A 56228-nucleotide genomic window follows, 5' to 3' on the forward strand; every position below is an offset into this window, starting at 1 on the left:
GAATTTCTGCAGGAGCCGTTCGTGACTGGTCCATTTTTATTCAGAATGGATTTTTCGACTGGGTCAGCAGACCCAACGTAGGTTTTCGAAAAGAACTGCTTCAACGAGCCGTTTGTTATTGGCTGAAGGACGCGGGTCGGAATGCCTCTTTTGCAGAGTCGCGGCCCCGCGCCTGGCTTCTTTCCCTTCGGACGGAATTTAGGCCTTTTTCCTTATTTCTTTTGTTCTAAAGACTATTTCCTTCTTCTTGTCCAGGCGAAAGGTAGCCAATTTAGGGCATGATGCCTGCAATTCGAAATCAAATCTCTAAAATATATACAATTAGTTTTTAAAAAATTTCTTGTTGCTCTCATTCGAGTGTTTTTTTAGGAAGAGTGTCATGCAGACGCTTGCTCGTATCAGTCTGTTTTTTAATAAGACCTTTGCGCTTTGGGTTGTGCTCGTGGGCGCACTGGCCTATTTTTTCCCCTCAACATTCAAGCCTCTCGGCGGCTATATCGCGTACCTGCTCGGCGTCGTGATGTTCGGCATGGGCCTGACCCTCACGACCTCTGATTTCCGCGAAGTGGTCAGGCAGCCCCGCGATGTTCTGATCGGCATCGTCTCCCAGTTCGTCGTGATGCCGCTCATCGCCTATGTCCTCTGCATCGTCATGAACCTTCCGCCTGAAATCGCCGTCGGCGTGATTCTGGTCGGCTGCTGCCCCGGCGGCACGTCCTCGAACGTGATGACCTTCCTCGCCCGCGGCGACCTTCCGCTTTCCGTCACCATTACTGCCTGCACCACGCTGCTCGCTCCGGTGGTCACGCCGTTCCTCATCTGGCTGTTTGCCAAGCAGTGGATTCAGATCGACCCCTATGCGATGTTCCTCTCGATCGTCAAGATCGTGCTCCTTCCGATCGCCCTCGGCGTCCTGCTGCACTCGCTCTTCGGCGAGAAAGTTGAGAACGTGGCCGCGGTCATGCCGCTCGTGTCAGTGACTGCCATCGCCCTCATTGTGGCCGCCGTGGTGGCCGCTACCGCGAACAAGCTGCTCGCCGTCGGACCGCTCGTCTTCCTCGTCGTGGTTCTGCACAACGGCTTCGGCTATCTGTTCGGCTACATTGTGGCCAAGCTCACGGGAATGTCGCTGGCCAAGCGCAAGTGCCTGTCCATCGAGGTCGGCATGCAGAACTCGGGTCTGGGCGTCGCGCTTGCCACCACGCACTTTGCTTCCATGCCGATGGCTGCCGTTCCGTCCGCCGTGTTCTCCTTCTGGCACAACATTTCCGGCCCGATCGTCGCGACCCTGTACCACTCCTGGCATGAGGCCGGAGAGAAGGAAACCTTCATCGACAAGATTGAAAAGAAGACCGGCCGCTGATCCTTCGGAACTGCTGGCCTGAACGAAAGAGCCGGACCTTGAGGTCCGGTTCTTTTTATCAGAGGCTGCATCTGAGCGCGGCCTGCGGCCTCAGCCCAGGTTTCTTCTGATCAGTCCCACGGCCTCTCCGATCAGATGCCGGCGCGCGGACTCCGGGCATTCCAGTTCGCCGAACCCGGGGGCATCAGCCGCAAAGAGCATTCGGCCGCCGTCTTTTCTGACGCGCCGCAGCATCGCCTTTCCGCCAAAGCGCACCAGCGCGATCCTGCCCTCGGGCGGCCACTGCGTCGTGCGGCGGATGGCCACCCAGTCGCCCGGCCTGATTCCAGACCTTTCCATGGATTCGTCCGGAGCGCTGTAGAGCCCGTCGGCGCGGGGAGTGAAAACGTCCGGGGAGATTTTCACCCAGGCCGTAGCCTCTGCCTCTCCGGAGGCCGTTCCAAAGAGATCGACCGGAAGCGCCGCGTCGGAAGCGCGGAAGCGCAGCGCGGGCTCCAGCAGCAAAACGCCCCTCGCTTTTCCGGGCACCAGCCTGATCAGTCCTTTGCGGGCGAGCGCGCGCAGGTGCTGCTCCGCCGCGTTGGCCGACGAAAAGCCGAATCTGCCTGCGATTTCCGCCCGGGTGGGGGCGGAGCCGTTTTCCGAGACGTAATCGCGGATGAATTTCAAAATGCCGAACTGTTTCGGCGTGAGCCTGCGCGGCCGGCCGGCGCTTTCCGCCATAGTCGAGTTCCCTCAAGCGGCCTCGCCCCGCTGCTGTGCCCAAGCCGCCGGAGGCCGCATGTTAAACTTCCTTCCCGTTGATTGGAGGTATTGTAGGTGCAATCCGGACTTGACCTCGGGGTAAATTCAGCCGATGAGGGCATTAACGATCCCGTCCTCGTCATCGAGGGGGCGCTCCTTACCGCCGGCCGCCCTCTGAAGGTTAATGACCTGGGCCGGCTTTTTGCACGGGCCTGGCCGCGAAAGCAGATTCTCCAGTGGCTCTCGCAGCTTCAGAGCAAATGGGAGGGCTCGGCCGTGCGGCTGGAGGAAACTGCGGGCGGCTGGCGCTTCGTCGGAAGCCGCGTTCTGCAGCCTTATCTTGACCGGCTTTCCGAAGAAAAGCCCCCGCGCTACTCGCGCAGCTTCATGGAGACGCTTGCCATCATCGCGTACCGCCAGCCGGTGACCCGCGGCGACATCGAGGACATTCGCGGCGTGAGCGTGAACAGCAATGTCATGAAGCAGCTCCAGGACCGGGGCTGGATCGAGTGCGTGGGTCATCGCGAAACACCCGGCCGTCCGGCGCTCTGGGCGACGACCCGGCGCTTCCTGCAGGATTTTTCGCTGAAGTCGCTTTCGGGACTGCCGCCGCTTGATGCGGAGGACAGCCCGCAGCCGCCGGAGAGCTCCGTCCAGCGCGGCACGCCCGGACAGCAGGGGGAGTTCCCGGATATCATCGGACGGCAGCCGGAGCGCTAGCGGCTTTTCTTCCGATGAGAAGCCGCGCTCATCGATAAGGGGGTACCAGCCATGGACAATGAGGTAAAGGAAGAGCTTGACAACCTGAAGGCGAAATGCCGCGAGGGCTCCGAGAAGCTGCAGAAAGTCCTCGCTGACGCCGGCCTTGGCTCGCGCCGCAGCATGGAGGCGGTCATCGCCGGGGGCCGCGTCAGGGTGAACGGGAAGACGGCCCGCCTCGGGCAGCGCGTGATGCCCGGAGACCGCATCGAGCTTGACGGACAGCCGGTCGCGCGGCCGGCCCTCAAGGACCGGGTGCCGAGGGTGCTGCTCTACAACAAGCCCATGGGTGAAATCGTCTCCATGAAGGACCCTCAGGGGCGGCGTTCCGTCTTTGAGAGCCTGCCGGCTGCCAGGGAGGGAAGATGGATCTCAGTGGGCCGGCTTGACTTCAACACCGAGGGGCTCCTGATTTTCACGACCAGCGGCGAGCTCGCCAACCTCCTCATGCACCCGCGGTACGCCATTGAAAGGGAGTATCTCGCGAGGGTTTCGGGAGCGCTTTCCGACGAGCAGGGGCAGCGGCTCGTCGACGGGGTGCAGCTCGAGGACGGCCCGGCTCACTTCTCGCACATCTCGGACCAGGGAGGCACCGGCGTCAACCACTGGTATCTTGTGCGGCTCTCGGAGGGACGCAACCGGGAAGTGCGCCGAATGTTCGAGGCGGTGGGCCTCACGGTGAGCCGCCTGATCCGGGTTCGGTTCGGAGAGGTCGATCTGCCCCGCGGCCTACACCGCGGCCAGTTCGCCGAAATGAATCCCGAGTGGATCCAGAAATGGATCCTGAGCCTGCGCTCCCGCGAGGCGAAGGCGCCGGAGCGGGGAGAATTTACCCGCGGACATGCCGCCGGACGACGCGAAACGGCCCGCACCGGCGCTGCCGCGAAGCGCCGTCTGCCTTCTGCGCATCCGGCTGCGGGATCTTCCCGCGGCCGCTCGGGCGGACACGGCGGCCGGATGGGCGGCGGCAGCCGCCCCTGAAGTTTCCCGCCCCGTCTGCGGATTTATTCCAATGATTGAAAATAAATGGCTTTTTAGCTAGTAAAGAGGGGAAAAACAGGATATAATCCGTGCGTCTTTAAATCGCAGGGCTCCATGGGTTTCGGTAGCTCTGCGTCTCGATTTCATGTTCCCCGCCTGACGGAGCGTCGGTTGCGCCGGCTGTGGCGGGGGATGTCGCTGGATCGGAGTTCTTCCGGGAAGGCTACGGAAATGGGCGTTGGGCCCATTTTTTTTTGGATATTTTCTGAAACGGGCTTCTGCAGGGCCCGTTCTGGAGACAACGCATTTTCATGACAGCCAAGACTTTGGATTTGTCCGCTCTGGTCGAACAGACGCTCGAGGGCATGGGCTTTGAGCTCGTCGGCTTCGACCGTCTGCCGGGCTCTCAGCTCCGGGTGACGATTGACAGCAGCCGCGAGGGCGGGGTGACGGTCGACGACTGCGAGGCCGTCAGCAATCAGCTCACGGCTCTCTTTACTGTCGAAAACGTCGACTATGAGAGGCTCGAGGTCTCGAGCCCCGGCGTGGAAAGGCCCCTGAGGCGCGCCCGCGACTGGGCGCGCTTCGCAGGCTCCCAGGCGCATGTGGAGCTGTATGCGCCGCTGCATGCGGAGGGCTTCCCCGAGGCGGGCAGGAGAAAGCTTGACGGAAAGATCCTTTCCCTCGAAGGCGAGCCGGGCAGCGAGATCGTCCGGTTCGAATTCACGGGCACCAGGCCTGTGCGGACGCCCTCCCAGGCCTTCCGCGAAAGGAACGCGGCCCGCAGAAGCGGCAAGCCGGCCGGCGAGGCGGTGAGCATCCCGGTGGAGTTCCCGCTGTCCGAAGTTGAACACGCACATTTGATAGCTGAATTAGATTTTAAAGGTGGACGTAAATGAGTAAAGAGATGAACGGCAGGGACCTGCTGGATATGGTCGAGGTTCTGGCGCACGAAAAGAGCGTGCCCCTCGACGTTGTGTTTGGCGTTGTCGAGTCCGCCCTGGCCACAGCGATCAAGCGCTCGACCTTCCCCGGCGAGGACGCCGACATTCAGGTTCACATCGACCGGGAAACCGGAGAGTATTCCGTGCAGCGCCGCTGGGTCGTCGTGCCTGACGAACAGGGCCTGCAGGAGCCGGACCGCGAGGAGATGTTCAGCGACATCCATGACGAATATCCCGACCTCAAGGTGGGAGACTACATCACCCATCCGGTTGTTCCGGAGCATGCCGACGCCCGCCGCTTCGCCCAGGACGCGAAGCAGGTGATCCTGCAGCGCCTTCGCGACGCCGAACGCGCCCAGATCCTGCAGGAATTCCTCGACCGCGGCGACTCCGTGGTGAGCGGGCAGGTCAAGCGCATGGACAAGGGCGACGCGATCGTAGAGATCGGCCGCCTCGACGCCCGCCTTCCCCGCGACCAGATGATCCCGCGCGAGAACATTCACCCGGGAGACCGCGTGAGGGCCTACTTCCTGAAGGTTGAGGACAGCCAGCGCGGCAAGCAGGTGATCCTTTCGAGGACCTCGCCCGAATTCCTGAAGAAGCTCTTCGAGCTGGAAGTCCCTGAAATAGAGGAAGGCCTTCTGGAGATCAAGAGTGTGGCGCGCGACCCCGGCCTTCGCTCGAAGGTGGCCGTCTATGCGCACGACAAGCGCATCGATCCGATCGGCACCTGCGTGGGCATCCACGGCAGCCGGGTCAACGCCGTGACGGCGGAGCTCTCCAACGAGCACATCGACATCGTCCTCTGGAACGAGGACCCGGCTCTGTTCGTCCTCGAGGCCCTGAAGCCCGCGGAAGTTCAGTCCATCGTCCTGAACGAGGATGACAAGAGCGCCGACGTCGTGGTGCCGGAGGAAAAGCTCGCCGTTGCCATCGGCAGCCGCGGCCAGAATGTCCGACTCGCCTCGGAGCTGACGGGCTGGCAGATCAACATCATGACCGCTGACGAGGCCGACGAAAAGCACAAGAAGGAAACCGCCGCGAGCCGCAAGGAATTCATCGAGCAGCTGGGGCTGGATGAGGATGCGGCCGACGTGCTGATTGACGCCGGGCTCGCCTCCATCGAGGACGTGGCCTACATCCCTGAGAAGGAACTGCTCGAGATCGGCGCATTCGACGAGGATACGGTCAAGGAGCTGCGCTCGCGCGCGAGATCCGTTCTGACCCGCCGCGCGATCAAGCGCGAGGAGAACCTGCGCCAGGCGGACAAGAAGCTGCTCGAGCTGCCCGGCATCGACGGCGACACCGTGAGCCTGCTGGTGGGCAGCGGCATCAAGACGGTTGAGGATCTGGCGGATCTGGCGACCGATGAGCTGGTTGAAAAGACCGGCATGGACGAAAAAGCGGCGGCTGACCTGATTATCGCGGCCCGTGCGGTTGTGTATCCCTAGGCTGAAGCGGAATTCGAGAGGTAAAGAGATCTATGGCGAATAAAACAGTTTTCGAATTTGCCCAGGAATTGAAGGTTGCGGCCAAGACGCTGCTCGAACAGCTGAAGGCGGCCGGCGTGCACAAGAATTCCGAGTCTGACGAGCTTTCCGAGGGAGACAAAACGCGTCTGCTCGAGTCGCTGAGGCTTGAGCGCCACAAGGAGGACGAAGGCGAGGCGCCCCGCAGGACGCTGCGCCGGATTACGGTGACCCGCAAGGAAAAGTCCGTGATCAAGAAGGCGGATGCCACGGGCCGGACCCGTACGGTCCAGGTCGAGGTCCGCCGCCGTCGCGTGTTCGTGAAGAATCCCGCCGCCGAGGCCGCCCAGAGGGCTGAGCTTGAAAAGGCGCTGGCCGAGAAAGAGGCTGCGGAGAAGGCGGAGGCTGCCGCCCGCGAGGCGGAGGCCAAGGCTGAGGCTGAGCGCGCTGCCGCAGCGAAGGCGGAGGCCGACAGGCTTGCCCGCGAGGCCGCCGAGGCCGAAGAGAAGGCTCGCGCCGAGGCGGAGTCCGCCAGGGCTAAGACCGCTGAGGAAGCGAAGAAAAACGCTGCGGAAAAAGAGCGCCAGATGAAGGAGCAGAAGGTGCAGAAGCAGGCCGCCCGCGCCCGCAGAGCCGCCGAAGAGCGCGCCCGAATCGAGCGCGATGCGGCTGCCATGAGGGCTTCCCGCGAAATGGCCGCCCGGGCTGCCGCGAAGAAGAAGGAAGAGTCTCCGGAAGAGATCGCTCGCCGCGAGGCTGAACGCGCCAAGGCTGCGGCTGAGGCTGCGGCCCGCGCCGCCCAAAAGGCCAAGGAAGATGCCGAGGCGGCCAAGCGCCGCGCCGAGGCCCGCGCCAAGGCCGAAGCGGAAGCCCGCGCGATTCGCGAAATGCTCAATCGCCCGCGCAATGTCCAGAAGCCGAAGCCCGAGGAGCCTGAAAAGAAGGCCGAGGCCGCGGCTGCGGCCAAGCCGAAGGCGGCCAAGAAGGACGAACCCAAGCGCCCGGCGCATCTGCGCCCGGCCGCCGCCCCGAAGAATGCGGGCGAAGGCGCGTCGCGCACCAAGAAGGGCCGCCGCGGCGGACGCCGCGATGAGGAGGAGCATCACCGTACGATCAAGACCCGCGGAGTGATCGATGAGAATCCGAACGGATGGCGCACCGCCCGCGGCCGCCGCTCGCAGGATTCCCGCCGCAATGCGGAGCCGGCTCCTGCGCCTGTGGAGCCCGTGGTCCGCGAGGTCGAGGTCCCGGAGACGATTTCGGTGGCCGATCTGGCCAAGAAGATGGCCGTCAAGGCGACCGAGGTCATCAAGCAGCTGATGAAGGACGGTCAGATGGTGACCATCAACCAGATGCTGGATCAGGACACGGCCATGATCGTGGTTGAGGAAATGGGCCACAAGGCCATCCAGGCCAAGGCGGACGATCCGGAAGCCTTCCTGGGAGAAATCGGCGAGACCAACCAGGTCGAGCCGACGCCGCGCCCGCCTGTCGTGACCATCATGGGCCACGTCGACCACGGCAAGACCTCCCTGCTCGATTACATCCGGCGCACGAAGGTCGCCGCGGGCGAGGCCGGCGGAATCACTCAGCACATCGGCGCCTACCATGTGAAGACGCCGCGCGGCATCATCACGTTCCTCGACACCCCGGGGCACGAGGCCTTTACAGCCATGCGCGCCCGCGGCGCCCAGGTCACCGACATCGTGATTCTGGTCGTGGCCGCCGACGACGGCGTGATGCCTCAGACCAAGGAGGCCATTGCGCACGCCCGTTCGGCCAACGTGCCGATCGTGGTCGCCATCAACAAGTGCGACAAGCCCGACGCCCACCCCGAAGTGGTCAAGCAGGAGCTGGTGCAGGCCGGCGTGATCCCCGAGGAGTACGGCGGCGACTCGCCTTTCGTTCTCGTTTCGGCGAAGACGGGCCAGGGAGTCGACGAGCTGCTTGAAAACGTGCTGCTGCAGGCCGAGGTGCTCGAGCTCAAGGCTCCTGCCGAAGGCCTTGCGAAGGGCTTCGTGCTCGAGTCCCGCCTGGACAAGGGCCGCGGCCCGGTGGCCTCCGTGCTGGTGCAGTCCGGAAAGCTGCAGCGCGGCGACATCGTGCTGGCCGGAGCCCAGTTCGGACGCGTTCGCGCCATGATCGGTGAAAACGGCAAGGCGCTGAAGGAAGCCGGCCCCTCGATTCCTGTGGAAATCCAGGGCCTGTCGGGCATTCCTCAGGCGGGCGACGAGTTCTTCGTGCTGCCCGATGAGAAGAAGGCCCGCGAGATCGCTCTCTTCCGCCAGGGCAAGTACCGCGATGTGAAGCTGGCCCGCGCACAGGCGGCCAACCTGCAGAACATCTTCAAGAACAGCGACGGCAAGCAGAAGACCCTGCCGCTTATCATCAAGGCGGACCTGCAGGGCTCGCAGGAAGCGCTGGTTCAGTCGCTCAACAAGCTGTCCACCGATGAGGTGCGCGTGCAGGTGGTCCACTCTGCGGTGGGCGGCATTACAGAGACGGACGTCAACCTCGCCATCGCCGCGGGGGCCGTGATCGTCGGCTTCAACGTGCGTGCCGACGCCGGCGCCCGCAAGCTCGCGGAGCACGAGGGCGTGGACATCCGCTACTACGACATCATTTACGATGCCGTCAACGAGATCAAGGCCGCCATGAGCGGTATGCTCGCCCCTGTGAAGAAGGAGACGAACCTTGGTCTGGCGGAGATCCGTCAGGTCATTCATGTGCCGAAGGTGGGTAACATTGCGGGCTGCCGCGTCACGGAAGGCGTGGTCCGCAGGAGCGCGAGCGTGCGGCTGCTGCGCGACAACGTGGTGGTCTGGACCGGAGAGCTTGCCTCCCTCAAGCATTTCAAGGACGACGTCCGCGAGGTTTCAGCCGGACAGGAATGCGGCATATCGCTCAAGGGCTACGATGACATCAAGGCCGGAGACCAGCTGGAAGTGTTCGAAGTGACGGAAGTCGCCCGGACGCTGTAAGAAAGGGGCGCAGGAAAGCCGCCCGGGTCCGCCCCGAAGGGCGGGTTAGCCGGCGGCTTTCCGATTCCTTTAAGAACAAGGGGAAAAATCAAGTGAGAAAGGCAAAACCTGGACGCTCGACTCGCATAGCCGATCAGATCGCCCGTGACATCGCCGAGCTGATCCCGAAGGAAGTGCGGGATCCCCGCGTGGGCTTCGTTACCGTGACGGGCTGCGAGATCACGCCGGACTATGCTCACGCGACCCTTTACTTTACGGTGATGGGCGCGGATGTGGACGAGTGCACGGCGGGCCTGAACGCGGCGGCCGGAATGCTTCGCAGCCTGATTTTCAAGAAGCTGAGAATCCATACGGTCCCCACGCTGCACTTCGTTCACGATGACAGCGTGGACCGCGGCTTTGAGATGGACCGGCTGATCGCCAGGGCCGTTGAGAAGACGGGAGAGTAAGGTGCCAAGAGCTCATCGGGGAGGGAAAGTGAACGGGGTGTTGCTTCTGCGCAAGCCCGGCGGCGTGAGTTCAAACCACGCGCTGCAGGGGGCCAGAAGGCTGCTCAACGCCGCCAAGGCGGGGCACTGCGGAACGCTCGATCCCCTGGCGACGGGCCTGCTCCCGATAGCCTTCGGCGAAGCGACGAAGTTTTCCTCCGACCTGCTCGACGCGGACAAGGCCTATGAGGCCGAAGCCCGTCTCGGGGAGGTGACGGACACGGGCGACGTCACCGGAGCCGTTCTCGAGCGCCATGCGGTGAACGTCGGCCTGGAAGCGATGCGGCAGGCCGCCAGCCGGCTGACCGGGGACATCAAGCAGGTGCCGCCGATGTACTCGGCGCTCAAGCGCGACGGCGTGGCCCTTTATCGCCTGGCCCGCGAGGGCAAGACCGTGGAGCGCGAGCCGCGCAGCGTCCGTATTTACAGCTTCCGCGTCGTTTCCGAAGAAAACGGGCTGGTGAAGCTGCACTGCGAGGTCTCGAAGGGCACGTACATCCGCACCCTGATCGAGGACTGGGGCCGGATTCTGGGATGCGGAGCCACCATGGCAGCTTTGTGCCGCACCCGCGTGGGCAGCCTCAGGCTGGACGACGCGGTCACGCTCGAGGAGCTTGAAAAGCTCCCTGGCCCCCGGGAGCGGGCGGCGATGCTGCGCCCTCCAGACGCCCTGATTCAGGCGCTTGAGCCGGTAGAGCTCAGCGCAGAGGATGAGCTCAGGCTTAAAAACGGACAGCGGCTCGCACTGCACCTCCCGAACAGGGGCCGCGTCAGGGTTTACGGCCCGGGCAGCAGACTGCTGGGAACCGCGCTGGTCAATGAGCGCGGGGTCCTGGCTCCGGAAAGATTAATAGCAACAAATTAGAGAAAGAGACAGAACAAATGACACGAGCTATTCGCAATATCGCCATTATTGCCCACGTCGACCACGGCAAAACCACGATGGTTGACGCCCTGCTGAAGACAGCGGGCACCTTCCGCGCCAACCAGGCGGTTGAAGAGCGTGTGATGGACAGCAACGCGATTGAAAAGGAAAGAGGCATCACCATTCTCGCCAAGAACTGCGCGGTGGAATGGAAGGGCGTGCACATCAACATCATCGACACCCCGGGGCACGCGGACTTCGGCGGCGAGGTGGAGCGCGTGCTGTCCATGGTCGACGGCGTGCTTCTGCTGGTCGATGCGGTGGACGGCCCGATGCCCCAGACCCGCTTCGTGACCCGCAAGGCGCTTGCCCAGGGCCTGAAGCCGATCGTCGTCATCAACAAGATCGACCGCCCGGGCGCTCGCCCCGACTGGGTCGTCAACCAGACCTTCGAGCTTTTCGACAAGCTGGGCGCCACCGAGGACCAGCTCGACTTCCCCGTGATTTATGCCTCTGCCCTTAACGGCTACGCCGGCGAGACGGAGGATGTCGAGGAGCTCAAGAAGATCGGAAACATGAACGCCATTCTCGACACCGTGCTCGAGAAGGTGCCTGTCCGCGAGGACGACCCCGACGGGAACCTGATTCTTCAGATCTGCTCGCTCGACTACTCCAGCTATGTGGGCAAAATCGGCATCGGCCGCGTTCACCGCGGCACGCTGCACGCCGGCCAGGCCGTGTGCTTCATGGACGGCCCGGACGACACCCCCAAGCACGGCAAGATCAACCAGATTCTGCAGTTTGAGGGCCTCGCCCGCAAGGAGACTCCGTCGGCTCAGGCCGGCGACATCGTGCTCGTGACCGGCATCGAGGACCTGAACATCGGCACGACCATCACCAGCGTCGATCACCCCGAGGCGCTTCCGATGCTGCACGTCGATGAGCCGACCCTGAAGATGGAGTTCATGGTGAATACCTCGCCGCTGGCCGGCAAGGAAGGCAAGTTCGTGACGAGCCGCCAGATCCGCGAGCGCCTCGCCCGGGAGCTCAAGTCGAACGTCGCCATGCGGGTCGAGCCGACCAAGGACGAGAAGGTCTTCATGGTGGCCGGCCGCGGCGAGCTGCACCTCACGGTTCTGCTTGAAAACATGCGCCGCGAGGGCTTTGAGGTCGCGGTCTCGAGGCCGCGCGTCATTCTCAAGGAAGAAAACGGCAAGAAGCTCGAGCCCTATGAGCTCCTCACGGTCGACGTCGAGGAGGAAAACCAGGGTGCCGTGATGGAGGAGCTCGGGCGCCGCAAGGGCGAGCTCACCGACATGGAGCCTGACGGCAAGGGCCGCGTGAGGCTGGAGTATCGCATCCCCGCTCGCGGGCTCATCGGCTTCCAGAGCCTTTTCATGACCATGTGCCGCGGCACGGGCGTCATGAGCCATGTGTTCGACAGCTATGACGTCATCAAGCCCGGCAGCGTGGGCGAGCGCCGCTCCGGCGCCATCATTTCCGGCGAAGACGGCAACGCTGTGGCTTATGCGCTCTGGTACATTCAGGAGCGCGGCCGACTGTTCGTCAACCCCGGCGACCCGGTTTACGAGGGCATGATCATCGGCGAGCACTCCCGCGAAAACGACATCGTGGTGAATGCGATCCGCACGAAGCATCTGACGAACGTCCGCGCTTCGGGCTCCGACGAGGCGATCCGCCTTGTGCCGCCCACGCAGCTCACGCTGGAGAGCGCCGTCGAGTTCATCAACGATGACGAGCTTGTGGAGATCACTCCGAAGTCCATCCGCCTGCGCAAGCGCTATCTGAAGGAGTACGAGCGCAAGCGCGCCGCCCGCGCGGCCCAGGCTGAGCTGGGCGACTCCGAGGCCACGGTCGCGAACTGACCGGACGCGGGAGTTCCGGGAAGATGAAGAAGGCTCTCAGCCCCGACAGCTCCTGCCCCTGCGGCAGCGGCCTGAGCTACGGGCGGTGCTGCGGAGCGCTTCACGCGGGGGCACCGGCTCCCGACGCCCGCGCCCTGATGGCGAGCCGCTACAGCGCTTATGCGCTGGGGCTGGAAGTCTACCTGAGGGACACGTGGGCGCCGGAGAAGCGGCCGCAGCGCCTTGATCTCGAAAGCGACGGGATTAAGTGGCTGGGGCTGCGGATCCGCTCTTTCAAGGAAACCGGCGAAGACCGGGCCGAAGTCGAGTACGTCGCCCGCGGCAGAGTCGGCGGGGGCGCGGCCTTCAGGCTTCACGAAAAGGCGCGCTTCGAGCGCCGGCAGGGCCGATGGCTCTACGTCGACGGGGACCTGCTCCCCTAGCCGCCCTGACGGGGCCTGCGCCCCGGCCAGGCGGCTTTAATTTTTTCTTTCCGAATCCAGACGCCGGCGCCGGACTGCCCGGCGCTGACGGGCTGAGGCCCGGCGCTCTGGACCGGCAACCTTCCTTTGCACAAAGATGACCGAAGCGATCAAAGCGGAGTCCTGGCGTTTCTGCGTGGCGCCCATGCTTGACTGGACGGACCGCTGGTGCCGCCATTTCCACAGACTGCTCACCAAGCGCGCGAGGCTTTACACTGAGATGATCGCTGCGCCGGCCCTTCTCTACGGCGACCGCCGCCGGCTGCTCGGCTACGAGCCGGGCGTGAATCCGTGCGCTCTCCAGCTCGGGGGATCGGATCCTCAGCTTCTCGCACGGTGCGCGCGCTGGGGCGAAGAGGCGGGATACGATGAGATCAACCTTAACTGCGGCTGCCCGTCCGAGAAAGTCCAGTCCGGGTCGTTCGGCGCGGTGCTGATGCTCAGGCCCGCCCTTGTGGCCGACTGCGTGAAGGCGATGCAGGACGCCGTGAGCGTCCCTGTCACGGTGAAGCACCGCATCGGCGTCGACCGCAGCGTTTCCTATGAGTTCGTGCGCGATTTTGTCGGCAAGCTCTATGAGGCCGGCGTGCGCGTGTTCATCGTGCACGCGAGGGCCGCCTGGCTGCAGGGGCTTTCCCCGAAGGAAAACCGCGATGTGCCGCCTCTTGACCGCGGGCTTGCCGCGCGGCTCAAGGAGGACTTTCCTCACGCCGTCCTCGTTGTGAACGGCGGCCTGCGGACGCTGGAGGAATGCCGCTCGGAGCTTGAGCGCTTTGACGGCGTGATGGTCGGGCGGGAGGCGTACAACAATCCCTGGCTGCTGTCGAGGGTGGATGAAGTTCTGTGGGGAAGCCGGCCCGAGGGGAAGAGCCGCACGGACGTCATCCGGGAGATGGCGGACTACATAGCGGGCGTGCAGGAGGAAGAGCCGCTTGCGGCCCGGACGGCTGCGAATCACCTGATGGGCATCGCCCAGGGGCTGGCCGGAGCGCGGGCCTGGCGGCGCGAGCTCACCTCGCCCGAATCCTGGCGGCACCTGCGGGCGCGGGAGATCATCCTGAGCGCCTGGCGCCATGTGGCGGATCCGGGGGCTCGTGCCGGAGCCTGAAAAGCGGGCCTTTTGCGCCCGGGTAGTCTTTTGAAGCGGGAGCCCGGCTGGACGCGGCTCCCCCGGCGGGCAGGAAAAAAACGCCCCTCGACGGCGAAGGGCCGGGAGGGGCGGATCTGCCGCAGCTGAAAGAGGTCAGCGCTTCGCGGCCTTCACTGCCGGGGCGGCTTCCGCAATCGCCTTTCTCACGGCGGCGGCCGCCGTGTCGTTGAAGCGGTACTGGAAGTCGGTCACAGGAATGTTGGCGTGGACGTGGTAGCCGGGCACCACCGAGACCGTGTTTCCTTTCTTCATCTCAACAAGGGCCGGGCTCACGGCGTTGCGCGAAAGCTCGAAAATGCCCGTGTCAGGAGCGCGCACCGTCGCCGGGAAGGTCATGGAAAGGCCGCGCGTGCCGTTGAGCGTGACGATCTTGTAAGTTCCCTTGGCCGCAGGCGTATCGGTCGTGCGCTGGCAGAACACGGTGCCGGTCTTCACGTGCATCAGGCTCACCGGGCCGCTGGCCGGAACGCTGCTCTGGCTTGTGACGGGAACCTTTTTGGTGATGACTTTCTTGACTTTCTTGCCGCGCTTGTTCTTCACCCACGTGGTCTGCTTGACTGTCTTGTAGGTCGTGGCCGAACCGGCGGAAAGCGCAAACGAGTCAAAGGAGACGCCATAGGCCTGGTAGCCCGCGCGGGACAGGTAGCTCAGGCAGTAGGGAATGTCCTTGCTGAAGTTGCGCACGAACCCCTCCACGGAGCCCGAGCCGGTGAAGGCGTTGGGATGCAGGACGATGAAGGTGTCCTCCGAGGCGAAAACCTGGGGCATGTAGGCGATCGAGCCCTTGGGGAAGACCGCGGTCGTATAGCGGGCGGTGTCGGTCGGGTAATTCGTGCGGGTGCGCAGGAATTTGTAGACCGGAAGCCCGGAAACGTCAAAGGCCCAGAGCTTGAGGCGCAGCGACAGCGGGGTCGAGCCCGTGACGCCCGTCACCTTCACCGACCCGTCGGATTCCTCCGTGATGTAGGACGGGTTTTCGATGGAGACGGCCTCGCCGTTGCGCACGACCGGCGTGAGGTTCGTGTTCATGGCGAATCCGTGAGGCTTGCCCTTGGTGAAGGATTCCTGAACGGCGTAATGGTTCTGGGCGTCCTTGCCCGTGATGCGGAACGAGGATTCTTCCGTATCGTTGAAATAATAGACGCCCTTGTTTTCAAAGGCCTCGCGGGTGGAAAGCGACTTCAGCGGCCGGGCTCCCTTGATGGAGGGCACGGAAGAGAGCATGAAGCCGTAGGTGCCGTCGGAGAACCGGTCTCCGGTGACGGGGACGGGGGTCTCGGCCGCAGCGGCCGGTGCAGGCTCCTGCTTGGCCGGTGCCGCGGCCTTGGGGGCGCTCTGGCAGCCGCCCAGCAGCAGGGCGCAGGCAGCGGCGGCAGCGACGGCGCTGAGGCGGCTGAATTTCACGGAAAGATTGTTTGCCATTTTTTTACCGGAAAGTTAATGCGGGCCGCAAAGCCAGGGCCCGCCGGATAAAACGCTGGGGTGATTTTAATTATTTTGCGGAGAGCGGGAGGCCGCCGAAGGACGGGAAAAGGCGCAGGAGGGGCGCCGTCCGCATACAGACAAAGCCCCCGGCGCGCATTTCGGAAAAGCGCGCCGGGGGCGTTCCCGGCAGAGCGCGGCGCCGGCCGCAGCCTCGCGGACTGCGGAGGCGGCCGCTCGGAGCCTGTTACTTGAGGGCGTCGAAGACGCGGGCGGTGATTTCCTCGATCGTGCCCAGCCCGGAAATGGAGCGGTACTTCGGCGCGGAGGCGTCGCCCGAGGCGGCCAGGTCGGAATAGAACTTCACGAGGGCCTCGGTCTGTTCGTGGTAGACCTTCAGGCGGTTGCGCACCACTTCTTCCTTGTCGTCATCGCGCTGGATCAGGGGGGCGCCCGTCACGTCGTCCCTGCCCTCGACCTTGGGCGGGTTGTACTTGACGTGATAGGTGCGGCCCGAGGCCGGGTCGATTCTGCGGCCGCTGATGCGGGTGATGATTTCTTCGTCAGGCACGGAGATCTCGAGCACAAAGTCGATCGGGATGCCGGTCTGCCTGAGTGCTTCGGCCTGGGGAATGGTGCGGGGGAAGCCGTCGAGCAGGAAGCCCTTTTCGCAGTCCGGCTTGGCGAGGCGCTCCTTCATGAGGCCCAGGATGATGTCATCGCTGACAAGGCCGCCGGATGCCATCACGGCCTTCGCCTTCAGTCCGAGCGGGGTCCCCGCCTTGACGGCAGCGCGAAGCATGTCACCGGTCGAGATCTGCGGAATCCCGAAATGTTCCTTGATGAATGCAGCCTGGGTTCCCTTTCCCGCTCCGGGGGGCCCGATCAGAATAAGACGCATTTTGCTTGTGTCTCCAGTGTAAAGAAATAAACAAGGCCTATTCTAGCCGCACCGGGCGGGACCCTGAAAGCGCCGCTGTCCGCGGGAGCCGGTCAGGACGGGAGCGAGCCGCGGCGATAGGCTTCGCGCACCCGCTCGAGGTCGGCCTCGGTGTCCACCCCGGGGGGAAGCGCCTCGGGAAGGACCAGCACCGCGATCCGCTCCCCGTTCCAGAGCGCGCGCAGCTGCTCGAGGCTCTCGGCGCTCTCGATCGGCGAGGGCGGCAGCTTCGGATAGCGTTTCAGAAAGCCGGCGCGGTACGCATAGAGGCCGATGTGGTGCAGGGCCGTGAACTGCCCGGGCAGCCGCCCGGGGTCCTTTCGGAACGCGTCGCGCGGCCAGGGCAGCGGCGCGCGGCTGAACGTCATCGCCTCAGACCGGGCGTTGAGCTCGACCTTGACGACGTTGGGGCTCATGAAGTCTTCGATCGAGCCGATCGGGTGCGCGGCCGTGGCCATGGCGCAGCCGGGCTTCGCGGCCAGCAGCGCGGCCACCTTGTCCACTGTCGAAGGCGGGATGAGCGGTTCGTCGCCCTGGATGTTCACGACGATTTCATCATCGCCGAGAGCGAGCTTTTCGCAGACCTCGGCGAGCCGGTCCGTGCCCGTCGGATGGTTCGGGCTGGTGAGAAGCGCCTCGACGCCGCGGCTGCTGCAGGCTTCGAGGATCTCGCTGTGGTCGGTCGCAACGATGATCCTTGCGGCCTGAGTGAGGGAGGCCCGTTCGGCGACCCGCACAACCATGGGGCGGCCTTCGATGTCCGCCAGGGGCTTGCGCGGCAGGCGGGTGGAGTGCATGCGCGTGGGGATGATGATGGTGTAGCTCATGTGTCTGCTTCTGATGCTGGGACGGGGAAAGGACGGAGCGCCTTGCCTCTCAGAGGGGGTCGAGGGGGGCGGCGGTGCGCGCCGCGCGCAGCTTCTCGGCTTCCTCCTCGCTCACTGTCCGGGCGTTGTGCTCGATCATGTCGGGGATGCCGTCCTTCACGCCGTAGGCGAGCCGGCAGGCCGTGCAGACAAGCTCCCCGGCCTTGTTGACCGCGAGCGGCCCCTTGCAGACGGGGCAGACCAGGACTTCAGTGATTTTGGGATCCATGGGGCTTTTCTTCCTTCCTGGGAAAATGCTCTCGAATTTTTCGCTCAATGAGCTCGATCAGGTAGTTTTCGAGGGTGATGTCGTACTGGGCGACCCAAATGCGGGCGTCCGAGCTGATTTCGGGAATCTGGCGGCATTTCACCGCATCTTTTTCCGTGATGAGAATGCAGTCGGCCTGAAGCGCCTTGAAGGGGTTCACGGCGTAGTCGAAGTGATCGCCCAGCTCCAGTGTTTCGGAGCAGACGAAGCCGTGGGCCCGCAGCATTGAGAAAAAGCGCGACGGGGCCGCAATGCCCGCGGCGGCAGCGGTTTTTCTGCCGCGCATCCGCTCGGCGAGCTCGTCGATATCCGCCGTCTCGCCCGTGGCGAGGCTGCGGCAGGAGGCAAGCGACGGGGCGGCGGCGAAGCGCGGCGTGCGCGTGGCGAGCACCTCGCCGGTTGAATTGAGGATGATCGCGTCGACATGGTCCAGCCGCGACGGAGGCTCGCGAAGCGGGCCGGCCGGGAGCACCCACTCGTTGCCGAGCCCCCGGGCTCCGATGACGCAAAGCTCCACGTCCCGGGCGATCCCGTAGTGCTGCAGCCCGTCGTCGGAAATGATGAGATTGACCTCCGGATGGCTTTTCAGGAGAAGCCGCCCGGCCTCGACGCGGTCCTGGCCCACGGCGACGGGTACGAGCGCTTTCCTCGCGATGAGCAGCGGCTCGTCGCCGCTGGAGGCAGCGGTGGTCTCGGGGCTGATCAGCAGCGGAGGGTCTTCCCTGCGGCCATACCCGCGCGAGATCACTCCGGGGCGCCAGCCTCTGGCGGCCATCTGCTTCGCAAGCGCAATCGTGACCGGCGTTTTGCCCGTGCCGCCCACGTAGATGTTGCCTACCACAACCACCGGAACCGGCAGGCGCCTGGGGACGGCGTCGCGGCACCGGCACTGCGTGACGCAGAGAAAGATGAAGGAGAGCGGCGAGAGAAGCCAGGGGATGATCCCTTTTCTGGACCACTGCCGGTGCACCCACGACTCAAGCTTTGCGCGTGCGTTGAGGGCGCGGCTGCGCGGCATTCCCGGTGATGATTCTGAAATACGCGATCGAGGTCGATCAGTGTCCATATCCTGAAATTGGAGCCTCGGCCTTTCCGTTGCTGGAGACGGCGGTGCGGGCTCTTTCGAAGGCCTTCTGAAATGAATGCAATGATACCCGGGATGAAGGTGGAAAGGGGGGTGTGGAAGAAATCGGGGAAAAGCGAGGGAAAGAGGTGCAGACCGTTGATAACAAAGGATAAATTAAGATCTGTGGATAACTGGATAACTTTAAAAGAATAAATTTTTCAATGACTTGCTGAAGCGCTTCGCCCGGCCCGGAGGAGAGGGCGAAGCGCGGCGTGCAGGGGCTGCCCGCGCGTCAGCCCGCGCTCCCGGAGGGGACGAGACAGGTCGCGTGAACGTCATCTCTTTGTTTTTAAACAACAAGCAGGAATTGCTCCGGCGCTGCCCGCTCAAAACCCCCGAAAAGGGCATGGGGAAAAGAAAATCTTTTGAAAACAAAGTGAAGCAGGTCATTCCACTGCTCAGGTGGAAAGCATGTCAGGAAGCTCAAGGATAAGTGGCGTAACCGAATGAAGTGAAAGAGGAATGCCTAAATTGCCTAAAATTTAGGCAATTCAAAATATTTAAATTAATCAACTGGCTGCGCGAAAGAATTTTCCTGGCCGGGAAGGGCGGGAGCCGGCCGGCGGCTTTAAGCGCCCCGGAGGGTGTGAAAAGGGGCCTTTCCTGCCTTTTCGGGGCCCGGCCGCAGTCCTGCTGCGGGCGTCCGCGGGGCTTTTTCTCCGCTTTTCCTCTCGATGCTGTGGATAACTTTGTGCAAAAAAAAGAATAATTTCCCTAAGTGACTGAAGAAGCGGTACTTTTTCTGGAAGAGCGGATAATGGAAGTAAACATAAAAAAATAAAATAAAAACAATAACTTGCCAGAAATAATCAGGCTTCTTCGGGAGCGGGGGGGATAAAAAAGGGGCTTGACAAAACGGAAAAGAGGAAAACTGTGCAAAACTGCAGGCGTCAGATCCACAGGCTTTGGAAAAAGCGGAGCTGAAGCTCTCATTGCGCAGCGCCGGCGCGGGATTGAGCCGCGGTGTATGCTGAAAAGCCGGCGGCAGGCGTCCTTTCTCGCCGTCTCCATTACGGGAAAGCCATGGCTGATTTTTTCGATGCTGATTTTTTCGGAGCCGACGCGGCCGGATCCTCCGGGGTCCGCAGGCCCGCGGACGAGGCCTCGGGCCTGAGCGGGGCGGCCGGCAGGCCGCGGCCCGCCGCGCAGCCGGTCTTTTCGGTCTCGGCGGTGTGCCGCAGCTGGAGCACCTCGCTGCAGAGAAACTTCCCTCCGGCCTGGGTCGGCGGCGAGATCGCCTCCTTTACGCGCGCCGCGAGCGGGCACTGCTACTTTGAGCTCAAGGATGCCTCGGCGCAGCTGCGCTGCGTGATGTTCCGCGGCAGCGCGGCCAGCCTCGCCTTCAGACCCCAGTCGGGCGACCGCGTGGAGGTCTACGGGGCGCCTTCGATCTATGCCGCGCGCGGCAGCCTGCAGCTGCAGGTGACGCGGATGCGCAGGGCGGGGTTGGGAGAGCTCTACGAGCAGTTTCTCAGGCTGCGTGAGAGGCTCGCCCGGGAGGGGCTCTTCGAGGCCTCGCTCAAGCGTCCCCTGCCTTTCATGCCCGCGACGATCGGCATCGTCTCAAGTCTCGCCGCGGCCGGCCTGCGCGACGTCCTGAAAACTCTCGAGAGGCGCGCGCCCTACGCCTCGATCATCCTTTACCCGGCTTCGGTCCAAGGCTGCAGCGCTCCCGCCGAGATCGTGCAGGCCCTCGGGGAGGCGGGCAGGCGGTGCGAGGCTGACGTGCTGCTGCTCGTGCGCGGCGGAGGCTCCTTCGAGGATCTCGCCTGCTTCAACACCGAGGAGGTGGCACGCGCCGTGCGGGCCTCGCCGATTCCCGTCGTGACCGGCATCGGGCACGAGGTGGACACGACTCTGGCGGACCTCGCGGCCGATCTCCGGGCGGCCACGCCCACGGCCGCCGCCGAGCGGTGCGCGGCGGACGCCGGCGTTCTCGCCGCGCAGCTGCGGCAGCTCGCCTCAAGGCTGCGCGCCGCAGCCGACAGCGGGCTCAATGTCCGCTATCAGAGGCTTGACGGGGCCTCGGCGAGGCTGCGCCCACCCGGCTTTTTCCTGCGCCAGCGCCGCGAGCGGCTGGAGCGGCTCGCCGAACGGGCCCGCTCGATCGCGTCCGCCCGCCTGCAGTCCGAGGCCCTGAGGCTCTCGGAGCTTCGGAACGCGGCCGGCCGGGGCCTGAAGGATCAGGCGGCGGCCCGGGCCCAGGCCCTCGAGCGGTTCAGGGGAAGGCTGCTCGTCTGCGGCCGGGGCATCGCCGCGGAGCGCGGCGAAAGCCTGCAGGGGCTCGAGCTCAGGCTGGCGCGGGTGAAGCCGCGCACGGCCGGGCAGCAGGCGCGCCTCACGCAGGCCGAGGCCCGGCTGCGGCTGAGGCTCAGCGGCGGCTTTGAGCAGCGGCGGCGCCGCTTCGAGGCCCTGGAGGCCCGCTTCCTCGCCATGGATTTCCTGAAAGTGCTGGGCCGGGGCTTTGCCGTGGTGGTTTCGGAAGGCGGCGCCGTGAAAAGCGCCGCGTCGCTGAAGGCCGGCGGGAAAATCAGGCTGATTTTCCGCGACGGCGAGGCTCTTGCGACGGTTGACGGCGTGCGCCTCGGGGAGGGGCTGCGGATGATGACCGGCAGCCGGCGGGAATCCGGCTCCTAGCGCGGCAGCCCCTGCACGCGCACCCCGGGCTTCAGCCCCCGCTTCTCCAAGCTGCCCGCCGGCGCCTCGATGCCGTAGGCAGCGGGTTCGGGCGGGCAGTGCAGGTGGGACGAGAAGGGCTGCATCGGCTCCACGCTGATGACGCGCCCGTCCTCCGAGACAAAGGCGATGGAAAGAGGCGCGGGGGTGTCTTTCATCCACATGCACCATCCCGAGGGGTGCGGGAAGACAAACAGCATCGCGCGGCCGTCGGGCAGGGCGGGCCTGCCCATGAGGCCGCGCTCGAGCTGGGCGCGTGTGCGGGCGACTTCGGCCTCAAGGACCGACCCGGCCGCCTGCAGCCGGACGGTTTCCGCCGCCGGAGCGCTCCCGGCGGCCAGTCCCAGGGCCGCTGCTGCGGCGAGGCTTCGGAGGAACATTTTCGAGCATAAAAAAATCCGCCCCTTTCTCTGAAAGAAACGGGCGGATTCGAGACCTGAAGCAGCTTATTCGGCCGGGGTGATGTTGGCGGCCTGCTTGCCCTTCGGCCCTTCAACCACGTCGAACGTGACGCGCTGGCCTTCCTTCAGGGACTTGAAGCCGTCCATCTTGATCGCGGAGAAATGAGCGAAGAGATCCTCGCCCTTTTCATCCGGGGTAATGAAGCCGTAACCCTTGGCGTCATTAAACCACTTCACGGTACCAGTAGCCATTTGATAATTCTCCATCTGAAGCAAAAACCGCCCGGTTGCCCGACCATACGGGACGAACGGCGCAAACTTACCCGCGGAAAAGCCCGAAGGGTATGAGCAGCGAGCGTGATTACAGAGTACTGCTCATCAAGCTTACCGCACGAACTCAGACAATACGCCAACTGAAGAAAACTTGCACAAGGGAAGAGGGATTTAACTAATAAAAAAATATCTTTCGTCAGGGATTCTCGCTTTTTGACGGACCCCGGCCGGGCAAAAGGCTCACGCCCCTGCGTTTTTTTTAGCAGAATGGTGGAAGACGAAATCAATAGAGACCAGAAGCCTCAGCAACCGATCCCAGATGAGCAAGAAAGACAGAGAAGAAGAGACTGACTACGGCTGCCTCGCGCTTGCCGACAAAAAGACGCAGCTCAGGAGGCCGCGCCCGTGGTGCGTCTTTCTCCTGAACGACGACTACACGACCATGGATTTTGTGGTGAAGGTGCTGCGTTCGGTGTTCGGCCGCAGTCTCGAGGAGGCCGAGGCCATCATGATGAAAGTGCACCGCGAGGGCCGGGGGCTTGCGGGCGTCTACCCGCTGGACATCGCAGAGAGTCTGGCTGCCGAGACGATGCAAAAGGCCCGCGCGGCGGGCTTTCCCCTTCGCTGCGAGGTCAAGATACAGGGCGGAAAATGATAGACAAGCAGCTTGAAAAGAATTTTCAGAACGTCTTTATAGCCGCCTCGTCGGAAAAATGCCGGCTGATCACGGTCGAGGCCCTGCTGCGTGAACTGCTATCGAACGGCGGGGTCTACAGGGTGCTTGACGCCTGCGGCTGCGACATCGCGCGGCTGCGCTGCGAGCTCGACGAGTTCGTCCGCCGCCAGGTGCCGAAGCTGTCGGGGCCGGACGACGAGCCCCAGCCCTCGGTGGGCTTTCAGCGCGTGGTGGAAAGCGCCATGATGCATGTGCAGCAGTCCGAGCGGGCCGACGTCCTGCTGCATGGCGAAGACCTGCTGGTTGCGATCTTCGACGAGCCGGAGAGCTGGGCGGTGAGCTTTCTTACCGAGCAGGGGGTGACGAAGCTCAAAGTGACGGAGTGGCTGTGCCGCAACGGTTTTGCCGGCGGCCCGGACAGCCCCTGCCCCGAAGGCGGAGAAGAGAAGGAAGACGAAGCCGAAGCCGACGACGGCGCCGGCGAGTCTCCCTGCCGCGGCGCGCAGCATCGGCCCCCCAGGAGCCGGAGCGCCCTTGAGTCCTTTACCGTCAACCTCAATGAGAAGGCGAAGAAAGGCGGCCTCGATCCGCTGGTCGGCCGGGAGGAGGAAATCCGCCGGATGATCCAGATCCTCTGCCGGCGCAGGAAGAACAACCCGCTGCTTGTGGGCGAGGCGGGGGTCGGCAAGACGGCCCTGGCCGAGGGGCTGGCCGAGAGGATCGCCTCGGGCCGGGTGCCCTGCGTGCTCCGCAACCGCGTCGTGCGCTCGCTCAGCCTGGGCGGCCTCGTCGCTGGGACCAAGTACCGCGGGGACTTCGAGGCGAGGATCAAGGCCCTGCTCGACGAGGTGAAGGCGCACCCCGAAACGATCCTGTTCATAGACGAAATCCACAGCGTGATTGGGGCGGGCTCGAGCTCGAATTCGCAGTCCCTCGACGCGGCCGATCTCTTCAAGCCCGCGCTCTCCGACGGCAGCCTGTCGTGCATCGGCGCCACCACCTACGACGAGTACCGGCGCATTTTCGAAAAGGACCACGCCTTCTCGCGCCGCTTCCAGAAGGTGGACGTGAAGGAGCCGAGCGAGGAGGAGACCTTCGAGATCCTGAAGGGACTCAGGGGCCGTTTCGAGAAGTTCCACGGGATCGCCTACAGCGAGGAGGCGCTCCGGGCCGCGGTGAAGCTCTCGCAGCGCTACATCAGCGACCGGCGGCTGCCCGACAAGGCGATTGACGTCATCGATGAGGCGGGGGCCGCGCAGCGGCTCCTCGCCCCGGGGGACAAGCCCCCGGTGATCGGCCCCGGAGAGATCGCGGCCACCGTTTCCGCCATGGCCCGCGTGCCGGTGGACGCGGTGAGCGCGGGCGAGGCCGACCGCCTGAAGAGCCTGGGCGAGTCCATCCGCCGCGCGATCTACGGCCAGGACGAGGCGGTCGACGCCGTCGTGAGCGCGATCCGCCTCTCAAGGTCCGGGCTGGGTGGCCACGACCGCCCCGTGGGCAGCTTCCTGTTCACCGGCCCCACGGGCGTCGGGAAAACCGAACTCGCCCGGCAGCTCGCCCGCGCCCTCGGAGTGGAGCTCATCCGCTTTGACATGAGCGAATACGCGGAGCCCCATTCGGTAAGCCGCCTGATCGGGGCGCCTCCGGGCTACGTGGGCTTCGAGCAGGGCGGACTGCTCACGGACGCCGTGGCAAAGCAGCCCTACGCCGTGGTGCTGCTCGATGAAATCGAAAAGGCGCACCCCGACATCTACAACGTCCTGCTGCAGGTGATGGACCACGGGTCCCTCACCGACAACAACGGGCGGCACGCGGACTTTCGCAACGTCATCCTCATCATGACCTCGAACGCCGGAGCGAGGCTGGTCTCGAGAAACGTCATAGGATTCGGCGAGGCGGGCGGCGCAGGCGACGACACGGCGGAGATCAACCGCATCTTCCCGCCCGAGTTCCGCAACAGGCTTGACGCGATCGTGAGGTTCCATCCTCTCGCCGGGGAGCTCATCGCGAAAATCGTGGACAAGCTCCTTGCGGAACTCTCCGAGAGGCTCGCCGCGAAAAAAGTGCGCGCCGTCTTCACCCCGGCGCTCAGAAGCTTTCTCGCGGAAAAGGGGGTCGATCCCCGGATGGGCGCAAGGCCCATGCGCCGGCTGGTGCAGGACAGAGTCGAGCGGCTGCTGGCCGACGAGCTGCTGTTCGGGCGCCTGCAGAAGGGCGGCTTCGTCACCGTCGGATTCCAAGCCGGAGAGGTGACGCTGCGGTTCCCGCAGGAGGGCGGGGCCGCGCCCTCCGTGCGTGCGAAAAAAGCCCTCCGCGCTTAAAGCGCGGGCGGACGGCAGGGGAGGGGCTTCAGGACAGGCCCGTGGAGCCGAATCCTCCTTCGCCCCTGCTGCTTTTTTCGAAGCTGTCGACCACGTGGAGCTCCGGCTGGACCACAGGGACGATCACCAGCTGCGCGAGCCGCTCGAAGGGCTCGATCGTGAAGGCCGCGCCGCTCCGGTTCCAGGCCGAGATCATGAGTTCGCCCTGGTAGTCCGAATCGATCAGCCCCACGAGGTTGCCCAGCACGATGCCGTGCTTGTGCCCGAGGCCGGAGCGCGGCAGCACCAGGGCCGCGTAGCCGGGGTCCGCGATGTGGATGGCAAGCCCCGTGCGGACCAGCTCGGTCTGCCCGGGCTCGAGCGTAAGGGGCTGCTCGAGCATCGCCCGGAGGTCAACGCCCGCGCTGCCGCTTGTGGCGGGGCGGGGCAGGAAGGCGCGAATGCGCGGATCAAGAATTCGAAGGTCGATCTGCATGCTGTGAGGAAAGGAAAAAGAAGGTTTTAAAGAGGGAGGCGGCGCTCAGCCCTTGCTTTTCACCGCGCCCAGGAAGCCGAGGAAGGTGACCGCCATGCCGAGCAGCACGAGCTCCTCGCGGTCGAGCGCGCCGCCGATCGCAAAAAGCGTGAAACCGATGAAGGCCGTGAGGCCGCTGAAAGCGGCCATCGCCTGGCTGCGGCCCGCGTTCCGGGCGCGGCGCCGCATTTTCTCCTGGGGCGACTCCGGGACTGCCGGGCCGCCCGGGGCGGGGCCGGTCTCCGGGGCTCCGCCCGGCAGCGAGATCCGGGCGAGCTCCTCGAGCGCGGAGCGATGCCGCCGCGGCGCGGCCGGGGACGGCGAGCCCTGGGAGCCCGCGATCTGCAGCGGGTCCAGGTTTCTGATGCGGCCGGCCTGCAGCGCCTGCAGGTAAGCCACGTAATCGCCATGGGGCGGTTCAAGTCCAAAGGGATCGTTCATTCGCTTCTCACTTCGATTGAGGGGGGCTGCCCCACGCCTTCATCCTACTCCCCCGCCTGCGGCGGGGGAGGCTGAGGGGTCTCTACCGCCCGAGCGAGCCGGCCGCCCGGCGCAGAATGAACCGGGCCACTTCGTCCTTGCCCGCGGGGCCGAAGTTCTCGGTGCCTTCGCGGGTGACATAAAGAATCGTGTTGCGCTCCGAGCCTGCGGCCAGGTCGAAGCGGTTGCCGACGATCGCGTCGGCCTTCTTCACTTCAAGCTTCCTGCGCGCCCGCTTCTCGAGTTCGCCCGTCTCGGCCGCAAAGCCGATCGTATAGGGGCGGCACTCAGGGTTCAGGGCGCCCACCTCGGCCAGAATGTCAGGATTTTCAACAAGCCTGATTTCCGGGGCCGCGTCCGTCTTGCGAAGCTTCTCCGCAGCCGCGCTGGCGGGCCTCCAGTCGCTCACGGCGGCCACGGACACGAAAAGCGCGGTCCCGGGCAGATGCCCGATCACCGCGTCGCGCATCTCCTGCGCGGTTTCGACGTCGATGCGCGTGACGCCCGCGGGGGTCTCAAGCGCGCAGGGGCCGGCGACGAGCGTGACGGCCGCGCCCGCCCGCGCGGCCTCGCGCGCGATCTCGAAGCCCTGGCGGCCGCTCGAGCGGTTGGTGAGGATCCGCACCGGGTCGATCGGCTCGGCCGTCGGCCCGGCCGTCACCAGCACCCGCCGCCCCCGGAGGAATTTTTCTGAAAAGAAGCCGATCACCCGCTCGAGGATTTCGCCGGGCTCGAGCATCCTGCCCGGGCCGGTGTCGCCGCAGGCGAGCCCGCCCGAGGCCGGCCCCCAGACGAGGCTGCCGTCCTCGGCGAGCTGCTCGATGTTTCTCAGGTTCGGGGGATTGCGCCACATGCGCTCGTTCATCGCCGGCGCGAAGGCCGCCGGGCAGCGCCGGGCGGCAAACAGCGTGCTCACGAGATCGTCTGCGATGCCCAGGGCGGCCTTGGCGATGATGTTGGCGGTTGCGGGCGCCACAAGAAGCAGCGACGCCCCCTCGGTGGCCGTGATGTGAGGCATCGCTGCGCCGCGGCCGTCCCACTCCGAGACGGCGGCGGGGTGCCCGCTGAGCGCCTCGAAGGTGAGCGGCGTCACAAAGCGCGCCGCCTCCGCGGTCATCACCACGGAGACATCGGCTCCGTTTTTCTTCAGCAGCCGCACGAGCTCGCAGCTTTTGTAGGCGGCGATGCCGCCGGTGACGGCAAGCACGATGCGGCGGTTCTCTAGGATCGGCATGGAAGTCACTCCCGGCCGCCGGCTGCGGCGGCCACGGTCATGGGAAAAGTCCCTTAAAGGCGCGCGCTTCGGGCAGGCGCCTTCAAGGCAGCGCGAGGGCCTTTTCAGCGGCGGCGCGAAACGGTGTAGTCGATGATCGTCTCGAGCGCGTCCCGGTAGGGGCTCGCCGGCAGGGACTGCAGAGCCTGCTTGCCGGCCCGGGCCTCCTGCGCGGCCCGCTCGAGCGAGGCGTCAAGCGCCCCGGTTTCGCGCACGATCGCGCTGATCGCCTCGAAGTCGCCGTGGCCCCTGCGGACCGCCTCCTCGATCAGCGAGCGCTTTTCGGGCTGCGCGCGCTGCATGGCGTATATGAGCGGCAGCGTCACCTTGCCTTCCTCGAGGTCGGCCCCAAGGTTCTTGCCGGTCACGGCCGCATCGCCCGCGTAGTCGAGGTAGTCGTCGGCGATCTGGAAGGCGTAGCCCAGGCGCCGGGCGTATTCCGCGAGGGCCTTTTCCTGTTCTTCGGAGGCCGCGGCGACCGAGCAGGCAATGAGCGAGGCGCACTCGAAGAGGCAGGCGGTCTTGCGCTCGATCACCTGGTAGTAGCGTTCGATTCCAACGCCCGGGTCGTGCGCGTTGTCCATCTGCAGGACTTCGCCCTCGGCCAGGCGGTTGGCGGCCGCGGCGATTTCGGCCATCGCCCGGAGGTTTGCGGTCTTCACCATCATCTGGAAGGCGCGGGTGTAGAGGAAGTCGCCCACGAGCACCGCGGTCGAGTTGTCCCAGCGGGCGTTCGCGGTGGGTTTGCCGCGCCTCATGTCGGCCTCGTCCACCACGTCGTCGTGCATCAGCGTCGCGGTGTGCAGGATCTCGATCACGGCTCCGAGGTACACGGGCTTGTCGCCCGTGCAGCCGAGGGCTCCCGCCGACAGCAGCACGAGAGCGGGGCGCATGCGCTTGCCCCCAGAGCTCGTGATGTAATCGGCGACTTCGGCGACACGGCGGATTTCGCTGCCCAGCTCGCGGTGGATGGTCTCGTCGACCCGCTTCATGTCGGGGGCGATGAGGTTCATGGCGGCTTTCAGGCCGGCTCTGGAGATGATGTTTTTCAGCATGATGAAGGCATTATACGAAGTTTGCGGCGCTTCCCGCCGCAGCGCTGCGCGCAGCAAAAAAACGCCTCCGGGAATACCGGAGGCGTCGGGCCGGGCTGCAAAAGCGCGGGCGTCCGCCCGCCGTCAGCTGCGGCCGCCTTTGAGCTCCTTCCAGCACAGCAGCGCCACTCCGGCCACGATGGCCGCGTCGGCGATGTTGAACGCGGGCCAGTGCAGCGCCCCGATGTGGAAGTCGAGAAAGTCCGTGACGGCGCCCGCGAGCAGCCGGTCGGCGAGGTTGCCGAGCGCGCCCCCGATCACAAGCGCGCAGCCCGTGCACAGCAGGGCGTCCGTCCGGTGCCTGAGGATCAGCGCGCCGAGGAAGGCGGAAATGCCGACGGCGGCCGCGCCGAAGAAAAGCTGCTGCCAGCCGCCCGCGTCGGCGAGAAACGAGAAGGCGGAGCCGGTGTTGCGCAGCAGCACGAGGCTGAAGAATCCCGTCACCTCGATCCATCCGTCGGCGAGCGCGGCGTTTGCCCAGGCCTTGGCGGCCTGGTCGGCCGCAAAGACCGCCAGGGCGATCAGAAACCAGCGGGCCGCGCCGCCTGTCCTGCTGCTCGGTTGCATCGGCTGTCCTCCGGGGCTTCAGGCCTTCGTGCGGGTCTCTCCCGCCCCGAAGAGGTTCTCGATGCAGCGCGGGCAGAGGTCCGGATGGGCGGCGTTGGAGCCGACGTCCTCCTCATAGTGCCAGCAGCGCAGGCATTTCTTCGCGCGGCTGGCCTCGGCGGTGCAGGTCGTGGGAGAGCCTTCGGCGCCCTGCCGGAGTTCGGCGCGGCTTGTCACCATGACGAACTTCAGCTCGTCGCCCAGGCCTGCAAGCGCCTTGTAGGTGTCGCCCGAAGCAGAAATGCAGACGTTCGCCTGCAGCGACGAGCCCACCGCTCCGGTTCCACGCAGGTCCTCCACCGTCTTCTGCACGACGGCGCGGGCCTCGCGGATGAGGGCCCAGCGCGCGATCAGCTCGTCGGCCCCTGGAATCTCGGGCAGCCTGTGGTGCGTCTCGGTGAAGATCGTGCCGGACTCGTTCGGGCTGAAGACCGCGAAGGCCTCCTCGGCGGTGAAGGTGAGCACCGGGGCCATGAGCCGCAGGTAGCTCGCCGTGATGTGCCACAGCGCGGTCTGAGCCGAGCGGCGGGCGAGGCTCTTCGCCCCGCATGTGTAGAGCCTGTCCTTGAGGATGTCGAGGTAGAAGCTGCCCAGGTCGTCGGAGGCGAAGGAGTGAAGCCTCGAGACCATCGTGTGGAACTCGCAGCGGTCCGCGTCGGCGATCACGTCGCGCTGCAGCTGCGCGGCGCGCGCGAGCGCCCAGCGGTCGATGTCGAGCATCTGCTCGACCGGAACGGCGTCGCGCTCGATGTCGAAGTCGCTCGTGTTGGCCAGCAGGAACCGCAGCGTGTTGCGGATGCGCCGGTAGGAGTCGACGACGCCCTTCAGGATGGTCTTGCCGAGGCGCAGCTCCCCGGTGTAGTCGGTGGAGGCGACCCACAGGCGCAGGATCTCAGCCCCGAACTTGTCGGAGATCTCCTGCGGGCGGACGACGTTGCCCTTCGACTTGGACATTTTCTCGCCGTTCTCGTCCACCGTGAAGCCGTGGGTGAGCAGCGCGTTGTAGGGCGGGCGGCCGTCGAGCATCGAGGCGGTGAGCAGCGAGCTGTGGAACCAGCCGCGGTGCTGGTCGGAGCCTTCAAGGTACATGTCGGCCGGGAAGCCGAGGTCGTCCTTGTGGCTGCCGCGCATCACCGTGTAGTGCGTGGTGCCCGAGTCAAACCAGACGTCGAGCGTGTTGTTGGTCTTCTCGTAGAGCTTCGCCTCGTCCGCGGGCATGAAGTCCTCGGCTTTCGCCGTAGTCCAGATCTCGATGCCGCCTTTTTCGACCTTCCTGGCGACCTCTTCCATGATTTCGAGCGTGCGCGGATGCAGCTCCCCGGTCGCCTTGTTCACGAAGAAGGGCATCGGCACGCCCCAGGTCCTCTGGCGCGACAGGCACCAGTCGGGGCGGTTCGCGATCATGGCGTGCAGCCGGTTGTAGCCCCAGGGCGGATAGAACTTCGTCGCGTCCACTCCGCGCAGCGCGATCTCGCGCAGCGGCTCGGGCTCGGGGGCGCCCTCGGGCTGCAGCACGCCCCTGGTGTCGGGCGTCGAGCGGTCCATTCTCACGAACCACTGGGAGGTGGCCCTGAAGATGAGCGGCGTCTTGTGGCGCCAGCAGTGCATGTAGCTGTGGACGATCGAGTCCTCGTTGAGCAGGTTGCCGGCAAGCCGCAGCATGTCGAGCACCTTGCGGCCGGCCTTCCAGATGTTCATGCCGCCGAAAAGCGGCAGCGAGGCCGCGTAGGTGCCGTCGTTCTGCACGGGGCTCAGGATTTCGTCGTTCTTCATCCCGTAGGCCTTGCAGGTGTTGAAGTCGTCCACGCCGTAGGCGGGAGCGGAGTGCACGATGCCCGTGCCGGCGGTGGCGTCGACGTACTCGGCCAGGTAGACGGGCGAGCAGCGGTCGTAGCCCTTGTCCATCTGCGCGAGGGGATGGCGGAAGCGGATCAGCTCGAGCGAGCGGCCCTTCGTGACGGCCAGCGTCCGGCCGGTCATGCCATAGCGCTTGAGGGCCTCTGCGGCCAGCTTCTCGCACAGGATGAGCAGCCTGTCGCCCGTGTCGATCAGGGCGTAGTCGAGATCGGGGTGGACGTTGAGGGCCTGGTTGGCCGGAATGGTCCAGGGCGTCGTGGTCCAGATCACGGCCGCGGCGGGCTTCGTGACGGCGACGCCGAAGGCTTTCTCGAGCTTCGCGCGGTCCTCTTCAAGCAGCGGGAAGGCGACGTCGAGCGTGGGGCTCTTGATGTCCTTGTACTCGACCTCGGCCTCGGCCAGCGCGCTCTGGCAGTCGAAGCACCAGTTGACGGGCTTCAGGCCGCGGTAGACGTACCCCTTGGCCATGATCTTCGCGAGGGCGCGGATTTCCGCCGCCTCGGTCTCGTGGCGCAGCGTGAGGTACGGGTGGCCCCAGTCGGCGAGCACGCCGAGCCGCTTGAAGTCCTTCATCTGGCGCGCCACCTGCTCGTGGGCGTAGGCGCGGCACTTGCTCTGGCGCTCCAGAACGGGGATGTTCTTCCCGTACTGCTTTTCGATCTGGATCTCGATGGGCATGCCGTGGCAGTCCCAGCCCGGCACGTAGGGCACGTCATAGCCCTCGAGCAGCTTCGACTTGTTGATGATGTCCTTCAGGATCTTGTTAACAGCGTGGCCGAGGTGGATGTCGCCGTTCGCATACGGGGGGCCGTCGTGCAGGATGAACTTCTTCGCTCCCTGGCGGGCCCGCCGCACCACGTGGTAGAGGTCCTTGCGGTCCCACTCGTCGATCCAGCGCGGTTCGCGCTGGGGAAGGTTTCCGCGCATCGGAAACGGCGTATCCGGCAGGTTGAGCGGATACTTCCTCGTCTGATTGTCGCTGTTGGCCATGTTCTGTTAATCTCCCGGCCCCCTCGGGCTCTTCGGTTGGATTAAGTGTTGGAGGGACGCTCTGTGAAGGCCCGGCCGGGGTCTTCCTGCGTCTCCGAGAAAAAGGCGCGGGCCGCAGCCTCGTCGCCCCTGATGCCGGCCCTGAGCTCCTCAAGGCCGGAAAACTTGCGATTGTCCCGCAGCCTGCGCACGAGCCGCACCTGGATCATCCGGCCGTAGGCGTCGCCCCTCCAGTCGAGCACGTTCGTCTCGCAGGTGTAGCGCAGCCGCTCGCCCAGCGTCGGGCGGCAGCCGATGCTTGTGATGCTGGGCAGGGGCCGGTCGGCCAGCCCGCAGACCCAGGAAGCGAACACCCCCTCGGCGGCAGGCCTGGCGCGGCAGCCGGGCGGCAGCGGCCTCAGGTTGAGGGTGGGGAAGCCGAGCTTTCGGCCCATTTCCTCGCCGTGCCCGACGCGGCCCGTGATCGTGCAGGGGTGCCCCATCAGGCGCTCGGCCTCCTCGAGATTCCCGGCGGCAAGCAGCGCGCGAAGCCTCGAAGAGGAGACGCAGTCGCCGTCCTCGCGCAGCACTTCGGGCGCGAACACCTCGATGCCGAGCGGCGCGCACAGCCGCCGCAGGTCGCCGGCCGTGCCGCAGCCACGGCGCCCGAAGGAAAAGTTCGAGCCCACGGCGACGAAGACCGCGTGCAGCTTCTCCTTGAGAATGCCGCTCACGAACTGCTCGGGGGTCATGTCCGCGAACGCGCGGTCGAAGCGCGCGACGCAGGCCATCTCCGAGCCGTAGCGGGAGAAAAGCGCGATTTTGTCGCGCAGGGTCGAGATGCGGGCCGGAGCGCTGTCCGGGCAGAAGAACTCCTTCGGGTGCGGCTCGAAGGTGAGCGCGCAGGCCGTGACCCCGGGGTGCGCAGCGGCGTAGTCCGCTGCGCCGCGCAGCAGCACCTGGTGGCCGCGGTGCACGCCGTCGAAATTGCCGATCGCGACGGCCGTGCGGGCCGCGGCGCGCTGCGGGGGGAAGCCTAGGAAGACCTTCATGGGAAAGGAAACTGCGTCCGTTTCTGTGGGAACAAAGAGCAAACATTATACCGGCCGCGGAGTTCGTCTGCGCAGTGCCGGCCCGGCCTTCCGTTACAATATCGGCATTATGAAAAACATCGTCATTTTGATTTCCGGCCGAGGCTCCAACTTCGAGGCGATTCTGCGCGCAAGCCGCGAGCAGCGCTGGGAGCAGAACCCGGGGGCCCGCATCGCCGCGGTCATCTCCAACCGACCCGGCGCCCGCGGGCTGGAGACGGCCCGGCGCGAGGGGATCCCCGCGGTCGCCGTGGACCACAAGCTCTACCCGACCCGCGAGGCCTTCGAGGAGCGTCTGGCCCAGGAGGTCGACCGGTTCGAGCCCGACCTCATCGTGCTCGCCGGCTTCATGCGGATTCTCACCGAACGGTTCGTTGCGCCGCGCGAGGGGAAGATCCTCAACATCCATCCGGCGCTGCTGCCGCTCTTCAAGGGCCTGGACACGCACCAGAGGGCGATCGACGCGGGCGTGCGCGTCCACGGCTCGACCGTCCACTTCGTGTCCGCGGCGCTTGACGGCGGAGCCATCATCGGGCAGGCCGTCGTGCCGGTGCTGCCGAGCGACACCGCCGAGACCCTGGCCGCACGCGGGCTCGAGCTGGAGCACGTGCTCTATCCGCGCGTGTGCCGCGCGGTGCTCGAAGGCCGCGTCCGCCTCGAGGACGGCCGCGCGGTGATGGACGACGACACCGCCCGGGAGCTTGCGATTTTCGCCTGAACGGCTTTTCGTGCTTTTGTTCAGGAAACTTGTTTTCTTCGGCCGCCCGCTTTCCGCCCTGATCGGGAAAGAGGCGGCCTGCATTTTTGCATTCTGGAGGCTTTGAGCTATGGGCATGCCCGGACAGCGGAACAGACACTTCGAGGGGAGAGCCGTGGCGCGCGGCAAAGGACGCGGCGCCACCCGTCCCCGGGCAGCGGGCGCGGGGCGGCCGGGCGGCGGCCGCGGCCCCCGCAGCGAGGTTGTGGGAACGCCGTTCATCGTGGGGCACCTCGCCGACGCGCTGCACATGGTGCTCAAGCTCGACGGCCCGGCCGACGTGCTGCTGTCGCTTTATTTCAGAAAAAACCACGAGCTCGGGTCGCGCGACCGCGGCCTCGTGGCTGAAACCGTGTACTACGCGCTGCGGCACCTCGCCTCGATCGCCTGGGCGATGGCGCCGGCCGTGCCCGAGCGCTCGCCCCGGCTTGTCGCCCTGGTGGCGATCGCCCTGCGCTTTGGCCGCAGGGAGCTCTCCGAGGCCGCCGCGGGGCGCGACGCCGCCGCGGTCGATGCGGTGCTCGCAAAGGACGTCGGGCAGGCCCCGGCCCCGGTGCGCGCGGAGCTGCCCGACTGGCTCTACGACAGGATCAAGGCGCAGTACCCCGACGCCGAGGCCTTCTTCCGCGCGATCGCCCAGCCCGCGCCGCTCGACCTGCGCGTGAACTCCCTCAAGGCCGACCCGAAGTCCGTCGCGGAGGAGTTCGCCGAGCGCGGCGTGCAGGCCTCCCCGATGCACTACTCGCCCGACGGGCTGAGGCTCGCCGAGAAGGTGGGCATCGGCTCTTGGCCCGTCTACCGCGAGGGCCGCGTCGACATCCAGGACGAGGGCAGCCAGCTCATCGCGAGGCTGCTCGCGCCTTGCCGCAGGCTGATGGTCTGCGACTTCTGCGCGGGCGCGGGCGGAAAGACCCTCGCGATCGGGGCGCTCATGAAGTCAACCGGATCGCTCTACGCCTTCGACGTGAACGCCAAACGGCTCGCCGGCATGGTGCCCAGGCTCCGCCGCTCGGGCCTCACCAACGTGCACCCGATTGCGATCCGCGATGAGTACGACCGCAGGCTCGGCCGCCTAATCGGAAAATTCGACCGCGTGCTGGTCGACGCCCCGTGCACCGGCACGGGGACGCTGCGGCGCAACCCCGACCTGCGCTGGAGGCTCTCGGTGGCGGAGCTTGAGCGCATCAACGCGGTCCAGGCCTCCGTGATCCGCTCGGCGGCCCGCCTCGTGAAAAAAGGCGGGCGGCTCGTCTACGCGACCTGCTCGGTGCTGCGCGAGGAGAACCAGGCGGTGATCGAGGCGTTCCTCGCCGAGCACCCGGAGTTCGAGCTGCGGAGCGCCCCGGACATTCTCGCCGCCCAGAAGGTGCCTTTCACAAGCGAAGAGCGCGAGAGGATGGGCAGCTACTTTGTCATGCTCCCGCAGGCCAACTCCACCGACGGCTTTTTCTCCGCGGTGCTTGAGCGGGTGGCCGAGGACCCGGCGCGGGCCGCGCATGAGGGCGGGGCCCTCCGCGGCCGCTGAAAAAAAGGGGCCCGCCCGGAAGGGAGGGCGGGCGCTTTTTTGAAACATGTGCGATCGGGTAGAGAGTGACCTCACGGTCACTCCCTCCTACACCGCATTGCCCCAGTGAGGGCTGCGGACATGCCGTTCGGCATCCGGCGGTTTTCAAACGTAAGAGGCGGGCTTACTGCATACGGCCTCTGCTGACTTCCTTGGCGATATGCCTTGGCCTCTCGACCGAGGCAGCCCTGCGGCATCGTCAAGGATCTCCCCAGGTCTCACACGTGCGCTTTGCGTCCTGTCTGCTGGATCTACGCCGGCTCTTTCCGTATCAATATGGGGGTAACAGAATCTGGCCTGCTCTCCCGGAGTCGCCGCCTCATATCCAGTTCCTGTTCGTCAGGCTGACGTTTTGCTATCGGCTTCCTTCATCAGTTTGTTACCTCCCTGACTCTGCCGAGTCGCTAGTCCTTCCCTCGATCGGGCGGACGGTGGACTTTCACCACTGGTCACACGTGCGCTGCTGGGCGCACCACAAAAAAACCGGATGGGCGAGCCATCCGGTTTTGTGAGGAAACTGCAGCCCGGAATTACTTGAGCTTGGTTTCCTTGTAGATCACGTGCTTGCGGGCCACCGGGTCATACTTGCTGAATTCCAGCTTGCCCGTGGTGGTGCGCTTGTTCTTCGTGGTCGTATAGAAGTGACCGGTACCGGCGGTCGACTCCAGCTTGATCTTTTCGCGATTTCCCTTTGCCATGGTGAAGCTCCTGAATTACATCTCACCGCGGGCGCGGAGATCCGCTAAAACCGCATCGATACCAACCTTGTCAACCGTCCGCAGACCCGCCGTCGTCAAACGCAGGCGGACCCAACGGTTTTCGCTCTCAACCCAGAAACGACGATACTGCAGGTTGGGCATGAAGCGACGCTTGGTTTTATTGTTCGCGTGCGAGACGGTATGGCCGACCATCGGCGCCTTGCCGGTGACTTGACACACTCGTGCCATCGCTATCTCCAGTTCAAAATGATTAAAAAACGCCGGGTGCTGAGGAAGCAAAAGTCATCTCGCACGCAATGGCGTTGCTGAAAACATTAATTATACGTCAAAAAATATTTATTTGCCACAAAGCGGCAACTGCTCCTCCGGGCCCGCGGCGAAGTGCCTCTCCTGCGGCCGGAATTTTTCAACGCGGGTCGGATTGTATACGAACGGAGGCGATCGCGCATCAGGAGGAATACTGCCGCCTCTTTTAAAATATGCGGAAAGCACCGCCCGGCAGAGGCGCGGCGCTTTCCTCATAAGGAGCTTCCGATGGTGAAAATCCTGCTCGCCCAGCCCCGCGGATTCTGCGCGGGCGTCGACCGCGCGATCGCGATCGTTGAAAGGGCGCTTGAAATTTACGGCCGCCCGATCTATGTGCGCCACGAGATCGTGCACAACCGCACCGTGGTCGAGGGCCTCAGGCGCCGCGGCGCGGTGTTCATCGACACGCTCTCGGACGTGCCCGAGGGGGCGACGCTCGTGTTTTCGGCGCACGGGGTGCCGCTCGCGGTCGAGCGCGAGGCGAGAAGCCGCGGGCTGAGGGTTTTTGACGCCACCTGCCCGCTGGTGACCAAGGTGCACCGCGAGGTGGCCCGCATGCGCGAGGCGGGCCGCATCGTCATCATGATCGGGCACCGCGGGCACCCGGAGGTCGAGGGCACCATGGGGCAGGCCGAGGGCGGCATGGAGCTCGTTGAGACCGCCTCCGATGTCGCCGGCCTGAAGGTTCCCGAGGGCGCGAAGACCGCCTACGTCACGCAGACGACGCTCTCGCTTGACGATTCCGAGGAGGTCGCCCGGGCGCTGCGGCGGCGCTTTCCGGACATCGACCGCCCGAAAAAGGACGACATCTGCTACGCGACGCAGCACCGGCAGGACGCCGTGAAGCGGCTCGCCGCGGCCGTGCAGCTCGTGCTCGTGATCGGCTCCTCGACCAGCTCGAACTCCAACCGCCTGCGCGAGGTGGCCGAGCGGGTCGGCGTGCCCGCGCACCTGGTCGACACGGCCGAGGACGTGCGGCTCGAATGGCTCGAGGGGATCGAGCGGATCGGCATCACGGCGGGCGCCTCGGCTCCCGAGCCGCTCGTGCGGGACGTGGTCGAGCGGATTCGCAGCGCCTGCGGAGGCGCCGAGGTCGAGGAGCAGGCGGGCGAGCGCGAGTCGCTTGTCTTTCCGCTGCCCAAGGGGCTCTGGGACCGGGACCTCGAGGCGGCCCGCGCCGCCCGGGCAGCGTCCGCAGGAGAGGGCTCATGAGGCCGCTGCCCGCCGGCCGCTCGGTGCGGCTGCTGCGCTGGCCGTTTGCCGACGTCGAAATCCTCGCCGACGGCTCGGGGATGCTCTTGGGCGTGGAGGTGTATCCTCCAGGAAGCCGTCCGGAGCCCTCCGCGCCCTGCGGCTCGGAATCGGTGGAGAGGGCGCGCGCCGCGCTTGAAGCCTATTTTGAAAATCCGCAGAGCCTCGACTGCAGGGACTGGACGGACGAGCCCTGCCTCGCGCGCGGGAGCGCCTTCGAGCAGCGGATCTGGCGCGCCCTGGCCGACATCCCCTGCGGGGCGACCGAAACCTACGGGGAGCTCGCCGCCCGGGTGGGCAGCCCCGGGGGCGCCCGGGCCGCGGGGCACGCCGCCCGCACGAATCCGCTGGCGATCCTGCTGCCCTGCCACCGCGTGGTGGGGGCCTCGGGGCTTACGGGCTACCACGGACGCACGGACGGGCCGTTTGTGGAGGTGAAACGGGCGCTGCTGCAGCGCGAGGCCGAGCAGACGATCCGCTGGTGGTTTTAATTTTCAGGAAAAGACCGGAAGAAATGTCAAAGGAAAAACATGTGAGCGCAACGCCCGCCACCGACTGGCTCAAGGCGCACAAGGTCGACTTCAGGCTGCACACCTATGACTTCGTGCCTCACGGCGGGACCGACCAGGCGGCGAAGGAGCTCGGGGTCGATCCCCACATCATGATCAAGACCCTCATCATGGAGGACGAGAACGGCGAGCCGCTTGTGATACTGATGCACGGCGACTGCGTGGTGTCGACGAAGAACCTCGCCCGCCAGGTGGGCCGCAAGCACATCGCTCCCTGCGAGCCGGAGCAGGCGCAGCGCAATTCCGGCTACTTCGTGGGCGGCACGAGCCCCTTCGGGACCCGAAAGAGGATGCCCGTCTTCGTGCAGGACACGGTGGCGCAGCTGCCCGTGATCTACATCAACGGCGGCCGCCGCGGGGTGATCGCCGAAATGGCGGGCAGCGTCCTCACCGAGGTGCTGAAGGCGGTCCCGGTGCACGTGGCGAACCCCAAGGAATGACGGGCTCCCGGTAAAGTCTGCCGCGGGCGGAAAGTTTCCGCCGCGGGAAAAAAGGAGAAGAAAAAAGAGGGGGAGCCTTCCGGCGCCCCGCTCCCTTGTTCTTCTTTTTTGTCAGAGTCCTGCCGCGCCGTCCGGGTGCGCGGCCTCGGTGAGCGTCCAGCGGGGCTTGGCCGTGAAGGCGAGGCGGTGGCGGCAGGCCTCGCGCTCCTCTTCCGTCATGGCCTCGAGCCGCTTCAAGCCCGCCACGGCGATCATCGCGCCGTTGTCGGTGCACAGGGCGAGGGGCGGAAAGAAGATCTTCCCGCGGCGCGCCTCGACGGCGGCGGTGAGGGCGGCGCGGAGCTGCTTGTTCGCGCTCACGCCCCCGGCGACCACCAGCGAGCTGAGTCTGGTCTTTTTCAGCGCCCGCACGGCCTTCGCGGTGAGCACGTCGGTCACGGCGTCGACGAAGCCGCGCGCGACGTCGGCCCGGAACTGCGGATCCTCCGGATGCTCGGCTTTGGTGACGGTGTTGAGGACCGCGGTCTTGAGCCCCGAGAAGCTCATGTTGAGGTCCGGGGAGTGGATCATCGGGCGCGGGAACTCAAAGGCGCCTGGGCGCCCTTTTTCGGCCAGCGCGGACACCGCGGGGCCGCCCGGGTAGCACATGCCGAGCAGCTGCGCGGTTTTGTCGAAGGCCTCGCCCGCGGCGTCGTCGAGCGTCTCGCCGAGAAGCTCGTAGCTGCCGAAGCGCTGCACGCGCATGAACTGGGTGTGCCCGCCCGAGACGAGCAGCGCCACAAAGGGAAAGCGGGGAGCCGGGTCGGCCAGCAGCGAGGCGAGCAGGTGCCCTTCGAGATGGTGAACCCCGATCACAGGCAGCCCGAGCGCGTAGCCGATGGCGTGCGCGACCGATACGCCGACGAGCAGCGCCCCGGCCAGGCCCGGGCCCTCGGTGACGGCGACCGCGGTGAGGTCGCCGCGGCTGCGGCCCGCCTCCTCGAGCACTTCGTCGGTGAGCGCGAGCACGCGGCGGATGTGGTCGCGGCTCGCAAGTTCGGGCACCACCCCGCCGAAGGCGCGGTGCATGTCGATCTGGGTGTGGATGCGGTGGGCGAGCAGCCCCAGGCTGGAGTCGATCAGGGCGACTCCGGTCTCGTCGCAGGAAGATTCAATACCTAGGATAAGCATGGCCGTATTGTAAACGAGCCTGCTCCGGTCCCGCCCGGGGGGAGGGTTTCTCCTCCGCGGGCCCGATCCTGCTGCGCTACACAAAGCCTTTTATTTGTGAGAGAATTACCAGTCTGCCGTTTCCCTCTGCGGAGGGAAGCGCAGGGTTTTATCGTTTTTGGGAAAACACTCTTCCCTTTCATCATTAATAAAGGTTTTTTACTCAATGCCAACCATTCGCGTCAAGGAAAACGAACCCTTTGAAGTCGCCCTGCGCCGTTTCAAGCGCACCATCGAGAAGTCGGGCCTGCTCACCGAGCTGCGCGCCCGCGAGTTCTACGAGAAGCCCACGGCCGAGCGCAAGCGCAAGAAGGCTGCCGCCATCAAGCGCCACTACAAGCGTCTGCGCAGCATGATGCTGCCGAAGAAGCTTTACTAATTCCAAACTCCAGCGTTAATTTTTCAGCATCCAGGCAGAAAAATGGCTCTCAGGGAACAGATTCAGTCTGATATGAAGGACGCCCTTCGCGCCCACGACAGCGCGAGGCTCAACGCGATCCGCATGCTCTGGTCTGCCGTAAAGCAGAAAGAGGTGGACGAGCGCGTGACCGCCGACGACGCCATCATCACCTCCCTCATCGCCAAGGCGGTGAAGGAGCACCGCGACTCCGTCGCGCAGTATGAGAAAGGCGGCCGCCAGGATCTCGTCGACAAAGAGAACTTCGAGATCAAGGTTCTGTCCGGCTATCTGCCCAAGCCTCTCACGGAAGACGAAGTGAAGGCGGTCATCGACGAGGCGATCGCCCAGACGGGCGCCTCGGGGCTGGCCGGCATGGGCCGCGTGATGGGCGCGGTGAAGCCCAAGCTCACCGGACGCACCGACATGAGCCGCGTCTCGGCTCTGGTGCGCGAGCGCCTGACGGCCGGAAAGCAGGCCTGAGGAAAGAGAAACGCTGAGCCGCGGGCCCCACGCCCCCGGCATTGTTCAAACGCATTGAGTTGCTCCGGGTGAAGGAGGTGTTTCCGCCCGCGAGCCCGAACGCCCGGAATGGTCTAGACTGTCCGGGCGTTTTTTCTGCCCCAGCCCTTCTGTTTTGTCCACAAGCCCGCCCCGGGAGGCCCGCGCGATGATCCCTGAGTCGTTTATCAAAGACCTGCTCGACCGCGTCGACATCGTCGATGTCGTCTCGCGTTTCGTCACGCTGAAGAAAAAGGGCATCAACTGGTTCGGACTGTGCCCCTTCCACCACGAAAAGACGGGCAGCTTCTCGGTCAACCAGAGCAAGCAGTTCTACAAGTGCTTCGGCTGCGGGGCCCACGGCAACGCAATCGGCTTTCTCATGCAGTACAAGGGCATCAGCTACCCCGAGGCGATCCGGGAGCTCGCCGCAGAGGTCGGCATGCAGGTGCCCGAGGAGCCGGGCTCGAGGCGGCGGCGCGAGAAGACCGAGTCGCTCACCGAGCTCATGGACCGGGCCCGCGGCTTTTACGCGCTCGAGCTCAGGAAGTCTCCCGCCGCTCTGGCCTACCTCCAGGGCCGGCAGATTTCCGAGGCGACGCAGGCGAAGTTCAGCCTCGGGTATTCGCCGGACTCCTGGCAGGCGCTCGAGGCGCTCTTCGGGGCGCATTACGGCGACAAGGCCCTCGAGGCCTGCGGGCTTGTGATTTCGAAGGACGGGCACCGCTACGACCGCTTCCGCGGCCGGGTGATGTTCCCGATCCGCAACCCGCGCGGGCAGGTGATCGGCTTCGGCGCCCGCGTGATGGGCCAGGGCGAGCCCAAATACCTGAACAGCCCGGAGACCGACATCTTCAGGAAGGGGCAGGAGGTCTACGGCCTCTGGGAGGGCCGCGAGGCCATCCGCAAGGCCGGGCGGGCGATCGTCTGCGAGGGGTACATGGACGTGATCCAGCTCTCGCAGGCGGGATTCGGCGAGGCGGTGGCCGCGCTCGGCACCGCGATCGGCCAGGCCCACATCAGGAAGCTCTTCAAGATCGTTCCGCGCATTTATTTTTCCTTTGACGGCGACGCGGCCGGCCGGCACGCGGCGCGGCGGGCCCTCGAGCAGGTGCTGCCCGTGATCGAGGACACGCTGGAGGCGCGCTTCGTGCTGCTGCCCCCGGAGCACGACCCCGACAGCCTCATCAAGGCCGAGGGGCCGCAGGCCTACGAGCGGGAGCTCGAGCACTCCTTCCCGCTTTCCGCCTTTCTTGTGAACTCGCTCAAGGAGGGCAAGGCGATGGGCTCGCCCGAAGGGCGCGCCCAGTTCGTGAGCGAGGCCAAGCCGCTGCTGGCTTCGCTCACCCACGCCCCGATGCTGCGCCGGCAGCTGCTCGGATCGCTTGCGATGGAGGTCCAGATGGCCCCCCAGGAGCTCGCCGCGCTCATCGGGATCCCGACCCTCGTCGCCGCCGAGCCGCGCCAGGTTTCGCGGGAAGGCTGGGCCGCGGGCCGCGCGGCTGCGGCCCCGCCCTCTGGCTTCGGGCGCAGTGCTGCCGGGCGCAGGCAGGGGGCGGTGCCTGTGCCGGACCTGCGCGAGAAGATGCTGCGCTGCCTGCTTGCCTGGCCCGAGCTCGGGCGCGAATTCTCCGGGCAGATGGAGGACTGGGTGGCGGGCGGAGGCACCGAGCTCGACCGCCGGCTGCTTGAGGTCTGGAGAGCCTGCTGCGGCACCGAGGAAGACGCCCCGCAGACCAGCGGCGCGCTGCTCAACGCGCTGCGCGACAGCCCGAATCTTGAGCTCTACCAGTCGCTGCTCGACCGGGAGCTGGAGGTCGAGACTACGCTCGAGCAGGCCCGCGGGAGCCTGAACCTCGCCTTTCTCAAGATCGCCGAGGGGGAGCTGAAGCAGCGCTGTCAGGAGGTGGGTAAGAAGGAGCCCTTTGACGAGGAGCTCTACAAGTCGCTCGAGAAGCGCCTGGCCGAGGTGAGCCGGGAGATCCGCGAGGCGGGCTCGGGCGAAGGAGCGGCCAGGCGCGAGCCGTCTGCGGGGATCTGAGGCGCGGCTCTCCCGCCCGTGCGGGTGGGGCCGGAAAGGGGCCCTGCGCCTCAGGCCCGCTGCAAAATTTTCCTGTCAGGAAAAGAGGGGCCTGTGTTATAATGCTATTTATATTTGCCTGCAGAGACGGCAGCGTTTCGCGCAGGGGCGCCCAGGAGACACCATGGTCGGAGGCGCCGGCACAAACTTTTTCCAGCAGCATCGTGCGCAAGGGGAGCCGGATGACTAGTTCCGGCAGCACAGCTTATGATCAGTCCCCGCATCAATGGGCGCCGGCTGCAGGAATTCCAAGGGCAGACTGCGCCATCCGCAGCCTGTGAGACGGAGCGGCCGCCTCGGGCGGAGCTTCGTTCGCGGACCGGACGGCGGCCTGCGGCGCGTGCGGTTCGCGCCGATACGGAAAGCTCGCTCTTCAGAGAATTTAGGATTCAAATGGCAAAAAACAAACACTCGGCGGAGACGGCGCAGGAATCTGTTTCGCGCCCGGCCTCTGATGACGATGCTCTCCAGTCCGGAGAGATCCTTCTTGTTTCAGATAAGGAATACCAGGAGCTGATGAAATCGGAATCGGACGGCGGCAAAGGCGCCCCGGAGGACGGGGAAGACTCGGGCGGATGGATCCGCCTGGTCTCCGATGAGGAGTTTGCCGAGCTCATGCGCGGCGGGGACGAGCCGGCGGATGCCGCGAAGAAGCCCGCCAAGCAAGCCGGCCGCGCCAAGGCCGCCCCGGGCCGGGGCCCGAAGAAGGCCCCGCGCGCCGAGGCCGCGCCCGAAGCGTTCGACGAGGACGGGGACTTCGAGTCCGGGGAGGACTCGGACGAGGACGGCGACGAGGACGCGCGGATTGCCGAGGAGGCCCTGGGGAAGGCGCCGGCGCGCCGCCGCCGCTCGAGCAAGCAGGAGCGCGAGAAGGCGATGCGCGAGGCGATCGCGAAGTCCTACCACGCGCAGGAGGAGGACGCGGAGTCGAGGCAGCAGAAATGGCGCACCCTGATCAAGCTCGGGCGAGACCGCGGCTACCTCACCTATGCCGAGCTCAACGACTACCTGCCTGAAACCATGGTGGAGCAGGACGACATCGACCAGGTGGTCTCGACCCTGGCCGACCTCAACATCCAGGTCTACGACCAGGCGCCGGACGCCGAGACGATGCTGCTCAACGACAACGCCGTCACGGACTCCGACAGCGACGACGAGGCCGACGCCGCGCTCTCCTCGATGGACAGCGAGTTCGGGCGCACGACCGATCCGGTGCGCATGTACATGCGCGAGATGGGCTCGGTCGAGCTGCTCACCCGCGAGGGCGAGATCGCCATTGCGAAGCGCATCGAGGACGGCCTCAACCACATGGTGATCGCCATTTCGACCAGCCCCACGACGATCCGCGAGATCCTGTCCGACGCGAAGAAGATCCGCGAGGGGACGCTTGCGATCGACGAGGTGGTCGACGGCATCAACGACCCGAAGAGCCGCATGGAGGACGACATGGCCGACATCGGCGCCTCGGGCATGACCGCTGGGCAGCTCGAGGACCTGAAGAAGAAGTCGCTCGCCATCTTCGACCGCGTCGCCGCGCTCTACGAGGACCTGAAGAAGGTCTACGACCGGGACCGCTCCCGCACCCCGGAGTTCATCGCCAAGCAGGAGGCGATCCGCTCCGAGCTCTCGCTCGTGCGCTTCACCGCGAAGACCGTCGACCGGCTCTGCGGAACGCTGCGCCGGACGATCGAGGAGGTGCGCGGCATCGAAAAGCAGATCAAGGAAATCGTGGTGGACCGCTCCGGGGTCGACGTCGACTTCTTCCTGTCGGACTTCATGAAGCATGAGACGGATCTCGACTGGGCGCCGCGGCTTCTCGACTCGGGCAAGCCCTTCGTTGAGGTGCTCCGGCGCAACATCCCGGCCGTGGTGCAGCTGCAGCAGAAGCTGATCGGCATGGAGACCGACGCGCTGCTGCCGATCGCGGATCTGCGCGACATCTACAAGCAGATGGCCACGGGCGAGGCCAAGGCCCGCAACGCCAAAAAGGAGATGACGGAGGCGAACCTGCGGCTCGTGATCTCGATTGCGAAGAAGTACACGAACCGCGGCCTGCAGTTCCTCGATCTCATTCAGGAGGGCAACGTCGGGCTCATGAAGGCGGTCGACAAGTTCGAATACCGCCGCGGCTACAAGTTCTCGACCTACGCCACGTGGTGGATCCGCCAGGCGATCACGCGCTCGATCGCCGACCAGGCCCGCACGATCCGCATCCCCGTGCACATGATCGAGACGATCAACAAGATGAACCGCATCACCCGCCAGGTGCTCCAGGAGACGGGCATGGAGCCCGATCCCTCGGAGCTGGCCGAGCGGATGCAGATTCCCGAGGACAAGATCCGCCGCATCCTGAAGATCGCGAAGGAGCCGATCTCGATGGAGACGCCGATCGGAGACGACGAGGATTCGCATCTCGGGGACTTCATCGAGGACACGGTGACGGAGGCCCCGGCTGACGCCGCCCAGAACGAGAACCTCGAGGAGGCGATCCGCCAGGTGCTCGACTCGCTCACGCCGCGCGAGGCGAAGGTGCTCCGCATGCGCTTCGGCATCGAGATGTCAAGCGACCACACGCTCGAGGAGGTCGGCAAGCAGTTTGACGTGACCCGCGAGCGCATCCGCCAGATCGAGGCGAAGGCGCTGCGCAAGCTGCGCCATCCCTCGCGCTCCGACAAGCTGAAGAGCTTCATCGAGGGCGAGGGCAAGAAGTAAGAGGAGAGCCACCCGGTTTGAGCGGGCGGACGGAAAGAACATCATGCGGGCCGCCTCCGGTGGCGGCCTCCCGGCTTTCGTCGGGCGCCCTGTGGTCCGGGGCCCGGAGCCGGCAACGAACATTGCTTGGGTGTCAGAAGTGACTGAATCAGTGCAGAACACGGAACAGGAAAAACCGAGGAAGAAGCGCAGCAGCGCCCGTTCTGCGGCAGCGGCCGACGCTGCCCCGGCCTCGAAGAAGAAGGCGCCGTCCCGCGCGGCTGTCAAGGGCCGGCGCGGCCGCCCGAAGACAAAGCCCGAGGCGGCCGAAGGCGCCGCCGAGGGCGGCGAGGGCATCCTCGATCTGGGCGACGACAGCTTCATGGAGGATGAGGACGAGGCCTCGGAAGAGCAGCGCGATCTCGAGGAAGCTGAAAAAAGCGTCTTGATCAAGGAGCCGCTTGCGCCCTCCGAGGAGCTCACGAACAGCTACAAGGCCCTGGTCCACCTGGGGCGCCAGAGGGGCTGGATTTCGATCGAGGACATCAACGACCACCTGCCCGAGAGCGCCCTCAGCCACGAGGACGCGGTCTCCGAGGTCGCCGAGCGCATTGCGCTGCTGGGCATCCAGGTGTTCGACCAGGCCCCCGACAGCGACGACATGTTGCTCGCCTCCGTCACGGCCGATTCGCAGGACGACATCGATGAGGACGACGCCGCGGAAATCCTCTCGCCCGAGGAGTCGGCGGGGCTGTCGCGCGATCCCTTGAGGGCGTACCTGAGGGGCGTGGGCACGCACAAACTGCTCACCCGCGAGGAGGAGATCGAGGTTGCCAAGCAGATCGAGCTCTACACACAGAAGCTAGTGTCGGTGCTCGCGGGCTTCCCGCTTGTAATGCCGAAGCTGCTTGAGATCCGCGGCCAGCTTGAGGCCGACGAAGTCACGATCGACAATGTGGCCGACGGCTTCAACGAGGCGCTCGAGAACGAGGCCCCCGAGGCCGACGGTCAGCAGCCCTCGGGCGACATCGGCGCCTCGGGCATGAGCACCGAGCAGCTCAAGGCGATGAAGCAGCGTGTGGTGGACATCATCGGGCGCTGCGAGGGGCATTACGCGAAGGTGCGCGAGTGCTTCCCGGATCCGCAGCGCCAGGCCGAGTACAACCGCGAGCGGATGGCGATCGTGAAGGAGCTCTCCGTGATCCGCTTCTCCGGAAAGACCGTGGCCGCACTCTCCGAGCTCGTGAGCGATCATATGAAGAAGGTGAACGAGCTCATGTCGCGCATGCGGGCGCTCGCGGTCGAGGACTGCGGCATTCCGCTTCAGCACTTTCTCGACGAGTTCTCGCTGCGCTCCTCCGAGCCCGACTTCTTCGAGCGCTTTGCCGCAGAGAAGGCGCCGTACGCGCAGCGCGTGCAGGAGAAGATGCCGCTGCTGCTCGCGCTGCAGGAGGAGCTCGGAGAGCTGGAAAAGGGCATGTGCCTGTCGCTGTCCGAGCAGCGCGAGCTTGCCAAGTCCGTGAAGATCGCCCAGAACAACCTCTCGGCCGCCAAGAGCCGGATGATCGAGGCGAACCTGAGGCTTGTGATCTCGATCGCCAAGTCGTACGTGAACCGGGGGCTCGCCATGACCGACCTCATCCAGGAGGGCAACCTCGGGCTCATGAAGGCGGTCGACAAGTTCGAATACCGGCGCGGCTACAAGTTCTCCACCTACGCGACCTGGTGGGTGAAGCAGTCGGTGACCCGGGCCGTGGCCGACTACGGCGCGACGATCCGCGTGCCGGTGCACATGACCGAGTCCTACAACAAGCTGCGCCGCATCAAGCAGCGCTATCTGCAGACCCACGACGGGCGCGCCCCGACCGACTCCGAGCTTGCGAAGCTGGGCGACATGCCGCTGTCCAAGGTGCACCTGCTCATGAACGCGATGCGCGGCGTCGAGTCGATCGACGCGCCGATCGGCGACGACGACGACGCGACGAAGCTCGACTTCGTGCGCGGCGATGAGGACACGGATCCCCAGCGCCGCTACATGGAGACGGCGATGAGCGACGAGATCGTGAAGTCGCTCGATGACCTCACGGCCCGCGAGGCCTCCGTCATCCGGCTGCGCTACGGGATCGGCTCGAACCGCGACCACACGCTCGAGGAGGTGGGCAAGGCGCTCGGCCTCACCCGCGAGCGCGTGAGGCAGATCGAGTCTGCGGCGCTCCGGAAGCTCCGCAGCAACGCAGCCAAGGCCCGGCTCAAGGATTACAAGGACTTTGAGGATTAGGCCCGGAAAATTTCTGTACAATACCTTCCTCGTTGCGACCGTCCGGTCCTTCCCGATTGAGGGGCGGACCGGTGCGGGCCCGGGCCAGTAGCTCAGTCGGTTAGAGCAGGCGACTCATAATCGCTTGGTCGTAGGTTCAAGTCCTACCTGGCCTACCATTTTCATCCCGTTTCCTCCAGGCCCCGCCAGCGTCGGTGCGCCTCCCGGGCTGTTCCAGCCCCGGCAGTTTCGTATGTCTCGTGGAGTGACCCTTTGCCTATGACAGAACCTCAGGATTTTTCCTCGTTTCAGCTTGATCCCCGAATCCTCGCGGCGATCAGTGAGATGGGCTATGTGAAGCCCACCCCGATTCAGCAGAAGGCGATTCCGGTGGTGCTCGCGGGCCAGGACGTCATGGGCGCGGCCCAGACCGGCACGGGCAAGACCGCGGGCTACGGCCTGCCACTGCTGCAGAGGATCCTGCCGCACGAGAACTCAAGCGCGTCGCCCGCCCGGCATCCCGTGCGGGCCCTCATTCTCGCGCCGACCCGCGAGCTCGCCGACCAGGTGAACGAGAACCTGAAGGCCTACGCGTCGAAGACCCGCCTGAGGGTGGGCGTCGTCTTCGGCGGCGTCGACATCCGTCCGCAAAGCGAGATGCTGCGCCGCGGCGTTGAGGTTCTGACCGCGACTCCGGGGCGGCTCCTTGACCATATCGAGCAGAAGGCCACGAATCTCTCCCAGGTGGAGATCGTCGTGCTCGACGAGGCTGACCGCATGCTCGACATGGGGTTTCTGCCTGATATTTCCCGCATTCTGCAGCTGATTCCGAAGGGGGTGCAGAGCCTGATGTTTTCGGCCACCTTCTCGCCGGAAATCAAGAAGCTCGCCCGTCAGTTCCTCAAGACTCCGATTCTCATCGAGGTGGCGCGCCAGAACGCTGCGGCCGACACCATCACTCAGCAATGGTTCGTCGTGCGGGATACCGAAAAGTCGGCCGCGCTCATCCAGCTGCTGCGCACGGGCGGCGAAGACGGCGCAGCGCTGCGCCAGGTGCTCGTGTTCGTGAACTCGAAGCTCGTGTGCCGCAGGCTCACGAGGCTGCTGGTGAACGCGGGGATCGCCGCCGACTCGATCCACGGCGACAAGACCCAGGAAGAGCGCCTGAAGGCGCTCGAGGGCTTCAAGAGCGGCGCGACCCACGTGCTTGTGGCCACCGACGTCGCCGCCCGCGGGCTTGACATCGCGGAGCTGCCCGTCGTGATCAACTTCGACGTGCCCTTTGCAGCGGAAGACTACGTGCACCGCATCGGCCGCACGGGCCGCGCGGGCTCGAAGGGCCTTGCGATCACGCTGGCGACCCGCGAGGACGAAAAGCAGCTCGCCGCGATCGAGGAGCTCATCAAGAAGAAGGTGGAGCGCCAGGCGCTGGCCGTGCACCGGGAGCCCCGGGAGGGGGCTCGCGTGCACCGCAGGAGCGGCCGCGCCTGCACCTACACGCCTCCGGCGCCGCCCGCCGATCCGATCTTCGACCATCCCTACGAGCCGAGCGCCCCGGCGGCCGTCCGCCCGGGCGCCGAGCCCGCTCCGCGCGGCAGGAGCCTTTCGGGCCTTGCGGGGGGTTCGCGGCTTGCGCCGCACCGCAGCGCCGTGTGCGCACTGCTTGGCGGCGGCTTCAGGCGCAATTCCCGATAAAAAACGCCTTTTCGCCCCGCGGGGATCCCTTGGGGTCCGCCCTGTTCAGGGCGGACTTTTTCCTTAAGTTGTTTCCCTCGCCCGAAGGGCTCCGGAGCGCCGTCCGCCTTATCATTACAAACAGGATCGTTTGCCGTATTTCTGATGATTCCGCTTGATCCGGATCAGGCTACGTACGTATTCAGGTTCGGAAAATCAGGGAACCACAACACCGGCTGCCGACAAAGCTTTACATCCAATAAAGGCAGCTTTCCTTTAGGAGAAAAATATGACTCAGCTCTCCCGCCGTTCCATTCTGAAGGCCGGCGCGGCCGGCATTGCCCTTTCCGCAGTGCCGGGGCTCACGTTCGCCAAGGTGAAGGCTCGTCCCGCCAAGGCCGAAACCTATGACGCCCTCATCATCGGCGCGGGCGCAGCCGGCCTTGTCGCCGCGATTTCCGCCATCGACAGCGGCGCGAAGAAAGTCGCCGTCATCGAACAGAAGGACCGCCCGGACGGCAACGCGATTTATGCTCTGGGTTCCGTCTGCGGCTGGGGCTCCAAGCGTCAGATCAAGCAGGGGATCAAGGATACCGAGGAAGATTTCTACAAGGCCATGATGGCGGTCTCGAACGGCCGCGCCGATCCGGACCTGACCCGCACCTATGCGAAGGAAATCCCCGCCGGACTCGACTGGCTGGCCGATGTCGTGGGCATTGAGTTCAGGCCTGTGAAGAAGGCTCCTTATCCGCGCGAGTACCGCGTGAACTCGATCAACGGCAAGGGCATCACCGGCGGCTCCCAGATGGTTCAGATGCTGCTCAAGCTCGCGAAGTCCAAGGGCGTCGTGTTCCTCTGGGAAAACCGCGCTCTCGAGCTGCTGACCGACAACCGCCTGCGCGTGATCGGCGTGAAGACGATGACCCCCGAGGGCTACAAGACCTATATGTCGAAGGGCGGCGTGACGCTCGCGACCGGCGGCTTCTCGGCCAACCCCGAGCTCACCGACCAGTACATCGGCGGCTGGGCCTCCCGTCTCGCGATCCGCGGCTCGCGCTCCACCACCGGCGCCAACATCACGCTGGCCCGTCCGCTCAACGCGAAGTTCGTGAACATGGACCAGTTCCACGCCGGCCCGATTATCGCCTCGACCCACGTGAACCCCAACGAAGTGCTCAACTCCGGCTACGGCATCATTGTGGACAACCGCGGCAAGCGCTTCGTCGACGAGCGCAACACCTACGTGATCAAGGCGAAGGCCTGCGCCCAGCTGACGATTGAAAACCACGCCTACGCCATCGTGGACTCCGACTGCAAGGTGATCGATCGCATGGTCAAGCGCTTCGAGATGCTCAACACGCCTTACTACAAGGCCGACAGCGTCGAGGAGCTCGCCAAGAAGATCAGCATCGACCCGAAGGTCCTCAAGAAGGATGTCGACGACTACAACGACGCCCTTAAGAACGGCACGCTCGGGAAGATGAACCCGCCCTGCACCTACAAGCAGCCCTTCCCGATCGCAAAGGCCCCGTTCTACGCGATTCCGTACGAAGGCGGCATGACCGCGACCTTCGGCGGCCCGCTGATTAACACGAAGGCGGAAGTCCAGAACCTCGAAGGCCGGAGCATTCCGGGCCTCTACGCGGCGGGCAACGCCGCGGGCGGACTCTTCTTCCGCGATTACATCGGCGGCGCGCAGCTTGGCGGCGCGACGGTTTTCGGCCGCATCGCCGGCCGCGAAATGGCCGCTCGTGCGAAGGCTGCCCGGTAATCCCATCGAACAGGACTTAGGAGACTTTGATGATGAAAAAGACTTTCGCGGTTCTCACCGCCCTCGCCATGGGACTCACGCTGTCGCTCTCCGCGGGCGCTGCGGAACAGAGCATTTCCCAGCTGCACGGCAAGCAGTGGCCGGTGAGCAAGGACGGCTACGTGACCAAGCAGGCCTGCAAGCAGTGCCACGGCGACTACGACAAGCTCGCCAAGATGACGGAGAACCTGGATCCCAATCCTCACCACAGCCATCTGGGCGACGTGAACTGCACGGACTGCCACAAGCCGGATCTGGCCAAGCCGCAGATCGTCTGCAATGACTGCCACAAGTTCACGATCCGCAAGAAGGCGGCCGCTGCCGCGAAGTAAGGCGGGCGAGAGCCCCTTGCAGGGGGCTTGAGCGAAGCAACGCGAAACGCCCGGGGGGGGGCCCCTCCGGGCGTTTTCTTATGCCCCCGGGATGCGGCGCGCGGCCTTCGGCCGGCCTCAGGGAGAGCTGGCGAGGATTTCCACCACGCTGCCCCAGGGCGTCTCGCCGTAGATTCAGCCGGTGTCCTCGCCGGGACGGCCGTCCGCGCTGCCGGCGGCCCGGTAGAGCCTGCCGCCCATCGCGGCGAAGCGGCGTCAGACCTCGGGAAGGCTGTCGACGAGCACAGCCATGTGCTGGTAGCCGATATCGCAGGTGCGGGCCGGCGGCCGGGGTCTGTCGGTCACATAGTTGAAGAGCTCGATGCGGGTGCCGTCGTCCAGCGCGAGCATCCTGCGCTCGTAAAGCCCATGAAGATTGGAATGGAGGAGCAAGAGCAGAAAGGTGTCACCGTCCCAAGCAGAGCGCTTACAGCAGTTGCTCCTATTCCATGAAATTTTCCCATGATCTTCCTGCTCCGCTCCGGAGGAAAGAAACTCTGAATGTAAGCAATCAGAAAGATCAATACACAGAGCAATACCGTGATTTTAATTGTGTCATAAATGAAGAACTGTATACTGCCGCCAATCCGACTATCTAAATTAAGTCCAACCATGAGCAGCAACTGCTCAATCAGGGCATTCAACCACCTCATTCCAAGGATCTGATCCTGAATAAAAGTCCGCATTACGCAAAACTCGCTTTCGTTTTATTTGCTATTCGCACTAACAAGAGCATGACGGGCACCTCCGTCAGAACGCCTACAGTAGTAGCGAGCGCTGCAGGGCTTGTCGTACCAAATAGTGCAATCGCCACAGCTACCGCAAGTTCAAAGAAATTTGATGCACCGATCATCCCGGCAGGAGCCGCAATATCATGCGGTAATTTCAGTAGCTTGCTTGCTCCATAAGCGATAAAGAAAATCAAAAATGTCTGAATGGTTAGCGGCACCGCGATCAGCACAATATGAAGTGGATTAGACAGAATCACCTCTGCCTGTGAACTGAAGATAATCACCAGCGTCAACAGCAGACCTATTGTTGTGGCATTGTCGAACTTGTGGACAAACGTGCTCTCAAAATAATCCGCGCCTCTTTGTTTCGTGACGGTTATCCTAGTGAGGATACCGCCCACAAGCGGAATCACGACGAACAGAAAAATGCTGACGAACAGAGTGCTGTAGGGAACAACCACATTGGAAACACCTAAAAGGAATTTTACAATCGGAACAAATGCCACCAGAATAATAAGGTCATTGGTGGCCACCTGCACAACCGTATAAGCAGGGTTCCCTTTTGTAAGCGTACTCCACACAAACACCATCGCTGTACATGGAGCAGCTCCTAAAAGCACAGCTCCGGCAAGATACTCCATTGCCAGTCCCGGAGATATGAAGGCTTTGAATACGACAAACAAAAACAGGTAAGCAATTCCATACATAGTGAAAGGCTTGATCAGCCAGTTTGTCACCCATGTGACCAGAAGTCCCTTTGGATTCTTCCCAATCTGTTTTACGCTCTGAAAATCTACTTTCATCATCATAGGGTAGATCATGACCCAGATGAGAACAGCGATAGGAATCGAAATGCCGGAAATCTGAAATTTGCCGAGTGTGGCAGGAATGGCCGGGGCAAAATGCCCAATCAGTACTCCTATAGCCATGCAGAGCAGTACCCACACAGAAAGATACCGCTGAAATGTATTCATGCCTTTGCTTTGATTGTTCATGCCTTTGCCTTCATTAGTTTGATGTATTGATATATATCTATGCTTATGACCTTTATATAGGCAGTCCCAAAGGACTGCCTGTGAATGACAGCTATGGATTACTTCTTTTTCTTACATCCGCAGGATACGCTGCTGTCTGTTTCACATTCGCATCTTGCATAGGAACCGATCATTTCCCGGAAATCTTTGACGCCGTCTGCGGAGATGGAGTAATGCATCCATTTTCCTTCTTTGTAGTAATCAACAAGGCCGCTGTCTGCAAGAATTTTCATGTGGTGCGAAAGAGTCGGCTGCGTGATATTCAGTTCCCTCAGCAGATCACATCCACACTTCTCTCCATGCTGGAGCGCAAGCATGATCGCAAGACGGTTCTCATCTGTGAGCGCCTTTATTTTTTTGGCGTCTTCTCTGAATCCCATGATTTTCACCTCCGAGAGAGGTACATATTATATCGTATACATTCATAGTTGTAAATGTGTGAATGTAATATTGTTTAAAAAGCTTGTCGCCTCTGATGGTAGTGTGGAAGCTTTTTCCAACATCTATCTCGCAGTCACAACTACCCAACATCTAACCTGGCAACTCAACATAGCGGCATCTATCGCGGCAACTCAACCCTCGCACTATTTGACCTGATTTGCCTTTAGAAAGTTACCGAGAAGCGTTTGTCCTGCACTATGCCAAATTTGCCCGATTGCCCGAAAACCGCAGTATACTTAAAATTTTGCGGCTATTTCCCTTCGACCCTTGACATCAACGCTACTGTCTCAACGTGCAGCGTTTCGGGGAAGAGGTCCACGGGGCACAGGGCCGAGACCCGGTAGCCGAGCTGCGCGAACCTCCGGCAGTCCCGGGCGAGGGCGCCCGGCCCGCAGGCGATGTAGACCACTTTTTCGGGCCTCAGGGCGCTGATCGCTTCGGCCACGCCCGCTTCCAGCCCCTTTCTCGGGGGATCGGCGATCACGATGCGGGGCGAGAAGCCCGCGCGGGCGATTTCCGGCAGAATCCCGGCGGCCGGCCCGCAGGCAAACCGGGCGCTGCGGATGCCGTTGGCCTCGGCGTTGCGCTCAGCCTCCTCGACTGAGGCCCGCACGATTTCAACGCCGAAGGCCTCGCGGGCCTGCCGGGCCGCCAGAAGCGTGAGCGTGCCGACGCCGCAGTACAGGTCGAGCACGCGGTCCTGCGGGCGGATTTGAGCGAGGGACAGGGCCAGGTCGTAAAGCCTCGGGGTCTGAAGCGGATTGACCTGCAGGAAGGTTTCCGGGCGGACCCTGAAGCCGAGCCCGCACAATGAGACCCTGACGGAGCCGTCGCCCAGAATCGGGGTCATCTCTCCCCTGAGCGGCGCGTTCCCAGGCTCGGAATTGACGCAGACCGAAGCAGAGGTGACGCCGGCCGAGCGCATGGCCTCGCGGATGCGGGACAGGGCCTGCGCGGAGAGCTTTTCCCCGGTGACGAGGGCGGCGAGCCTTCCGCCCTCGCCGGCGTCCCGCATCAGCAGCGCGCGCAGCGCGCCTTCGAGCCTGCGTTCGTCCCAGGCGCCGAGCCCGAGCTTGGCGCCGGCCTGCGCCACGGCCAGCGCCGTCTCTCCCATCCACGCCGGGCACTGGGGGCAGCGTGCGGTTTGGTCGAGCACTCGGTGCGAGCCCGGGGCGTAGAGCCCGACCGAGAGGGCTTCGCTGCGGCCCGCGAAATGCAGCAGCGCCTTGTTCCGGACAGGGCGCTCGCCGGGCTCGAGCCCCAGGACCGGCCGGATCAGGCCTTCGGGCACGATGTCCCTGAAAAGCTCCGCCAGGCGCCTGCGCTTGAAGTCAAGCTGCGCCGGATAAGAGAGGGCGGCCAGAGGACAGCCTCCGCAGACGCAGGCCTGCGGGCAGAAGGGTTTTTCGCGGCGGGACGGGCTTCGCTGCAGGAAGCGCTCGGGGCGCGCGCTCAGCGAGTGCGAGCCGGCCGGGCCGGGCATCAGCCGGGCCTCGAGCACGTCGCCCGGGAGTCCCCCGGGCACGAACACCCGCACCGAACGCCCTGCGGCCTGCCTCCAGGCAATGCCGGCGCCTGAGTCCGCGATGTCAGTGATGAAGAGCTTCTGGAGTGTCATGGAAAACGCCGCTCAAACGGATAAGGATAAAAGCGCAGCCTGAACCGGCTCCGCGAGGCTGACGGCCCCATCATAAGCGAAAAGGCGGCCCTGCATTCCAGGCGTCTGCAGTCCGGCCGTCCGGTGGCAGAATAGGGCTTCCGCCGCTTTTTTCTTTCGGTTTCCTCCGGTGATGAAAAAAACAGTTCTTCTGCACAGCTGCTGCGCGCCCTGTTCGGCCGCGATCCTGGAATGGATGCTCGCGAACGACTGGGAGCCCGTTCTTTTTTACTACAATCCGAACATTTTTCCCCAGCCGGAGTACGAGGTTCGGAAAAATGAGCTCAGCGCCTACGCCGCGAGATTCGGACTGCGCGTGATCGACGGGGACTGGGACCACAGCGGATGGCGCGAGGCGGTCCGGGGGCTCGAGCAGGAGCCCGAGCGGGGGGCGCGCTGCCTCGCCTGCTTCCGCTACCGGCTGCTCGAGGCGGCGCGAGTGGCCCATGAACAGGGCATTCCAGTGCTTACGACCACGCTCGCCTCCAGCCGCTGGAAGCGCCTCGACCAGGTCTCGGAGGCCGGCCGATGGGCCGTTTCGCACTATCCCGACGTCGAGTTCTGGGATCGGAACTGGAGAAAGGGCGGCCTGCAGGAGCGCCGCGGCGCCCTGCTCCGGGAGAACCATTTCTACAACCAGCTCTACTGCGGGTGCGAATTCTCGATGTCCGCCCTGCAGGAGCGCCGGGCGAGGCAGTCCGAGCAGGCGCGGGAGGATGAGGCCGCGGCCAGGAGCCGGATCGCAGAGGCCTCCGGCCGCTAGCCCGGCCTGTCTTTTCAGGGCGCGGCGGCCCGGGAGGCTTCAGGCAGCGACTGCATGAACGA

The 56228-nt window shown here is 64.8% G+C and carries 52 protein-coding genes, 1 tRNA gene and 2 pseudogenes (1 of these 55 running past the window's edge); 31 read left to right on the forward strand and 24 right to left on the reverse strand.

Annotated elements, in window-relative coordinates; translation table 11 throughout:
- Both MAF45_RS09845 and MAF45_RS09850 read left to right on the forward strand, forming a co-directional pair.
- Positions 1 to 230, forward strand: a pseudogene (locus MAF45_RS09845) (hypothetical protein); the annotation flags it as partial.
- A gap of 149 nt (positions 231 to 379) precedes the next feature.
- On the forward strand, positions 380 to 1363 hold the full coding sequence (locus MAF45_RS09850; RefSeq protein WP_237980224.1) for a bile acid:sodium symporter family protein: 984 nt from the start codon (positions 380 to 382) through the stop codon (positions 1361 to 1363).
- A 90-nt stretch (positions 1364 to 1453) separates the two neighbouring features.
- Here MAF45_RS09850 and MAF45_RS09855 read toward each other — a convergent pair whose 3' ends face one another.
- Positions 1454 to 2086 (reverse strand): LexA family protein, encoded by a 633-nt coding sequence (locus MAF45_RS09855; protein WP_237980226.1) that lies wholly within the window; start codon positions 2084 to 2086, stop codon positions 1454 to 1456.
- 96 nt (positions 2087 to 2182) lie between these two features.
- Here MAF45_RS09855 and scpB point away from each other — a divergent pair, with 96 nt between their 5' ends.
- The 10 genes from scpB to dusA all read left to right on the forward strand — a co-directional run bounded on the left by scpB (position 2183) and on the right by dusA (position 14049).
- Positions 2183 to 2827 carry an SMC-Scp complex subunit ScpB gene (scpB, locus tag MAF45_RS09860; protein WP_237980228.1) on the forward strand — a complete coding sequence of 215 codons (645 nt, stop codon included), beginning with the start codon at positions 2183 to 2185 and terminating at the stop codon, positions 2825 to 2827.
- A 51-nt stretch (positions 2828 to 2878) separates the two neighbouring features.
- Positions 2879 to 3847 (forward strand): 23S rRNA pseudouridine(2605) synthase RluB, encoded by a 969-nt coding sequence (gene rluB / locus MAF45_RS09865; protein WP_237980230.1) that lies wholly within the window; start codon positions 2879 to 2881, stop codon positions 3845 to 3847.
- A 326-nt stretch (positions 3848 to 4173) separates the two neighbouring features.
- Positions 4174 to 4746 (forward strand): ribosome maturation factor RimP, encoded by a 573-nt coding sequence (gene rimP, locus MAF45_RS09870; RefSeq protein ID WP_237980348.1) that lies wholly within the window; start codon positions 4174 to 4176, stop codon positions 4744 to 4746.
- Positions 4743 to 6242 (forward strand): transcription termination factor NusA, encoded by a 1500-nt coding sequence (gene nusA / locus MAF45_RS09875; RefSeq protein WP_370659316.1) that lies wholly within the window; start codon positions 4743 to 4745, stop codon positions 6240 to 6242. Before rimP ends, nusA begins: the two co-directional genes overlap by 4 nt.
- A gap of 32 nt (positions 6243 to 6274) precedes the next feature.
- Positions 6275 to 9241 carry a translation initiation factor IF-2 gene (infB, locus tag MAF45_RS09880; protein ID WP_237980232.1) on the forward strand — a complete coding sequence of 989 codons (2967 nt, stop codon included), beginning with the start codon at positions 6275 to 6277 and terminating at the stop codon, positions 9239 to 9241.
- Between the two features lie 92 nt (positions 9242 to 9333).
- The gene (gene rbfA / locus MAF45_RS09885) at positions 9334 to 9690 is read left to right on the forward strand and encodes a 30S ribosome-binding factor RbfA (RefSeq protein ID WP_237980234.1); all 357 of its coding nucleotides are present in this window, start codon (positions 9334 to 9336) and stop codon (positions 9688 to 9690) included.
- A 28-nt stretch (positions 9691 to 9718) separates the two neighbouring features.
- Positions 9719 to 10594 carry a tRNA pseudouridine(55) synthase TruB gene (truB, locus tag MAF45_RS09890; RefSeq protein WP_237980236.1) on the forward strand — a complete coding sequence of 292 codons (876 nt, stop codon included), beginning with the start codon at positions 9719 to 9721 and terminating at the stop codon, positions 10592 to 10594.
- A 17-nt stretch (positions 10595 to 10611) separates the two neighbouring features.
- On the forward strand, positions 10612 to 12480 hold the full coding sequence (gene typA, locus MAF45_RS09895; RefSeq protein ID WP_237980238.1) for a translational GTPase TypA: 1869 nt from the start codon (positions 10612 to 10614) through the stop codon (positions 12478 to 12480).
- A 23-nt stretch (positions 12481 to 12503) separates the two neighbouring features.
- A complete protein-coding gene (locus tag MAF45_RS09900) occupies positions 12504 to 12902 on the forward strand; it encodes a YchJ family protein (RefSeq protein ID WP_237980240.1) in 399 nt (132 codons plus the stop codon).
- Between the two features lie 136 nt (positions 12903 to 13038).
- On the forward strand, positions 13039 to 14049 hold the full coding sequence (gene dusA / locus MAF45_RS09905) for a tRNA dihydrouridine(20/20a) synthase DusA (RefSeq protein WP_237980242.1): 1011 nt from the start codon (positions 13039 to 13041) through the stop codon (positions 14047 to 14049).
- 135 nt (positions 14050 to 14184) lie between these two features.
- Here the strand turns inward: dusA and MAF45_RS09910 are convergent, their stop codons facing one another.
- The 5 genes from MAF45_RS09910 to lpxK form a co-directional block, all read right to left on the reverse strand.
- Complete coding sequence (locus tag MAF45_RS09910) at positions 14185 to 15513, reverse strand: hypothetical protein (protein WP_237980244.1); 1329 nt, start codon at positions 15511 to 15513, stop codon at positions 14185 to 14187.
- Positions 15514 to 15760: 247 nt separating this feature from the next.
- Entirely contained in the window at positions 15761 to 16414 is a 654-nt protein-coding gene (gene adk / locus MAF45_RS09915; RefSeq protein WP_237980246.1) for an adenylate kinase, read from the reverse strand.
- 92 nt (positions 16415 to 16506) lie between these two features.
- Positions 16507 to 17280 (reverse strand): 3-deoxy-manno-octulosonate cytidylyltransferase, encoded by a 774-nt coding sequence (kdsB, locus tag MAF45_RS09920; protein ID WP_237980248.1) that lies wholly within the window; start codon positions 17278 to 17280, stop codon positions 16507 to 16509.
- Between the two features lie 49 nt (positions 17281 to 17329).
- Entirely contained in the window at positions 17330 to 17548 is a 219-nt protein-coding gene (locus tag MAF45_RS09925) for a Trm112 family protein (protein ID WP_237980250.1), read from the reverse strand.
- Entirely contained in the window at positions 17529 to 18605 is a 1077-nt protein-coding gene (lpxK, locus tag MAF45_RS09930; protein ID WP_237980252.1) for a tetraacyldisaccharide 4'-kinase, read from the reverse strand. The genes MAF45_RS09925 and lpxK overlap by 20 nt, the downstream gene beginning before the upstream one ends.
- 376 nt (positions 18606 to 18981) lie before the next feature.
- Here lpxK and MAF45_RS09935 point away from each other — a divergent pair, with 376 nt between their 5' ends.
- Positions 18982 to 19146: a hypothetical protein gene (locus MAF45_RS09935; RefSeq protein WP_237980255.1), complete on the forward strand. Its 165-nt coding sequence runs from the start codon at positions 18982 to 18984 to the stop codon at positions 19144 to 19146.
- 590 nt (positions 19147 to 19736) lie between these two features.
- Positions 19737 to 21350 (forward strand): exodeoxyribonuclease VII large subunit, encoded by a 1614-nt coding sequence (xseA, locus tag MAF45_RS09940; RefSeq protein ID WP_237980257.1) that lies wholly within the window; start codon positions 19737 to 19739, stop codon positions 21348 to 21350.
- Here the strand turns inward: xseA and MAF45_RS09945 are convergent.
- Both MAF45_RS09945 and cspD read right to left on the reverse strand, forming a co-directional pair.
- The gene (locus MAF45_RS09945) at positions 21347 to 21769 is read right to left on the reverse strand and encodes a DUF192 domain-containing protein (protein WP_237980259.1); all 423 of its coding nucleotides are present in this window, start codon (positions 21767 to 21769) and stop codon (positions 21347 to 21349) included. The two genes, xseA and MAF45_RS09945, sit on opposite strands and share 4 nt — an antisense overlap.
- Positions 21770 to 21835: 66 nt before the next feature.
- Positions 21836 to 22042, reverse strand: a complete 207-nt coding sequence (gene cspD / locus MAF45_RS09950) for a cold shock domain-containing protein CspD (RefSeq protein WP_237980261.1) — start codon at positions 22040 to 22042, stop codon at positions 21836 to 21838.
- Between the two features lie 340 nt (positions 22043 to 22382).
- Between cspD and MAF45_RS09955 the strand changes: the two genes are divergently transcribed.
- Positions 22383 to 22718, forward strand: a complete 336-nt coding sequence (locus MAF45_RS09955) for an ATP-dependent Clp protease adaptor ClpS (RefSeq protein WP_237980263.1) — start codon at positions 22383 to 22385, stop codon at positions 22716 to 22718.
- Complete coding sequence (locus MAF45_RS09960) at positions 22715 to 25060, forward strand: AAA family ATPase (RefSeq protein WP_237980266.1); 2346 nt, start codon at positions 22715 to 22717, stop codon at positions 25058 to 25060. The genes MAF45_RS09955 and MAF45_RS09960 overlap by 4 nt, the downstream gene beginning before the upstream one ends.
- A 28-nt stretch (positions 25061 to 25088) precedes the next feature.
- On the opposite strand, the gene dut is transcribed toward MAF45_RS09960, so the two are convergent.
- The 7 genes from dut to MAF45_RS09995 all read right to left on the reverse strand — a co-directional run bounded on the left by dut (position 25089) and on the right by MAF45_RS09995 (position 32905).
- Positions 25089 to 25535 carry a dUTP diphosphatase gene (gene dut / locus MAF45_RS09965; protein WP_237980268.1) on the reverse strand — a complete coding sequence of 149 codons (447 nt, stop codon included), beginning with the start codon at positions 25533 to 25535 and terminating at the stop codon, positions 25089 to 25091.
- Positions 25536 to 25580: 45 nt separating this feature from the next.
- Positions 25581 to 26015, reverse strand: coding sequence for a hypothetical protein (locus MAF45_RS09970; RefSeq protein WP_237980270.1), 435 nt, complete (start codon positions 26013 to 26015; stop codon positions 25581 to 25583).
- An 82-nt stretch (positions 26016 to 26097) separates the two neighbouring features.
- Positions 26098 to 27288: a bifunctional phosphopantothenoylcysteine decarboxylase/phosphopantothenate--cysteine ligase CoaBC gene (gene coaBC, locus MAF45_RS09975; protein WP_237980271.1), complete on the reverse strand. Its 1191-nt coding sequence runs from the start codon at positions 27286 to 27288 to the stop codon at positions 26098 to 26100.
- A 104-nt stretch (positions 27289 to 27392) separates the two neighbouring features.
- A complete protein-coding gene (locus tag MAF45_RS09980; RefSeq protein ID WP_237980273.1) occupies positions 27393 to 28382 on the reverse strand; it encodes a polyprenyl synthetase family protein in 990 nt (329 codons plus the stop codon).
- A gap of 123 nt (positions 28383 to 28505) precedes the next feature.
- On the reverse strand, positions 28506 to 28988 hold the full coding sequence (lspA, locus tag MAF45_RS09985; protein ID WP_237980275.1) for a signal peptidase II: 483 nt from the start codon (positions 28986 to 28988) through the stop codon (positions 28506 to 28508).
- An 18-nt stretch (positions 28989 to 29006) separates the two neighbouring features.
- A complete protein-coding gene (gene ileS / locus MAF45_RS09990; RefSeq protein WP_237980277.1) occupies positions 29007 to 31874 on the reverse strand; it encodes an isoleucine--tRNA ligase in 2868 nt (955 codons plus the stop codon).
- Positions 31875 to 31915: 41 nt separating this feature from the next.
- The gene (locus MAF45_RS09995) at positions 31916 to 32905 is read right to left on the reverse strand and encodes a bifunctional riboflavin kinase/FAD synthetase (RefSeq protein ID WP_237980279.1); all 990 of its coding nucleotides are present in this window, start codon (positions 32903 to 32905) and stop codon (positions 31916 to 31918) included.
- Between the two features lie 109 nt (positions 32906 to 33014).
- Between MAF45_RS09995 and purN the strand changes: the two genes are divergently transcribed.
- Together purN and MAF45_RS10005 are read left to right on the forward strand one after the other, a co-directional pair.
- A complete protein-coding gene (gene purN, locus MAF45_RS10000; RefSeq protein WP_237980281.1) occupies positions 33015 to 33662 on the forward strand; it encodes a phosphoribosylglycinamide formyltransferase in 648 nt (215 codons plus the stop codon).
- Positions 33663 to 33816: 154 nt separating this feature from the next.
- Positions 33817 to 35226, forward strand: a complete 1410-nt coding sequence (locus MAF45_RS10005; protein WP_237980283.1) for an RsmB/NOP family class I SAM-dependent RNA methyltransferase — start codon at positions 33817 to 33819, stop codon at positions 35224 to 35226.
- A gap of 569 nt (positions 35227 to 35795) precedes the next feature.
- Here MAF45_RS10005 and rpmG read toward each other — a convergent pair.
- On the reverse strand, positions 35796 to 35963 hold the full coding sequence (gene rpmG / locus MAF45_RS10010) for a 50S ribosomal protein L33 (protein ID WP_237980285.1): 168 nt from the start codon (positions 35961 to 35963) through the stop codon (positions 35796 to 35798).
- Between the two features lie 15 nt (positions 35964 to 35978).
- Complete coding sequence (gene rpmB / locus MAF45_RS10015) at positions 35979 to 36212, reverse strand: 50S ribosomal protein L28 (RefSeq protein ID WP_237980287.1); 234 nt, start codon at positions 36210 to 36212, stop codon at positions 35979 to 35981.
- A 306-nt stretch (positions 36213 to 36518) separates the two neighbouring features.
- Here rpmB and ispH point away from each other — a divergent pair, with 306 nt between their 5' ends.
- The 3 genes from ispH to MAF45_RS10030 are packed head-to-tail and all read left to right on the forward strand — an operon-like array spanning position 36519 to position 38550.
- Positions 36519 to 37502: a 4-hydroxy-3-methylbut-2-enyl diphosphate reductase gene (gene ispH / locus MAF45_RS10020; protein WP_237980289.1), complete on the forward strand. Its 984-nt coding sequence runs from the start codon at positions 36519 to 36521 to the stop codon at positions 37500 to 37502.
- On the forward strand, positions 37499 to 38032 hold the full coding sequence (locus tag MAF45_RS11360) for a methylated-DNA--[protein]-cysteine S-methyltransferase (RefSeq protein ID WP_283207078.1): 534 nt from the start codon (positions 37499 to 37501) through the stop codon (positions 38030 to 38032). The genes ispH and MAF45_RS11360 overlap by 4 nt, the downstream gene beginning before the upstream one ends.
- Before the next feature lie 23 nt (positions 38033 to 38055).
- A complete protein-coding gene (locus MAF45_RS10030; RefSeq protein WP_237980292.1) occupies positions 38056 to 38550 on the forward strand; it encodes an aminoacyl-tRNA deacylase in 495 nt (164 codons plus the stop codon).
- Between the two features lie 111 nt (positions 38551 to 38661).
- Here MAF45_RS10030 and tsaD read toward each other — a convergent pair whose 3' ends face one another.
- Complete coding sequence (gene tsaD, locus MAF45_RS10035) at positions 38662 to 39720, reverse strand: tRNA (adenosine(37)-N6)-threonylcarbamoyltransferase complex transferase subunit TsaD (RefSeq protein WP_237980294.1); 1059 nt, start codon at positions 39718 to 39720, stop codon at positions 38662 to 38664.
- Positions 39721 to 39925: 205 nt separating this feature from the next.
- On the opposite strand from tsaD, the gene rpsU reads away from it, so the two are divergent.
- From rpsU to MAF45_RS10080, 9 genes are all read left to right on the forward strand, one after another.
- Entirely contained in the window at positions 39926 to 40138 is a 213-nt protein-coding gene (gene rpsU / locus MAF45_RS10040; protein ID WP_008811706.1) for a 30S ribosomal protein S21, read from the forward strand.
- Between the two features lie 42 nt (positions 40139 to 40180).
- Entirely contained in the window at positions 40181 to 40639 is a 459-nt protein-coding gene (locus MAF45_RS10045; RefSeq protein WP_237980296.1) for a GatB/YqeY domain-containing protein, read from the forward strand.
- Between the two features lie 187 nt (positions 40640 to 40826).
- Positions 40827 to 42698 carry a DNA primase gene (gene dnaG / locus MAF45_RS10050; RefSeq protein WP_237980298.1) on the forward strand — a complete coding sequence of 624 codons (1872 nt, stop codon included), beginning with the start codon at positions 40827 to 40829 and terminating at the stop codon, positions 42696 to 42698.
- Between the two features lie 432 nt (positions 42699 to 43130).
- Positions 43131 to 45449, forward strand: a complete 2319-nt coding sequence (gene rpoD, locus MAF45_RS10055; RefSeq protein WP_237980300.1) for an RNA polymerase sigma factor RpoD — start codon at positions 43131 to 43133, stop codon at positions 45447 to 45449.
- A gap of 139 nt (positions 45450 to 45588) precedes the next feature.
- Complete coding sequence (locus MAF45_RS10060; RefSeq protein ID WP_237980301.1) at positions 45589 to 47706, forward strand: sigma-70 family RNA polymerase sigma factor; 2118 nt, start codon at positions 45589 to 45591, stop codon at positions 47704 to 47706.
- Between the two features lie 81 nt (positions 47707 to 47787).
- Positions 47788 to 47864, forward strand: a tRNA-Ile gene (locus tag MAF45_RS10065).
- 100 nt (positions 47865 to 47964) lie between these two features.
- Positions 47965 to 49380: a DEAD/DEAH box helicase gene (locus MAF45_RS10070; RefSeq protein WP_237980303.1), complete on the forward strand. Its 1416-nt coding sequence runs from the start codon at positions 47965 to 47967 to the stop codon at positions 49378 to 49380.
- 268 nt (positions 49381 to 49648) lie between these two features.
- Positions 49649 to 51130 carry an FAD-dependent oxidoreductase gene (locus MAF45_RS10075; RefSeq protein ID WP_237980305.1) on the forward strand — a complete coding sequence of 494 codons (1482 nt, stop codon included), beginning with the start codon at positions 49649 to 49651 and terminating at the stop codon, positions 51128 to 51130.
- Positions 51131 to 51159: 29 nt separating this feature from the next.
- On the forward strand, positions 51160 to 51501 hold the full coding sequence (locus MAF45_RS10080) for a cytochrome c3 family protein (RefSeq protein WP_237980308.1): 342 nt from the start codon (positions 51160 to 51162) through the stop codon (positions 51499 to 51501).
- 255 nt (positions 51502 to 51756) lie between these two features.
- Here MAF45_RS10080 and MAF45_RS10085 read toward each other — a convergent pair whose 3' ends face one another.
- The 5 genes and pseudogenes from MAF45_RS10085 to rlmD form a co-directional block, all read right to left on the reverse strand.
- On the reverse strand, positions 51757 to 51933 hold the full coding sequence (locus MAF45_RS10085; RefSeq protein WP_237980310.1) for a VOC family protein: 177 nt from the start codon (positions 51931 to 51933) through the stop codon (positions 51757 to 51759).
- An 11-nt stretch (positions 51934 to 51944) separates the two neighbouring features.
- A pseudogene (locus MAF45_RS11485) lies at positions 51945 to 52226 on the reverse strand (hypothetical protein); the annotation flags it as partial.
- Positions 52226 to 53266, reverse strand: a complete 1041-nt coding sequence (gene arsB, locus MAF45_RS10090; protein WP_237980312.1) for an ACR3 family arsenite efflux transporter — start codon at positions 53264 to 53266, stop codon at positions 52226 to 52228. The gene arsB and the pseudogene MAF45_RS11485, both read right to left, overlap by 1 nt.
- Positions 53267 to 53364: 98 nt before the next feature.
- A complete protein-coding gene (locus tag MAF45_RS10095) occupies positions 53365 to 53685 on the reverse strand; it encodes an ArsR/SmtB family transcription factor (RefSeq protein ID WP_237980314.1) in 321 nt (106 codons plus the stop codon).
- Positions 53686 to 53996: 311 nt separating this feature from the next.
- On the reverse strand, positions 53997 to 55364 hold the full coding sequence (rlmD, locus tag MAF45_RS10100) for a 23S rRNA (uracil(1939)-C(5))-methyltransferase RlmD (RefSeq protein ID WP_237980316.1): 1368 nt from the start codon (positions 55362 to 55364) through the stop codon (positions 53997 to 53999).
- Between the two features lie 172 nt (positions 55365 to 55536).
- On the opposite strand from rlmD, the gene MAF45_RS10105 reads away from it, so the two are divergent.
- Positions 55537 to 56166 (forward strand): epoxyqueuosine reductase QueH, encoded by a 630-nt coding sequence (locus MAF45_RS10105; RefSeq protein WP_237980319.1) that lies wholly within the window; start codon positions 55537 to 55539, stop codon positions 56164 to 56166.
- A gap of 14 nt (positions 56167 to 56180) precedes the next feature.
- Here MAF45_RS10105 and MAF45_RS10110 read toward each other — a convergent pair whose 3' ends face one another.
- On the reverse strand, positions 56181 to 56228 hold the 3' portion of the coding sequence (locus MAF45_RS10110) for a TMEM165/GDT1 family protein (protein WP_237980321.1). 570 nt of this gene lie beyond the right edge of the window; only the last 48 of its 618 coding nucleotides appear in the window; the start codon falls outside the window, past its right edge; it ends in the stop codon at positions 56181 to 56183.

The organism is Mesosutterella porci (assembly GCF_022134585.1).
GTDB classification, from domain to species: Bacteria; Pseudomonadota; Gammaproteobacteria; order Burkholderiales; family Burkholderiaceae_F; genus Mesosutterella; species Mesosutterella porci.

Bases quoted from the DNA above. Each gene is read 5' to 3' on its own strand.
- MAF45_RS09850 (WP_237980224.1), top strand. From the start codon at position 380: ATGCAGACGCTTGCTCGTATCAGTCTGTTTTTTAATAAGACCTTTGCG.
- MAF45_RS09855 (WP_237980226.1), bottom strand. From the start codon at position 2,086: ATGGCGGAAAGCGCCGGCCGGCCGCGCAGGCTCACGCCGAAACAGTTC.
- rluB (WP_237980230.1), top strand. From the start codon at position 2,879: ATGGACAATGAGGTAAAGGAAGAGCTTGACAACCTGAAGGCGAAATGC.
- nusA (WP_370659316.1), top strand. From the start codon at position 4,743: ATGAGTAAAGAGATGAACGGCAGGGACCTGCTGGATATGGTCGAGGTT.
- infB (WP_237980232.1), top strand. From the start codon at position 6,275: ATGGCGAATAAAACAGTTTTCGAATTTGCCCAGGAATTGAAGGTTGCG.
- typA (WP_237980238.1), top strand. From the start codon at position 10,612: ATGACACGAGCTATTCGCAATATCGCCATTATTGCCCACGTCGACCAC.
- MAF45_RS09900 (WP_237980240.1), top strand. From the start codon at position 12,504: ATGAAGAAGGCTCTCAGCCCCGACAGCTCCTGCCCCTGCGGCAGCGGC.
- dusA (WP_237980242.1), top strand. From the start codon at position 13,039: ATGACCGAAGCGATCAAAGCGGAGTCCTGGCGTTTCTGCGTGGCGCCC.
- MAF45_RS09910 (WP_237980244.1), bottom strand. From the start codon at position 15,513: ATGGCAAACAATCTTTCCGTGAAATTCAGCCGCCTCAGCGCCGTCGCT.
- adk (WP_237980246.1), bottom strand. From the start codon at position 16,414: ATGCGTCTTATTCTGATCGGGCCCCCCGGAGCGGGAAAGGGAACCCAG.
- kdsB (WP_237980248.1), bottom strand. From the start codon at position 17,280: ATGAGCTACACCATCATCATCCCCACGCGCATGCACTCCACCCGCCTG.
- MAF45_RS09925 (WP_237980250.1), bottom strand. From the start codon at position 17,548: ATGGATCCCAAAATCACTGAAGTCCTGGTCTGCCCCGTCTGCAAGGGG.
- lpxK (WP_237980252.1), bottom strand. From the start codon at position 18,605: ATGCCGCGCAGCCGCGCCCTCAACGCACGCGCAAAGCTTGAGTCGTGG.
- xseA (WP_237980257.1), top strand. From the start codon at position 19,737: ATGGCTGATTTTTTCGATGCTGATTTTTTCGGAGCCGACGCGGCCGGA.
- MAF45_RS09945 (WP_237980259.1), bottom strand. From the start codon at position 21,769: ATGTTCCTCCGAAGCCTCGCCGCAGCAGCGGCCCTGGGACTGGCCGCC.
- cspD (WP_237980261.1), bottom strand. From the start codon at position 22,042: ATGGCTACTGGTACCGTGAAGTGGTTTAATGACGCCAAGGGTTACGGC.
- MAF45_RS09955 (WP_237980263.1), top strand. From the start codon at position 22,383: ATGAGCAAGAAAGACAGAGAAGAAGAGACTGACTACGGCTGCCTCGCG.
- MAF45_RS09960 (WP_237980266.1), top strand. From the start codon at position 22,715: ATGATAGACAAGCAGCTTGAAAAGAATTTTCAGAACGTCTTTATAGCC.
- dut (WP_237980268.1), bottom strand. From the start codon at position 25,535: ATGCAGATCGACCTTCGAATTCTTGATCCGCGCATTCGCGCCTTCCTG.
- MAF45_RS09970 (WP_237980270.1), bottom strand. From the start codon at position 26,015: ATGAACGATCCCTTTGGACTTGAACCGCCCCATGGCGATTACGTGGCT.
- coaBC (WP_237980271.1), bottom strand. From the start codon at position 27,288: ATGCCGATCCTAGAGAACCGCCGCATCGTGCTTGCCGTCACCGGCGGC.
- MAF45_RS09980 (WP_237980273.1), bottom strand. From the start codon at position 28,382: ATGCTGAAAAACATCATCTCCAGAGCCGGCCTGAAAGCCGCCATGAAC.
- lspA (WP_237980275.1), bottom strand. From the start codon at position 28,988: ATGCAACCGAGCAGCAGGACAGGCGGCGCGGCCCGCTGGTTTCTGATC.
- ileS (WP_237980277.1), bottom strand. From the start codon at position 31,874: ATGGCCAACAGCGACAATCAGACGAGGAAGTATCCGCTCAACCTGCCG.
- MAF45_RS09995 (WP_237980279.1), bottom strand. From the start codon at position 32,905: ATGAAGGTCTTCCTAGGCTTCCCCCCGCAGCGCGCCGCGGCCCGCACG.
- purN (WP_237980281.1), top strand. From the start codon at position 33,015: ATGAAAAACATCGTCATTTTGATTTCCGGCCGAGGCTCCAACTTCGAG.
- rpmG (WP_237980285.1), bottom strand. From the start codon at position 35,963: ATGGCAAAGGGAAATCGCGAAAAGATCAAGCTGGAGTCGACCGCCGGT.
- rpmB (WP_237980287.1), bottom strand. From the start codon at position 36,212: ATGGCACGAGTGTGTCAAGTCACCGGCAAGGCGCCGATGGTCGGCCAT.
- ispH (WP_237980289.1), top strand. From the start codon at position 36,519: ATGGTGAAAATCCTGCTCGCCCAGCCCCGCGGATTCTGCGCGGGCGTC.
- MAF45_RS11360 (WP_283207078.1), top strand. From the start codon at position 37,499: ATGAGGCCGCTGCCCGCCGGCCGCTCGGTGCGGCTGCTGCGCTGGCCG.
- MAF45_RS10030 (WP_237980292.1), top strand. From the start codon at position 38,056: ATGTCAAAGGAAAAACATGTGAGCGCAACGCCCGCCACCGACTGGCTC.
- tsaD (WP_237980294.1), bottom strand. From the start codon at position 39,720: ATGCTTATCCTAGGTATTGAATCTTCCTGCGACGAGACCGGAGTCGCC.
- rpsU (WP_008811706.1), top strand. From the start codon at position 39,926: ATGCCAACCATTCGCGTCAAGGAAAACGAACCCTTTGAAGTCGCCCTG.
- MAF45_RS10045 (WP_237980296.1), top strand. From the start codon at position 40,181: ATGGCTCTCAGGGAACAGATTCAGTCTGATATGAAGGACGCCCTTCGC.
- dnaG (WP_237980298.1), top strand. From the start codon at position 40,827: ATGATCCCTGAGTCGTTTATCAAAGACCTGCTCGACCGCGTCGACATC.
- rpoD (WP_237980300.1), top strand. From the start codon at position 43,131: ATGGCAAAAAACAAACACTCGGCGGAGACGGCGCAGGAATCTGTTTCG.
- MAF45_RS10070 (WP_237980303.1), top strand. From the start codon at position 47,965: ATGACAGAACCTCAGGATTTTTCCTCGTTTCAGCTTGATCCCCGAATC.
- MAF45_RS10075 (WP_237980305.1), top strand. From the start codon at position 49,649: ATGACTCAGCTCTCCCGCCGTTCCATTCTGAAGGCCGGCGCGGCCGGC.
- MAF45_RS10080 (WP_237980308.1), top strand. From the start codon at position 51,160: ATGATGAAAAAGACTTTCGCGGTTCTCACCGCCCTCGCCATGGGACTC.
- arsB (WP_237980312.1), bottom strand. From the start codon at position 53,266: ATGAACAATCAAAGCAAAGGCATGAATACATTTCAGCGGTATCTTTCT.
- MAF45_RS10095 (WP_237980314.1), bottom strand. From the start codon at position 53,685: ATGGGATTCAGAGAAGACGCCAAAAAAATAAAGGCGCTCACAGATGAG.
- rlmD (WP_237980316.1), bottom strand. From the start codon at position 55,364: ATGACACTCCAGAAGCTCTTCATCACTGACATCGCGGACTCAGGCGCC.
- MAF45_RS10105 (WP_237980319.1), top strand. From the start codon at position 55,537: ATGAAAAAAACAGTTCTTCTGCACAGCTGCTGCGCGCCCTGTTCGGCC.